Annotated in this window: 49 protein-coding genes (1 of these 49 only partly in view); 31 read left to right on the top strand and 18 right to left on the bottom strand. The window is 64.6% G+C overall.

Annotated elements, in window-relative coordinates; translation table 11 throughout:
* Window positions 1–73: 73 nt before the first annotated feature.
* Genes CAG29_RS10965 through CAG29_RS10955 form a run of 3 tightly spaced genes read left to right on the top strand, consistent with a single transcriptional unit; the run spans window position 74 to window position 2097 of the window.
* Window positions 74–382 (top strand): hypothetical protein, encoded by a 309-nt coding sequence (locus CAG29_RS10965; protein ID WP_085581326.1) that lies wholly within the window; start codon window positions 74–76, stop codon window positions 380–382.
* Window positions 382–1242: a DUF72 domain-containing protein gene (locus CAG29_RS10960; protein ID WP_085581328.1), complete on the top strand. Its 861-nt coding sequence runs from the start codon at window positions 382–384 to the stop codon at window positions 1240–1242. Before CAG29_RS10965 ends, CAG29_RS10960 begins: the two co-directional genes overlap by 1 nt.
* A 33-nt stretch (window positions 1243–1275) precedes the next feature.
* Window positions 1276–2097 carry an oxaloacetate decarboxylase gene (locus CAG29_RS10955; RefSeq protein WP_085694419.1) on the top strand — a complete coding sequence of 274 codons (822 nt, stop codon included), beginning with the start codon at window positions 1276–1278 and terminating at the stop codon, window positions 2095–2097.
* A gap of 22 nt (window positions 2098–2119) precedes the next feature.
* On the opposite strand, the gene CAG29_RS10950 is transcribed toward CAG29_RS10955, so the two are convergent.
* Window positions 2120–2740, bottom strand: coding sequence for an energy transducer TonB (locus CAG29_RS10950; RefSeq protein ID WP_085581332.1), 621 nt, complete (start codon window positions 2738–2740; stop codon window positions 2120–2122).
* A gap of 92 nt (window positions 2741–2832) precedes the next feature.
* Between CAG29_RS10950 and CAG29_RS10945 the strand changes: the two genes are divergently transcribed.
* Window positions 2833–3615, top strand: a complete 783-nt coding sequence (locus CAG29_RS10945) for a class I SAM-dependent methyltransferase (protein WP_085581755.1) — start codon at window positions 2833–2835, stop codon at window positions 3613–3615.
* A gap of 91 nt (window positions 3616–3706) precedes the next feature.
* Here CAG29_RS10945 and CAG29_RS10940 read toward each other — a convergent pair whose 3' ends face one another.
* The gene (locus CAG29_RS10940) at window positions 3707–4342 is read right to left on the bottom strand and encodes a TetR/AcrR family transcriptional regulator (RefSeq protein ID WP_085581334.1); all 636 of its coding nucleotides are present in this window, start codon (window positions 4340–4342) and stop codon (window positions 3707–3709) included.
* A gap of 94 nt (window positions 4343–4436) precedes the next feature.
* On the opposite strand from CAG29_RS10940, the gene CAG29_RS10935 reads away from it, so the two are divergent.
* From CAG29_RS10935 to CAG29_RS10925, 3 genes are all read left to right on the top strand, one after another.
* Complete coding sequence (locus CAG29_RS10935; RefSeq protein WP_085694417.1) at window positions 4437–5537, top strand: efflux RND transporter periplasmic adaptor subunit; 1101 nt, start codon at window positions 4437–4439, stop codon at window positions 5535–5537.
* Window positions 5538–5543: 6 nt separating this feature from the next.
* Entirely contained in the window at window positions 5544–8609 is a 3066-nt protein-coding gene (locus tag CAG29_RS10930) for an efflux RND transporter permease subunit (RefSeq protein WP_085694415.1), read from the top strand.
* A 97-nt stretch (window positions 8610–8706) separates the two neighbouring features.
* Window positions 8707–10083, top strand: coding sequence for a Fic family protein (locus CAG29_RS10925; protein WP_085694413.1), 1377 nt, complete (start codon window positions 8707–8709; stop codon window positions 10081–10083).
* On the opposite strand, the gene CAG29_RS10920 is transcribed toward CAG29_RS10925, so the two are convergent.
* From CAG29_RS10920 to plsB, 4 genes are all read right to left on the bottom strand, one after another.
* Window positions 10080–10769 carry a DUF4197 domain-containing protein gene (locus CAG29_RS10920; RefSeq protein ID WP_085632050.1) on the bottom strand — a complete coding sequence of 230 codons (690 nt, stop codon included), beginning with the start codon at window positions 10767–10769 and terminating at the stop codon, window positions 10080–10082. The two genes, CAG29_RS10925 and CAG29_RS10920, sit on opposite strands and share 4 nt — an antisense overlap.
* A 27-nt stretch (window positions 10770–10796) precedes the next feature.
* A complete protein-coding gene (locus CAG29_RS10915) occupies window positions 10797–11195 on the bottom strand; it encodes a YbaY family lipoprotein (protein ID WP_085581342.1) in 399 nt (132 codons plus the stop codon).
* 50 nt (window positions 11196–11245) lie between these two features.
* Complete coding sequence (locus tag CAG29_RS10910) at window positions 11246–11932, bottom strand: hypothetical protein (protein ID WP_085656079.1); 687 nt, start codon at window positions 11930–11932, stop codon at window positions 11246–11248.
* Between the two features lie 91 nt (window positions 11933–12023).
* Window positions 12024–14534, bottom strand: coding sequence for a glycerol-3-phosphate 1-O-acyltransferase PlsB (gene plsB, locus CAG29_RS10905; RefSeq protein WP_085581346.1), 2511 nt, complete (start codon window positions 14532–14534; stop codon window positions 12024–12026).
* Between the two features lie 239 nt (window positions 14535–14773).
* On the opposite strand from plsB, the gene CAG29_RS10900 reads away from it, so the two are divergent.
* A complete protein-coding gene (locus tag CAG29_RS10900) occupies window positions 14774–14983 on the top strand; it encodes a cold shock domain-containing protein (RefSeq protein WP_008019570.1) in 210 nt (69 codons plus the stop codon).
* Between the two features lie 138 nt (window positions 14984–15121).
* Here CAG29_RS10900 and CAG29_RS10895 read toward each other — a convergent pair whose 3' ends face one another.
* From CAG29_RS10895 to CAG29_RS10880, 4 genes are all read right to left on the bottom strand, one after another.
* On the bottom strand, window positions 15122–15499 hold the full coding sequence (locus CAG29_RS10895; RefSeq protein ID WP_085581348.1) for a hypothetical protein: 378 nt from the start codon (window positions 15497–15499) through the stop codon (window positions 15122–15124).
* Window positions 15500–15574: 75 nt separating this feature from the next.
* On the bottom strand, window positions 15575–16384 hold the full coding sequence (locus CAG29_RS10890; RefSeq protein ID WP_085581350.1) for a putative RNA methyltransferase: 810 nt from the start codon (window positions 16382–16384) through the stop codon (window positions 15575–15577).
* Entirely contained in the window at window positions 16384–17535 is a 1152-nt protein-coding gene (dapE, locus tag CAG29_RS10885) for a succinyl-diaminopimelate desuccinylase (RefSeq protein ID WP_085581352.1), read from the bottom strand. The genes CAG29_RS10890 and dapE overlap by 1 nt, the downstream gene beginning before the upstream one ends.
* Window positions 17536–17777: 242 nt before the next feature.
* Window positions 17778–20369: a glycosyltransferase gene (locus CAG29_RS10880; RefSeq protein WP_085581354.1), complete on the bottom strand. Its 2592-nt coding sequence runs from the start codon at window positions 20367–20369 to the stop codon at window positions 17778–17780.
* A 217-nt stretch (window positions 20370–20586) separates the two neighbouring features.
* Between CAG29_RS10880 and tcdA the strand changes: the two genes are divergently transcribed.
* Window positions 20587–21399, top strand: coding sequence for a tRNA cyclic N6-threonylcarbamoyladenosine(37) synthase TcdA (gene tcdA / locus CAG29_RS10875; protein ID WP_085581356.1), 813 nt, complete (start codon window positions 20587–20589; stop codon window positions 21397–21399).
* 93 nt (window positions 21400–21492) lie between these two features.
* Here the strand turns inward: tcdA and CAG29_RS10870 are convergent, their stop codons facing one another.
* The 4 genes from CAG29_RS10870 to CAG29_RS10855 all read right to left on the bottom strand — a co-directional run bounded on the left by CAG29_RS10870 (window position 21493) and on the right by CAG29_RS10855 (window position 24599).
* Window positions 21493–21897 carry a SufE family protein gene (locus CAG29_RS10870; protein WP_085581358.1) on the bottom strand — a complete coding sequence of 135 codons (405 nt, stop codon included), beginning with the start codon at window positions 21895–21897 and terminating at the stop codon, window positions 21493–21495.
* A complete protein-coding gene (locus CAG29_RS10865) occupies window positions 21894–23099 on the bottom strand; it encodes an aminotransferase class V-fold PLP-dependent enzyme (protein ID WP_085581360.1) in 1206 nt (401 codons plus the stop codon). The genes CAG29_RS10870 and CAG29_RS10865 overlap by 4 nt, the downstream gene beginning before the upstream one ends.
* 70 nt (window positions 23100–23169) lie before the next feature.
* Window positions 23170–24204, bottom strand: a complete 1035-nt coding sequence (dapD, locus tag CAG29_RS10860; RefSeq protein ID WP_085694411.1) for a 2,3,4,5-tetrahydropyridine-2,6-dicarboxylate N-succinyltransferase — start codon at window positions 24202–24204, stop codon at window positions 23170–23172.
* A 32-nt stretch (window positions 24205–24236) separates the two neighbouring features.
* Window positions 24237–24599, bottom strand: coding sequence for an ArsC family reductase (locus tag CAG29_RS10855; protein WP_085581364.1), 363 nt, complete (start codon window positions 24597–24599; stop codon window positions 24237–24239).
* A gap of 272 nt (window positions 24600–24871) precedes the next feature.
* Here CAG29_RS10855 and CAG29_RS10850 point away from each other — a divergent pair, with 272 nt between their 5' ends.
* Window positions 24872–26503, top strand: a complete 1632-nt coding sequence (locus tag CAG29_RS10850; protein ID WP_085632055.1) for a Na+/H+ antiporter — start codon at window positions 24872–24874, stop codon at window positions 26501–26503.
* Window positions 26504–26530: 27 nt separating this feature from the next.
* On the opposite strand, the gene CAG29_RS10845 is transcribed toward CAG29_RS10850, so the two are convergent.
* From CAG29_RS10845 to map, 4 genes are all read right to left on the bottom strand, one after another.
* Window positions 26531–27277, bottom strand: coding sequence for a peptidase M12 (locus tag CAG29_RS10845; RefSeq protein ID WP_085694409.1), 747 nt, complete (start codon window positions 27275–27277; stop codon window positions 26531–26533).
* 155 nt (window positions 27278–27432) lie between these two features.
* Window positions 27433–28632: a succinyldiaminopimelate transaminase gene (gene dapC, locus CAG29_RS10840; RefSeq protein WP_085694407.1), complete on the bottom strand. Its 1200-nt coding sequence runs from the start codon at window positions 28630–28632 to the stop codon at window positions 27433–27435.
* Between the two features lie 61 nt (window positions 28633–28693).
* Window positions 28694–31396 (bottom strand): [protein-PII] uridylyltransferase, encoded by a 2703-nt coding sequence (locus CAG29_RS10835; protein WP_085694405.1) that lies wholly within the window; start codon window positions 31394–31396, stop codon window positions 28694–28696.
* A 40-nt stretch (window positions 31397–31436) separates the two neighbouring features.
* Window positions 31437–32219 (bottom strand): type I methionyl aminopeptidase, encoded by a 783-nt coding sequence (gene map / locus CAG29_RS10830; RefSeq protein WP_085694403.1) that lies wholly within the window; start codon window positions 32217–32219, stop codon window positions 31437–31439.
* Between the two features lie 373 nt (window positions 32220–32592).
* Here map and rpsB point away from each other — a divergent pair, with 373 nt between their 5' ends.
* The 21 genes from rpsB to eno all read left to right on the top strand — a co-directional run.
* Window positions 32593–33330 carry a 30S ribosomal protein S2 gene (gene rpsB, locus CAG29_RS10825; RefSeq protein ID WP_085581377.1) on the top strand — a complete coding sequence of 246 codons (738 nt, stop codon included), beginning with the start codon at window positions 32593–32595 and terminating at the stop codon, window positions 33328–33330.
* A 205-nt stretch (window positions 33331–33535) separates the two neighbouring features.
* Window positions 33536–34399: a translation elongation factor Ts gene (gene tsf, locus CAG29_RS10820; RefSeq protein WP_085581379.1), complete on the top strand. Its 864-nt coding sequence runs from the start codon at window positions 33536–33538 to the stop codon at window positions 34397–34399.
* 212 nt (window positions 34400–34611) lie between these two features.
* The gene (gene pyrH / locus CAG29_RS10815; RefSeq protein WP_011332683.1) at window positions 34612–35355 is read left to right on the top strand and encodes a UMP kinase; all 744 of its coding nucleotides are present in this window, start codon (window positions 34612–34614) and stop codon (window positions 35353–35355) included.
* Complete coding sequence (frr, locus tag CAG29_RS10810) at window positions 35352–35909, top strand: ribosome recycling factor (RefSeq protein WP_085581381.1); 558 nt, start codon at window positions 35352–35354, stop codon at window positions 35907–35909. Before pyrH ends, frr begins: the two co-directional genes overlap by 4 nt.
* 17 nt (window positions 35910–35926) lie before the next feature.
* On the top strand, window positions 35927–36682 hold the full coding sequence (gene uppS / locus CAG29_RS10805; RefSeq protein WP_085581383.1) for a polyprenyl diphosphate synthase: 756 nt from the start codon (window positions 35927–35929) through the stop codon (window positions 36680–36682).
* Window positions 36682–37488 carry a phosphatidate cytidylyltransferase gene (locus tag CAG29_RS10800; RefSeq protein WP_085581385.1) on the top strand — a complete coding sequence of 269 codons (807 nt, stop codon included), beginning with the start codon at window positions 36682–36684 and terminating at the stop codon, window positions 37486–37488. The genes uppS and CAG29_RS10800 overlap by 1 nt, the downstream gene beginning before the upstream one ends.
* The gene (gene ispC / locus CAG29_RS10795; protein ID WP_085581387.1) at window positions 37485–38675 is read left to right on the top strand and encodes a 1-deoxy-D-xylulose-5-phosphate reductoisomerase; all 1191 of its coding nucleotides are present in this window, start codon (window positions 37485–37487) and stop codon (window positions 38673–38675) included. Before CAG29_RS10800 ends, ispC begins: the two co-directional genes overlap by 4 nt.
* 53 nt (window positions 38676–38728) lie before the next feature.
* On the top strand, window positions 38729–40081 hold the full coding sequence (rseP, locus tag CAG29_RS10790; protein WP_085581389.1) for a sigma E protease regulator RseP: 1353 nt from the start codon (window positions 38729–38731) through the stop codon (window positions 40079–40081).
* A gap of 74 nt (window positions 40082–40155) precedes the next feature.
* The gene (gene bamA / locus CAG29_RS10785) at window positions 40156–42546 is read left to right on the top strand and encodes an outer membrane protein assembly factor BamA (RefSeq protein ID WP_085694401.1); all 2391 of its coding nucleotides are present in this window, start codon (window positions 40156–40158) and stop codon (window positions 42544–42546) included.
* A 45-nt stretch (window positions 42547–42591) separates the two neighbouring features.
* A complete protein-coding gene (locus tag CAG29_RS10780) occupies window positions 42592–43095 on the top strand; it encodes an OmpH family outer membrane protein (RefSeq protein ID WP_003222140.1) in 504 nt (167 codons plus the stop codon).
* A gap of 3 nt (window positions 43096–43098) precedes the next feature.
* Entirely contained in the window at window positions 43099–44154 is a 1056-nt protein-coding gene (gene lpxD / locus CAG29_RS10775) for a UDP-3-O-(3-hydroxymyristoyl)glucosamine N-acyltransferase (protein ID WP_085581393.1), read from the top strand.
* A 105-nt stretch (window positions 44155–44259) separates the two neighbouring features.
* Window positions 44260–44700, top strand: coding sequence for a 3-hydroxyacyl-ACP dehydratase FabZ (fabZ, locus tag CAG29_RS10770; protein ID WP_085581395.1), 441 nt, complete (start codon window positions 44260–44262; stop codon window positions 44698–44700).
* On the top strand, window positions 44697–45473 hold the full coding sequence (lpxA, locus tag CAG29_RS10765; protein ID WP_085581397.1) for an acyl-ACP--UDP-N-acetylglucosamine O-acyltransferase: 777 nt from the start codon (window positions 44697–44699) through the stop codon (window positions 45471–45473). The genes fabZ and lpxA overlap by 4 nt, the downstream gene beginning before the upstream one ends.
* A gap of 2 nt (window positions 45474–45475) precedes the next feature.
* Entirely contained in the window at window positions 45476–46606 is a 1131-nt protein-coding gene (gene lpxB, locus CAG29_RS10760; RefSeq protein WP_085581399.1) for a lipid-A-disaccharide synthase, read from the top strand.
* 11 nt (window positions 46607–46617) lie between these two features.
* Window positions 46618–47244, top strand: coding sequence for a ribonuclease HII (rnhB, locus tag CAG29_RS10755; RefSeq protein ID WP_085581759.1), 627 nt, complete (start codon window positions 46618–46620; stop codon window positions 47242–47244).
* 76 nt (window positions 47245–47320) lie between these two features.
* Window positions 47321–50842, top strand: coding sequence for a DNA polymerase III subunit alpha (gene dnaE / locus CAG29_RS10750; protein WP_085581401.1), 3522 nt, complete (start codon window positions 47321–47323; stop codon window positions 50840–50842).
* 138 nt (window positions 50843–50980) lie between these two features.
* Window positions 50981–51928, top strand: coding sequence for an acetyl-CoA carboxylase carboxyltransferase subunit alpha (locus CAG29_RS10745; RefSeq protein WP_085581403.1), 948 nt, complete (start codon window positions 50981–50983; stop codon window positions 51926–51928).
* 131 nt (window positions 51929–52059) lie between these two features.
* The gene (gene tilS, locus CAG29_RS10740) at window positions 52060–53382 is read left to right on the top strand and encodes a tRNA lysidine(34) synthetase TilS (protein WP_085694399.1); all 1323 of its coding nucleotides are present in this window, start codon (window positions 52060–52062) and stop codon (window positions 53380–53382) included.
* 274 nt (window positions 53383–53656) lie between these two features.
* Window positions 53657–55288, top strand: coding sequence for a CTP synthase (locus CAG29_RS10735; RefSeq protein ID WP_085581407.1), 1632 nt, complete (start codon window positions 53657–53659; stop codon window positions 55286–55288).
* Between the two features lie 4 nt (window positions 55289–55292).
* Window positions 55293–56138, top strand: coding sequence for a 3-deoxy-8-phosphooctulonate synthase (kdsA, locus tag CAG29_RS10730; RefSeq protein WP_085581409.1), 846 nt, complete (start codon window positions 55293–55295; stop codon window positions 56136–56138).
* A gap of 156 nt (window positions 56139–56294) precedes the next feature.
* Window positions 56295–56930, top strand: partial view of a phosphopyruvate hydratase gene (gene eno, locus CAG29_RS10725; RefSeq protein ID WP_085581411.1) — the beginning only. Its footprint extends 654 nt past the window's final position; only the first 636 of its 1290 coding nucleotides appear in the window; its start codon is at window positions 56295–56297; its stop codon lies beyond the right edge, outside the window.

The raw sequence follows: 56930 nt of genomic DNA, 5'->3' as shown, positions 1-56930 counted from the left end.
AGTTATCACTCGGCGGTTTGCTAAGTCGGTCAGGTGCCGCTAAATTGCCATCATCGATACCGAGCATGACTTTATGCGTATAGACGGCGTTTCCTCTCATTCCTACCCCATCAAGCGCAAGCCCCGCAAAGGCAACGCGGCGCTGGATGAGTCCGTCGACGATATCGACGGCGAGCTGGAAATCCCTTCCGAGGAGCAACTGGCCGCCCGCGCCGCCAAGGCCTCCGCGCAACGCCTGAGCAATCTGCCCGCCCGTCAGCAAGACATGATCTACCACCGTGCGATGAAGAAGAGCGTGGCCATGGCCTTGGCCAGCTACCTGAGCACCGCCGGGTTTGTCGACTGGGAAGCGGACGTGCTGGGCCTCGACCTGTACATCTGATGGCGCTGCCCTATTACTTGGGTTGTCCGTCCTGGAGCGAAAGCGCCTGGCGCGATTACCTGTACCCGGCGGACGCGAAAACGGCTGACTTCCTCGGCCTCTATGCCCAGGTGTTCAACGCGGTGGAAGGCAACACGACTTTCTACGCCAGCCCGTCGCCGGCCACGGTGCAGCGCTGGGCCGAGGTGATGCCGGAGCACTTTCGGTTCACCGCCAAGTTCCCCGGCGACATCAGCCACGGCGGCGACCTGCGCGACCAGCTCACCGCCGCCGAAACCTTCATCCAATTGCTCGGCCCCCTCGGCGACCGGGTCTCGCCGATGTGGCTGCAACTGTCGAAAAGCTTTACCCCGCAGCGTTTGCCGGAACTGGCGGCGTTCATCGACGCGTTGGACCGGCCCCTGGCGGTGGAAGTGCGCCATGACCAGTTCTTCGCCAAGGGCGAGAGCGAACGGCTGCTCAATCGCTTGTTGCTCGACCGAGGCGTCGAGCGCATCTGCCTCGACCCGCGTGCGCTGTTCAGTTGCCTGTCCACCGAATCGTCGGTGATCCACGCCCAATCGAAAAAGCCCCGCGTGCCCACGCGCCCGGCGGCGTTCACCCAGCATCCGCAGGTGCGTTTCATCGGCCATCCGCAGTTGGAGGCCAACGACCCGTTCCTGGTGCCGTGGGTGGCGAAAATCGCCGAGTGGATCGAAGAGGGGCGCACGCCGTACATCTTCCTGCACACGGCGGACAACCTGCTGGCGGCGAAGCTGGCGCAACGCTTTCACGCCCAACTGATGCAGCGCCTGCCTGGCCTGCCGGCCCTGCCTGAGCTATACAGAGAGCCCGCCGCGGAGCAGTTGGGACTGCTCTGAGGCGGATTTCCTTCTCTGCCCGGGAGCCTGCCGATGGACGCGCAAATCCGTAAAGCCGAAGCCTTCAGAGCCCTGCATGAACGCAGCGGGCTCTTTGTCATGCCCAATCCGTGGGACGCCGGCTCCGCGAAGATGCTCGCCGGCCTGGGCTACCCGGCGCTGGCGACCACCAGCGCCGGGTATGCGTTTTCCCAGGGCAAGCCCGACGGCGGCCTGAGCCTTGAGGAAACCCTGGCCAATGTCCGGGCAATCGCGGCGGCGACGGAGCTGCCGGTGTCGGTGGATCTGGAGAACGGTTTCGCCGACGGGCCGGCCGAATCGGCGCAGAGCCTGATCCACGCGGCAAGGGCGGGCGCGGTGGGCGGCTCCATTGAGGACGCCACCGGCCGAGAGGACGCGCCGATCTACTGCTTCGAACATGCCGTGGCGCGGATCGAGGCGGCGGTGGCGGCGGTGCGCTCACTGCCGTTTCCTTTCACCCTGACCGCCCGTGCGGAAAACTACCTGCACGGCCGGCCCGATCTCGATGACACCCTTCGCCGCTTGCAGGCGTTCGCCGAAGCGGGGGCCGACGTGCTCTACGCGCCGGGCCTGCGCAATGCCGAAGAGGTGCTGGCGGTGGTGCGCGCCGTGGCGCCGAAACCGGTGAATGTGCTGATGTCCGGCGCACTGAAGCTGACGTTGCAGGAACTGGAGGAGATGGGCGTGCGCCGGGTGAGCACCGGGTCGGCGCTGGCGTTGGCGGCGCTCGGGGAGTTCTTCCGGGCGGCCGAGGAGATCAAGCGGTCGGGCACCTTCGCGTTCGCCTCGCGTTCGATGGCGTATGCCCAGGTCAATCAGCTGTTCAAGGGGTGAGGGCGGGGCGTGGCGCTGAGGCTCAGGCGGCGATGCGCAGGTTCTGCTGAACGATCGGGCGCACCCAACCGTTGTCGAAGTCCAGCGCACGCTGTTGCTCGACGATCTCTTCGGGAGAGAACGGCGGGAACGGTTTTTCCATGAGGTCGAGGTCGAACTCGGCGATCGGCAGGTACAGCGGACGTTTCTGCGGCGCGGCGCCCGGCTCGGGAACCGGTTGGCCATGGGTGAGCACGATCGGGCGAACCCAGCCGCTCTCGAAGTCCTGCTGCTTCTGCTGGGCGTTGATCTCTTCCGGCGGGAACGGCGGGAACGGCTTGTCGAGCAGTTCCGTCTCGAATTCGGCGATCGGCAGGAACAGCGGCTCCGGCGGGCGGATCTCGGTGTCGACCACGTCGCATTCGCGCTGGCTGATGATGTGCGCGTGCAGGTCGCTGCCCACGGTCGGCTCGTCCGGGCTGTCCAGGTCGACCGGCGGGAACGTGCCGCAGGCCGGCACCACATCACTCGACTGTTCGGCCAGCGCCTGGGCAAAGAAATCCTGCCACAGGTGACTGACCCCGCTCAGTGCCTGAGTGTTCTGACGGCTGAAATCGCCATGGGGCGAGATGTAGCCAATCGATGTGGGAAGAATGCCTGACATTTTTTTCGGTCGACGCTCGGCTCTGGCAGAATGCGCGTTGATTGGGTTATCGGCGGATTTTGCCGATCCTTAACTTTTTGAGCGTGTTTTTCATGATTGAGCATCCAGCGGCCTGCCGCATCCATGTCGAGGCCCTTGAGCCTGCCTTCGAGCCGCAGGCCCGGCAGTGGGCCGAGCGCCTGAGCCTGCCGTTGCAGGCGCAGGACGGCGAGTTCGCCTTGCAGGTCGGCGGGCAGGGCCTGCAGCTGCAGCAGCTGGGGCCGGATGCGCCGGGGCCGGTGCGGGTGGACTTCGTCGAGGGCGGTGCGGCCCACCGGCGGCTGTACGGCGGAGGCAACGGCCAAATGATCGCCAAGGCCGTCGGCATCGCCCAGGGCGTGCGTCCGCGGGTGCTGGACGCCACGGCGGGGCTGGGCAAGGATGCGTTCGTGCTGGCGAGCCTGGGCTGCGAGATGAGCCTGATCGAGCGTCAGCCGCTGATCGGTGCGTTGCTCGAAGACGGCCTGGCCCGGGCGGCTGAGGATTTCGACGTGGCGCCGATCGTGGCGCGGATGACGCTGCTCAAGGGCAACTCCATCGAGGTGATGCGCAACTGGGAGGGCGAGCCGCCGCAGGTGATCTACCTCGATCCGATGTTTCCCCACCGCGAGAAGACCGCGCTGGTGAAGAAGGAGATGCGCCTGTTCCGGCCGTTGGTGGGCGATGACCCGGACGCGCCGGCGCTGCTGGAGGCGGCCCTGGCCCTGGCCAGCCACCGGGTGGTGGTCAAGCGCCCGCGCAAGGCGCCGTGCATCGAAGGGCCGAAGCCGAGCCATGCGCTGGACGGCAAGTCCAGCCGCTACGACATCTATCCGAAGAAAGCACTCAAGGCCTGAGCCCCAGGCGCCGCCATCGCCGGCCGGCTCCCACAGTGATGCTCCGGGCATCAGGCATGCGCTGTGGGAGCCCGTCGGCGCGGCGCAGCCGTCAGGGCCGGTAGGCCCGCATGAACAACCCCACCACTTCCTGCACATGGCTCTCGGCCGCCTCGTCGGTCAGCGGCTCGCCGCAGCCGTACAGCAGGCGGAAATTGCCCGCGCCCTTGATCAGGCAGAAGAAATGCTCGGCGGCGTTGCGCGGCAGGTCGATGCTCAGTTCGCCGGTCTCGTTGACGCGGGCCAGCAGCCGCTCCATGCCCTGCACCATGCGCTGGGGGCCGGCCTCGAAGAAGATCAGCGACAGCTTCGGATCCTGACTGCCCAGCGCCATGATGAGCCGGTGCAGGTTCACCGATTCTTCGCTGTTGATCAGTTGGTGGAAGCCGCGGGCAATGTTCAGCAACACATTTTCCACCGCGACGCCGTCCGGCAGTTCGAAGACCATCGACGGCAGCTGCGCTTCGCATTTGGCCGCCACGGCGGCGGAAAACAGCGTCTCCTTGTCGTTGAAGTGACTGTATACGGTCAGTTTTGAAACGCCCGCCTCGGCGGCCACCGCGTCCATGCTGGTGTTGGCGTAGCCGTGGCTCAGGAACAGGGTTTTCGCCGCTTCGAGGATCGCCTGGCGCTTGGCCGGATCCTTGGGGCGACCCGGGCCGTTTGGGGCTGGGGGATTGTTTGGCATTCTTCGCTTTTAATACTGGACTGGTGAGTTTGCTATTAATAACATACCCGCCAGTATAATTATTCCAGGCCCCCTTAGCGAAAGGTCCGTCACCATGTTCCGCTATGCGCTGTCCATTGCAATGCCAGTCAGTCTGGCTTTTTTATTGTCGGCATGCGGTCACGAGGAGGCGACGCCCGTCGCCGTCCGGCCGGCCATGGTGGTTCAGCCAGAGCCTTCGGCGCAGGCGATGGAGAGTTATCCCGGTGAGGTGAGGGCCCGCTACGAGCCGGATCTGGCGTTCCGCATCGGCGGCAAGGTCAGCCGACGACTGGTCGAAGAGGGCCAGCGCGTGAAGGCTGACCAACCCCTGGCCGAGCTCGATCCGCAGGACGTACGCCTGCAATTGGAGGCCACCCGCGCCCAGGTCGCCGCCGCCGAAGCCAACCTGAACCTGGTGCGGGCCGAGCGCGACCGCTACAAGACCCTGATGGATCGGCAGATGGTCAGCCGTTCCCAGTACGACAACGCGGAAAACCTCTACCGCTCCGGCGAAGCCCGCCTCAAGCAGATCAAGGCCGAATTCAACGTCTCGACCAACCAGGCCAGCTACGCGGTGCTGCGCGCGCCGCAGGACGGCGTGGTGTCCCGGCGTTCGCTGGAGGTCGGCCAGGTGGTCGCCGCCGGGCAGACCGTGTTCACCCTCGCCACCGACGGCGAGCGCGAAGTGTCGATCAGCCTGCCGGAGCAGAGCTTCGGCCGCTTCAAGGTCGGCCAGCCGGTTTCGGTGGAACTCTGGACGCAGCCGGATCAGCGTTTCGCCGGGCGCATCCGCGAGCTGTCGCCGGCCGCCGACCCGAAATCCCGCACCTTTGCCGCGCGCATCGCCTTCGCCTCCGGCAAGGTGCCCGCCGAACTCGGCCAGAGCGCCCGGGTGTACGTGCAGACCGCAGAATCCGTGCCGCTGTCGGTGCCGTTATCTGCGCTGACCGCCGAGAACGGCATGACCTACGTCTGGGTCGTCAGCGCCAACAACACCCTGAAGAAGACCCCGGTGCGCATCGGCGCCTTCGGCGAGAAGAGCGTGCCGGTGCTCGAAGGCCTGAACGCCAGCGACTGGGTGGTCGCCGCCGGTGTGCATGTGCTTCTGGAGGGGCAGCCGGTGCGCCCCGTGGACCGTTCCAACCGGGTGGTCAATCTGGCGGGCAAGGAGTAATCCCCGATGGGTTTCAATCTTTCCGCCTGGGCGCTGCGCAATCGCCAGATCGTACTGTTCCTGATGCTTTTGCTGGCGATTGTCGGCGCGTTGTCCTACACCAAGCTCGGCCAGAGCGAAGACCCGCCGTTCACCTTCAAGGCCATGGTGATCCAGACCCGCTGGCCGGGCGCCACTGCCCAGGAAGTCTCGCGGCAGGTCACCGAGCGCATCGAAAAGAAACTGATGGAGACCGGCGAATACGAACGCATCGTGTCGTTCTCCCGCCCCGGCGAATCCCAGGTGACGTTCATTGCCCGGGACTCCATGCATTCGGCCGAGATCCCGGATCTCTGGTATCAGGTGCGCAAGAAGGTCAGCGACATCCGCCAGACCTTGCCGCCGGGCATTCAGGGCCCGTTCTTCAACGATGAGTTCGGCACCACGTTCGGCAACATCTACGCCCTGACCGGCGACGGCTTCGACTACGCGGTGCTCAAGGACTACGCCGACCGCGTGCAGATCCAGCTGCAACGGGTCAAGGACGTGGGCAAGGTGGACCTGCTCGGCCTGCAGGACGAGAAAATCTGGGTGGAGCTGTCCAACGTCAAGCTGGCCACCCTCGGCCTGCCGCTGGCGGCTGTGCAGCAGGCGCTGGAGGAGCAGAACGCGGTGTCCACCGCCGGGTTCTTCGAGACCGGCAGCGAACGCCTGCAACTGCGGGTCTCGGGGAATTTCCAGACGGTCGACGAAATCCGCAACTTCCCGATCCGCGTCGGCGACCGCACCTTCCGCATCGCCGATGTCGCCGACGTGCGCCGCGGCTTCAACGACCCGCCCGCGCCGCGCATGCGCTTCATGGGCGAGGACGCCATCGGCCTGGCCGTGGCGATGAAGGACGGCGGCGACATCCTGGTGCTGGGCAAGGCGCTGGAGCTGGAGTTCGCCCGCATCCAGAAGAACCTCCCGGCCGGCATGCAGCTGCGCAAGGTCTCCGACCAGCCGGCGGCGGTGAAGACCGGCGTCGGCGAGTTCGTCCAGGTGCTGGTCGAGGCGCTGGCCATCGTGCTGCTGGTGAGCTTCTTCTCCCTCGGCGTGCGCACCGGCATGGTGGTGGCGCTGACCATCCCGCTGGTGCTGGCGATGACGTTCGCCTGCATGTACTACCTGGGGATCGGCCTGCACAAGATCTCCCTCGGTGCGCTGGTGCTGGCCCTCGGGCTGCTGGTGGACGACGCGATCATCGCCGTGGAGATGATGGCGATCAAAATGGAGCAGGGCTTCGACCGGATCAAGGCCGCCAGTTTCGCCTGGACCAGCACCGCGTTCCCGATGCTCACCGGCACGCTGATCACGGCGGCCGGGTTCCTGCCGATCGCCACGGCGCAGTCCGGCACCGGCGAGTACACCCGTTCGATCTTTCAGGTGGTGACCATCGCGCTGCTGGCCTCGTGGGTGGCGGCGGTGGTGTTCGTGCCGTACCTGGGGGAAAAGCTGCTGCCGGACCTGGCGAAGATCCACGCGGCCAAGCACGGCCCGGATCAGCCGGACCCTTACGGCACGCCGTTCTACCAGCGGGTGCGTCGACTGGTGGAATGGTGCGTGCGCCGGCGCAAGACCGTGATCGTGCTGACCATCGGCCTGTTCGTCGCCTCGGTGATGCTGTTTCGCTTCGTGCCCCAGCAGTTCTTCCCGGCTTCCGGGCGGCTGGAGCTGATGGTCGACTTGAAGCTGGCCGAAGGCGCCTCCCTGGCCAACACCGCCGCCGAGGTCAAACGCCTGGAGGCGCTGCTCAAGGATCGCGCCGGCATCGACAACTACGTGGCCTACGTCGGCACCGGCTCGCCGCGCTTCTATCTGCCGCTGGACCAGCAATTGCCGGCCGCCAGCTTTGCCCAGTTCGTGGTGCTGGCCAAGACCATCGAGGAGCGCGAAGCCCTGCGCACCTGGCTGATCGACACGCTCAACGAACAGTTTCCGGCCCTGCGTTCGCGGGTCACGCGGCTGGAGAACGGACCGCCGGTCGGCTACCCGGTGCAGTTCCGCGTCACCGGCGAGCACATCGAGGAAGTCCGTGCGCTGGCCCGCAAGGTCGCGGCCAAGGTGCGCGAGAACCCGCACGTGGTCAACGTCCACCTGGACTGGGAAGAGCCGAGCAAGGTCGTGTACCTGAACATCGATCAGGATCGCGCCCGGGCCCTGGGCGTGAGCACCGCCAACCTGGCGAAGTTCCTGCAGAGCTCGCTGACCGGCTCCAGCGTCAGCCAGTACCGCGAGGACAACGAACTGATCGAGATCCTGCTGCGCGGCACCGTGCACGAACGCACCGAGCTGTCGCTGCTGCCGAGCCTGGCGGTGCCCACCGACAACGGTCGCAGCGTGGCGCTGTCGCAGATCGCCACGCTGGAGTACGGGTTCGAGGAAGGCATCATCTGGCACCGCAACCGCCTGCCGAACGTGACCGTGCGCGCCGACATCTACGGCAAGGAGCAACCGGCCACCCTGGTGCAGCAGATCATGCCGACCCTCGACCCGATCCGCGCCGAACTGCCGGACGGCTACCTGCTGGACGTCGGCGGCACCGTGGAGGACTCCGAGCGCGGGCAGAAGTCGGTCAACGCCGGCGTGCCGATGTTCATCGTTGTGGTGCTGACCTTGCTGATGGTGCAGCTGCGCAGCTTCTCGCGCACGGCGATGGTGTTCCTGACGGCGCCGCTGGGCCTGATCGGCGTGACCCTGTTCCTGCTGGTGTTCCGCCAGCCGTTCGGCTTCGTGGCGATGCTGGGCACCATCGCGCTGTCGGGGATGATCATGCGCAACTCGGTGATCCTGGTGGACCAGATCGAACAGGACATCGCCGCGGGGCTCAAGCCGTGGCAGGCGATCATCGAGGCCACCGTGCGCCGGTTCCGGCCGATCGTGCTGACCGCCCTGGCGGCGGTGCTGGCGATGATCCCGCTGTCGCGCAGCGTGTTCTTCGGCCCGATGGCGGTGGCGATCATGGGCGGGCTGATCGTGGCGACGGCGCTGACGCTACTGTTCCTGCCGGCGCTGTATGCGGCGTGGTTCCGGGTCAGGAAGGAGCCTGTCTGATCTCCTACGCCAATATCAGACCGGTCTGATATTGAGCCGTCGGGGCCTGGATGCTGTACTCGACGCTCCGTTTTGACGAGCGTTCGAGTCAGCCTCCATGAAAAATCCGCCTCCCTTGAAGGGCAGGACCGATCCGGTCTTCGAGCTGTTGGTGCGCCCGCCCCACAAGCATCGGTTGATGGACTATCTCGCACTGCTCAAGCCCCTCGACGACCGGAACCGTTACCTTCCTTTCGACGCCTTGCGCCGTCGCTGGGCGGCGGGGCTCGATGCCAGGCTCTGCTGGGCATTGGTCAAGAAGGCCAGGGCCGCCCAGCACATCAACCTGCTGCCGTTGGGCGAGCCGGCGCAGTGGGGCAAGTACCTGCTGACGCCGCTGGCGCAGAAGACCCTCTGCGTGGTGGATCGGCAGACCACTTCGGCCTCCCTCGAATACAGGGCGAGCCGGATCGGCGAGCGTGCGCATTTCAGCTGTCTGCTCAACGACCTGACCGAGGACGAGGCCATCGCCAGCAGCCAACTGGAGGGCGCGGCGACCACGACGCGGGTCGCCAAGGACATGCTCAGGCACCGGCGCCAGCCGCGCACCCCCGACGAGCGCATGGTCATGGGCAATTACAGGATGATGGGGTTCGCCTGGGAAAAGCGTCATGAGCCTTTGAGTGTCGGGCTGATCGCTGCGCTCCATCGGGTCGGTGTGGAGGGGATCGATGATGCGCAGTATCAGCCTGGCCGTTTCAGGCGCGATGACGACGTGGTGGTCCAGGACGGCGAAGGCAACACGGTGCATCGGCCGCCGCCCGCCGCCGGGTTGGTGGCGCGCCTTGAGGCCCTCTCTCGGTGGGTCAATCAAAGGCATGATGATCTGCACCCTTTGATCAAGGCGATCACGCTGCATTTTGCCCTGGGTTACGAGCACCCGTTCCGCGACGGGAACGGGCGGGTCGCCCGGGCGTTGTTCTATTGGTTCATGTTCAAGAACGACTTCTCGGCGTTTCGCTACGTCGCGATCAGTCTCCTGCTGCGCAATGCGCCGGTGCAGTACGGGCGCTCGTACCTGCATACGGAAGCGGACGAGCTGGATTTGACTTACTTCATCGAGTTCCAGTGCTCGGTGATCCTGCGGGCGGTGAATGCCTTTGCCGATGCCTATCGCAAGAGCCTGGCGCACACCGAAGACTTCGAGCGCGGGTTGTTGGCGTCAGGGGTCTTCGAGCGGCTTTCGGACAGGCAGCGGGCGCTGTATCGGGCGGCCAAGAGCGAGGCGGCCAAGGAATTCACGGCGGGCAATGTGCAGGAGCATCTGGGGTGCTCCTATCGGGCGGCTGTGTCAGCCCTGAACGGGCTGGTGGGATTGCAGGTCTTCGAGAAGCGGAAAATGGGGCGCGAGTGGGTGTTCTTCCTGCGTGCGGCGCCACCCTTTGAAACGAAGAAAGGGAGCGATGCCTCTCGCTCCCTTGTCCTGTCGGCCTAGAGGGTGCCGAACACCTTCTTCGCCAGGCCGGTCGCCGCGGCGGCCGGATTCTTGCGGATGGTTTCTTCCTGCTTGCCGATCATTTCGAACAAGCCATCGAGCGCCTGCTCGGTCACGTAGCTTTCGATGTTGGCGCTCTTGGCGTCCACCACGCCGAAGGTCGCGGCCTGGCCTGCGAACGCGTTGTACTTCTGCGCCACGCCGACCTTGTCGGTGGCCTGCTTGACGATCGGCAGGAACTTGGCGCGGATCTGTTCGCGGCTGGTCTTGTTCAGGTACTGGGTGGCGGAGTCGTTGCCGCCGCTGAGGATGCCCTTGGCGTCTTCGACGGTCATTTTCTTCACGGCGTCGACGAGGATCGGCTGGGCCTGCACCACCGCGGTCTCGGCGGCCTTGTTCATGCTGGTCTCCAGTTGGTCGACCTGGTCGCCCATGCCGAACGCCTTCATTTTGCTGGCGACCTTGCCGAGCTTGCCCGGCAGTTCGATCCTCACGTCCGGGTTGTCGCTGAAGCCGCCCGGCGTGCCCAGCTGTTTGACGGCCAGTTGCGCACCCTGGGTCAGGGCGTCCTTGAGGCCGCCGGTGGCGTCGGACTGCGACAGGTCGCTCAAGGACAGCGCGGACGCGCCGGCGGAGATCATCAGGCCTGCGCACAGGCCGGCGAAGCGAAGGGTAGGGCGGAGCATGGCGGCTTCCTTGTTCCTGAAAGTGAATTAGCGGACGGCGTCGACGCGGACTTTGAACGGCTGCGGATCGTTGCCGTCGAGCTGCACGGCGTGGTGTTCGGTGGTGATGAACATCAGTTCACCATTGACCTCGATGCGCGCGCTGACCGAATAGCGGTGGCCGGGTTTGACCTGGGCCGGATCGTAGCTCAAACGGAACGGCAGCGGCACCTGGCCTTTGACCGGGCCGGTCTGTTCGTCGAGCACCACGGCCGGGGCGTCGGCCAGGGATACGTCCTGCAGGCTCACGCTGAGGGTGGCGCTCGGCGGCAGGGCGATGCGTTGCAGGTAGAACACTTCGCCGTCGAGGCTGGCCTTGCCGGCCGGCGTGGTGGATTGGCAGGCGCTCAGCAGCGTGGCGGCGGCGAGCAGGGACAGTCTTTTCATGGAAACCTCTGGGACAGGGGCGCCGGAAGAATCCCGACGCCCCGGAAAATCTAGCGGAATTTGGCGGCTGCGTCAGTGAACAAACGTAATGGCGCCGCGAGCCGGCGGATGATCGACGGCCATTCGGCTGAACGTGCCGCACGCGCCGCCGGCACCAGTTCCGCCCGCCCGGGATAGACCGCGATGCGTTGGTGATAGCGGTTTTCGATGCCGCTCAACGCATACTGCCTGCCGGGGATCAGTTGCCGCGGATCGTAGCGAAGGTAGAACGAGCGTGCGCTCTGTTCATCCTGGGTGATACGGAGCAGTTCGACGTCCGGGCTGTCGGGTTCGTGCAGGCTGATGGTCACGGCTTCTTCCGGCGCGACAGTCTCGGGCTCCTGGACGTTGACATACAGGTAGCCGACCGGGCTCAGGTGCACGGTCTGGCGATGCGGGGCGCGATTGACGATGACCAGGTGATCCTGTTTCACCAGCAAGGGCTGCCGGTCGTGGAACAACTGGACACTGATCCGGTATTTGACGCCGATGCCGCTCAGGCGGTGTTCAAAGGCGAAGTCCCATTGGCCATCGGCGATGGAAGGGGTTCTCCAAGCTTTGATTTTCATCGGTGCAGTGCCGTTGTCCGCATGGACTTCGACGACGGTTTCGTTCTCTCCGTCGGCAGGTGCCTTGAAGGTTTCGGGAAGACTGAAGGTCAGCCTGATGAGGGGTGCAACTTCGTTCAATGGGTTCATTTCGATGTCCTTATCGATCAAAAGAACCCATTAGTCCACGAATCAACCGACCGGAAAATGCTGGCACCTTCCGGTTAGTTGTCCGCACGTTTCAGCTTTCAGTGGTCGGCTGCACGGGGGCGGCCGCTTCGGCGGCATCTTCGCTGCGGTGCAGCGCCACCTGACGGATCGACAGGCGGATCTCCGCCGGCAGCACGCGCTTGGCCGCGCCTTCGGCCAGTTCGCCGAGCAGTTCGTGGTAGCTCAACTTGCCGGCCTCGTCGCGGCGCAGCACATCCAGGTCGAGCATCGTCTGGATGAAGTGGCGGAACAGGCTCTTGTCGAAGAACTCCGGGGCATTGAGCCCGTGCAGGATCGACAGGCGCTGGGCCATGACCGTGCACAGGTCTTCCAGCTCTTCGGCGCTGAGGCTGTTCTGGCCGCTGTTGAGCAGCAGTGAGACGGTCATGTAGAAGCGCTGCAGGGTCTGGGCGATGCTGCGCGACAGCAGGGTCAGCAGCACGAAATGCCGTGAGCTCGGGGCCGGGCGCAGGTACACGTCCTTCTCGAAGCGCAGCAGGCCTTGTTCGACGAACGCTTCCAGCCACTGGTCGATCACCGCATCGAGCTCGTCCAGCGTCCAGCGGATGAACAGCTCTGCCTGCAAGTACGGATACAGCGCCCGGGTGTAGCGCAGGATCTGCTCGCGGCTCATGCGCGAGCTGCTCTGGAAGAAGCTCGCCAGCAGCGCCGGCAGGGCGAAGATGTGCAGCACGTTGTTGCGGTAGTAGGTCATCAGGACGGCGTTCTGCTCGTCCAGGTAGAGGATCTTGCCCAGCGCGTCGTTCTGCTCGGACAACAGGTCCATGTCCTTCACATGCTTGATCAGCGCCTGGCCGTCGCCTTGCGGCAAGGTGGTGTGCGGCGAGTACGGCACCTTGCGCAGCAGCGCCAGGTACAGGTCCAGCACCCGCGCCATGGCGCGGTCGTCCAGGGCCAGGCGGCCGGTGGACAGCAGCGCCAGCGCCACCAGGTTCACCGGGTTGACCGCCGCCGCTTCGTTCAGGTGCTGCGCGACCTTCTCGCCCAGGCGGTTGGTGGTTTCGTTGAGCCATGCCGGCTTGAACTGCGGGCCGAGGTCTTGCTGGCGCCAGCCCGGCTGTTCGTGGTCGAGGAACTCCGCCAGCTTGATCGGCTCGCCGAAGTTCACCGCCACCTGGCCGAAGCGCTGCTTGAGCGCGCCGATGACCTTGAAGATGTCGAAGATCGATTCTTTCTTCTTGCTCGCCCCGCGCAGTTCGCCGAGGTAGGTCCGGCCTTCCAGCACGCGCTCGTAGCCAATGTACACCGGCACGAACACGATCGGCGTGCGCGAGGAACGCAGGAAGCTGCGCATCGTGATCGCCAGCATGCCGGTCTTCGGTTGCAGCATGCGCCCGGTGCGCGAACGGCCGCCCTCGACGAAGTACTCCACCGGGAAGCCCTTGGTGAACAGCGTATGCAGGTATTCGTTGAACACCGAGGTGTACAGCGGGTTGCCCTTGAACGTACGGCGCATGAAGAACGCGCCGCCGCGGCGCAGCAGGCCGCCGATCACCGGCATGTTCAGGTTGATCCCGGCGGCGATGTGCGGCGGGGTCAGGCCGTTGCGAAACAGCAGGTAGGACAGCAGCAGGTAATCGATGTGGCTGCGGTGGCAGGGCACGTAGATCACTTCATGGCCCGGCGCGATCTTCTGCACGCCTTCGATGTGGTTGACCTTGATCCCGTCGTAGATCTTGTTCCAGAACCAGCTCAGCACCACTTCCAGGAAACGGATGGCGGTGTAGGTGTAGTCCGAGGCGATCTCGTTGCCGTAGCGCAGGGCCTGGGCCTTGGCCTTTTCCGCCGAGATGTTTTCCCGCTCGGCCTCGTCGAGGATCGCCTGGCGCACCAGCGGCTGGTTGATCAGGCCCTTGACCAGGTTGCGCCGGTGGGAGATGTCCGGGCCGATCACCGCCGCCTTGAGGTTGCGAAAATGCACCCGCAGGATCCGCTGGGCCATGCGCACGGTGCGTTCGTGGCCCTTGTTGTGGTCGATCAGTTCGCGCAGGTGGATCGGCGCTGAGAACTGCACGCGGGTCTTGCGTCCCAGGATCATGATGCTCAGCAGGCGGCGCAGACGGCCGGTGACCGCCCAGCTGTCGGCGAACAGCAGTTTCCACGGGCTCGACTCGCTGTCCGGCGACTGGCCCCAGAACACGCTCACCGGAATGACCTGCGCGTCTTCGGCGGCGTTCTGGCTCAGGGCGCTGACCAGCCGGGTCAGGGTCGGCGGCGCGCCGCGCTTGTCGTGGCGGCCGAGCCAGTCCGGATCCGGCGTCAGGTAGAAGAACGCCGCCGGCTCGATCAGCGACCCGACGGACACCGGCAGCACCGGGCGCGGCAGGCCGGCCTTGGTGCACTCGGTGTCGAGCACGGCCAGGTCGGTCAGCGAAGGGGTCTGCAGGACGTAGAACACCGGACGGCTGCGGTCGAGGTCGAGGGTGAACGACGACTGGTTGATCGTCTCCGAGCGGACCCAGAGGTACAACAGCCGGCGCAAGGTGCCGAACACAAGACGGCGGAACGGGGAACGGGTCATACGGATTCTTCGTCATTGAATAAAACCGAGCGTTTGCTCGGGAAGGGCGACAGTGTGCCGGATTCGCTGAAAATCGGCAAAAAAGCGGCCAAGTAAACTCTTGTTGAGACTATCGGCACCTGACATATACTCGGCGGTCTGTCGCCGGGGCCCTTGTATGGACGTCGGGCGCAGGCTGACGTTCCTCAAAGGCTTTCCTGCGAAAAGCCCGTTCAATAATAAAAAAGGAGTATGAACAGATGGCAACACGTGAAACCGGCAACGTGAAGTGGTTCAACGACGCCAAGGGTTACGGCTTCATCCAGCGCGAAGACGGGGTGGACGTGTTCGTGCACTACCGCGCGATCCGCGGCGAAGGGCACCGTTCGCTGACCGAAGGCCAGCAGGTGGAGTATGCGGTGGTGCAGGGGCAGAAGGGCCTGCAGGCTGAGGATGTGGTAGGCCTGTAACGCCACGCTCCGAAACCCCAAAACGCATGTGGGAGCGAGCCTGCTCGCGATTGCGGTGTTTCAGCCGGCATTGATGTCGACTGACATTGCGCAATCGCGAGCAGGCTCGCTCCCACATTTTTGGGGCTGAAACGCAGGTCAGCTCGTGCGCCAGGTGATCTCTTCCTCGCCGTCGGCGCTGATGCGGATCCAGCGGTCCGCCGTTTCCTCGCCTTCTTCCTCGACCCAGCTGCCCGGTGCGCAGCGCACTTCGACGTTCAGCGCGGCGAAGGCGGCGCGGGCGCAGGCGATGTCGTCGTCCCATGGGGTCTGGTCGCTTTCCAGGTACAGGCTGTTCCATTTGCCCACGGCCTTGGGCAGCCAGGTCACGGGGATGCTGCCGGCCAGGCATTTGAAGGTCTGGCCCTTCTGCTTCCATTCGCTGCACGGGCCCAGGGCGGCGCCGAGCCATTCGGCGATCTGCTTGTGGTCGACGTCGGCGTCTTTCAGGTAAATCTCGATGTCCGGTTGGCGCATGGATGTCCTCACTGCGGGTCTGAAAAATCCATTCGCGGATTTAGCCGGCCCCGGGCGGTGCCCGAGTCCAAAGGGTTATTGAAGAACGAAATAATCGTAGCGCATCGACACGGTGGTCACGAAGGGCTCGGCCTGGCCGATCACCGCGGCGCGGCGCTCGGCGCTGGCGCGCCAGCCGTGGGGCGTCATGGCCAGCAGGTTGGCGCGGTCTTCGGGCTTGTCCAGCGTCAGCTTGAACTCCAGCGTTTCGCTGTGGGCCAGCGCCATGCCTTGCGGCACCAGGGCCAGGTGCTTGTCGTCGGTGTATTCGCGCACTTCGTCGTACAGGCGTTCGCGCAGTTCCATCAGGTGGCCGCGGGTCGGCCCGACCTTCATCAGGCCGCCGCCGACGCTGAGCAGGCGCTTGGCCTCGTCCCAGTCCAGCGGGCTGAACACGCTGGCCAGGAACTGGCAACTGCCCGGCGCCAGCGGCACGCGGGCCATGCTGGCGATCAACCAGGTCACGGCGGGGTTGCGCTTGCAGGCGCGCTTGACCGCTTCCTTGGAGATGTCCAGCGCATAACCGTCGGCACCCGGCAGGGCCTCGGCGATCTGCGCGGTGTAGTAGCCCTCGCCGCAGCCGATGTCGACCCAGCGCTGCGGCGCATAGCCGGCCGCCAGCTCCGCCAGGCGCCTGGCCACCGGCGCATAGTGCCCGGCGTTGAGGAAGTCGCGGCGGGCCTCGACCATCGCCTGGTTGTCGCCGGGGTCGCGGCTGTTCTTGTGCTGCACCGGCAGCAAGTTCAGGTAACCCTGGCGTGCGCGGTCGAAGCGGTGCCCGGCGGGGCAGGCCACGCCGTTGTCCACGGCGTTGAGCGGTTCGTTGCAGATCGGACAGGCGAGCATCAGGCGAGCAACTTGATCAGGGTCTGGTAGTAGATTTCGGTCAGGACGTCGAGATCGGCCGCCAGCACGCGTTCGTTGACCTGGTGGATGGTCGCGTTGACCGGGCCCAGCTCGACCACCTGGGTGCCCATGGTCGCGATGAAGCGGCCGTCGGAGGTGCCGCCGCTGGTGGACGCCTGGGTTTCGCGGCCGGTGATCTGCTTGATGCTCGACGACACCGCGTCGAGCAGCGCGCCCGGCTCGGTGAGGAACGGCAGGCCGGACAGCGCCCAGTCGATGTGCCAGTCCAGGTTGTGCTTGTCGAGGATGTCGGCGACGCGCTTCTGCAGGCCTTCGACGGTGGACTCGGTGGAGAAGCGGAAGTTGAACAGCGCCACCAGGTCGCCGGGGATCACGTTGGTCGCGCCGGTGCCGGAGTTGACGTTGGAGATCTGGAAACTGGTCGGCGGGAAGAAATCGTTGCCGTGGTCCCAGTGCTCGGCGGCCAGTTCGGCCAGGGCCGGGGCGGCGAGGTGGATCGGGTTCTTCGCCAGGTGCGGGTAGGCCACGTGGCCCTGCACGCCGCGCACGGTGAGCTTGGCGCCGAGGGAGCCGCGACGGCCGTTCTTCACCACATCGCCGACCAGGGCGGTGCTCGACGGTTCGCCGACGATGCACCAGTCGAGGCGCTCCTTGCGCGCCGCCAGACGCTCGACCACGGCCTTGGTGCCGTGGTGCGCCGGGCCTTCTTCGTCACTGGTGATCAGGAACGCGACCTTGCCCTTGTGGTCCGGGTAGTCGGCGACGAAGCGCTCGGCGGCCACGGTCATCGACGCCAGGCTGCCTTTCATGTCCGCCGCGCCGCGGCCGCAGAGCATGCCGTGTTCGTCGATCACCGCGTTGAACGGATCGATCTGCCAGGCGGTCACGGGGCCGGTCGGCACCACGTCGGTGTGGCCGGCGAAGCACAGCACCGGGCCGTCGTCCTTGCCGTGGGTGGCCCAGAAGTTGTCCACGTCCTCGATGCGCATCGGCTCCAGGGTGAAACCGGCGGCGCCCAGGCGCTGCATCATCTGTTTCTGGCAATCGGCGTCGACCGGCGTCACGGACGGACGGCGGATCAGGTCGATGGCCAGCTGGAGGGTCGGCGAAAGGTCGGCGTGGGCCGTCATGGGAAACTCCGGGATCATGAATGTGGGCGCGGACTGTTGATGTGGGAGCGGGCTTGCCCGCGAGTGCGGTGCGTCAGCCAACATAACGGTTGAATGTTACAACGCCTTCGCGGGCAAGCCCGCTCCCACAGGGGACTGAAGTCTGTCGGTCAGACCTTGCTGCACGCCAAGCCCTGCAAAATGGCGGTCATCTTAAAGCAAAACGGCGGCCATAGGCCGCCGTTTAGTGCATCGTCGAACAATTAGACCGCCGGTGCCGGTTCAGGCGCCGGAGCGGGCCTTGGCAGCGACGACAGGAACGCCATGATCAGCGCCGCCACGTACGGCAGCGACTGCACCAGCAGCATGGCCACCCAGAAGCGCATGTCGCTGCTCGGCAGGCCCTGCACCAGGAAAATCCCCAGCGCCGCGCCCCACAGCAGCAACATGATGAACAGCTCTTCCCGGGCCTCGGAAATGGCCACCCAGAAGCCGTGGCTGTCGGCGTTCTTCGGGGTGCGGAAGAACGGGATGCTGCTGGTGAAGAACCCGTACAGCACCGCCTTGGCGATGGTGTGCGACAGCGCAAGCCCCGCCAGCGCCGCGCAGAACGCGTCCTTGAGGTTCACCCCCACCGCGCGGCGGTACAGGAAGATGATCTTGCCGACCTTGAAGGCGAACAGCGCCAGCGGCGGGATCGCGAAGATCAGCAGCGGCGGGTCGACCCGTTGCGGCACGATGATCATCGCCGCCGACCACAGCAGCGCGCCGACGGTGAAGAAGATGTTCATGCCGTCCGCCACCCACGGCAGCCAGCCCGCGAGGAAGTGGTAGCGCTGGCCGCGGGTCAGTTCGGTGTCCTTGCCGCGCAGCAGGCTGCGGGTGTGGCGCTTGATGATCTGGATCGCGCCGTAGGCCCAGCGGAAACGCTGCTTCTTGAAGTCGATGAAGGTGTCCGGCATCAGGCCCTTGCCGTAGCTGTCGTGGTAGTACGCCGCCGACAGGCCTTTCTCGAACACCCGCAGGCCCAGCTCGGCGTCTTCGCAGATGCACCAGTCGGCCCAGCCCAGCTCTTCCAGGACCGAACGGCGGGTCATGGTCATGGTGCCGTGCTGGATGATCGCGTCGCGGTCGTTGCGGGTGACCATGCCGATGTGGAAGAAGCCCTTGTACTCGGCGTAGCACAGCTTCTTGAAGGTGCTTTCGTTCTGGTCGCGGTAGTCCTGCGGCGACTGCACCACGGCGATCTTCGGGTCGGCGAAGTGCGGCACCATGTGCTTGAGCCAATTGGGGTGCACGCAGTAGTCGGAATCGATCACCGCGATCACTTCGGCGTCCTTGGCGGTGTGCGGGATCAGGTAGTTCAGCGCGCCGCCCTTGAAGCCGGCCAGCGGCGAGACGTGGAAGAACCGGAAGCGGGGGCCGAGGGTCTCGCAGTAGTCGCGCACCGGTTCCCAGACCGCCGGATCCTTGGTGTTGTTGTCGATGATCAGGACTTCGAAGTCCGGATAGTCGAGGTTGGCCAGGGCGTCGAGGGTCTGTTTGACCATCTCCGGCGGCTCGTTGTAGCAAGGCACGTGGATCGACACCTTGGGCCGGTAGTCCGAATCGCCCACCACCGGCAGGAATTCGCGCCGGCGCTTGTGCACCCACACGGCCTCGGCCAACTCATGGGCCTCGGTGAGCAGCACGATGAACACCCCGAGCGCGCCGAGCGCCAGCAAGAAGCCCACCGTCAGGCTGAACCAGGTGCTGTACTGCTGGCTGTAGTCGTAGCCGATCCACACCAGCACCGAACCGCACAGGAACGCGATGAAGGTCAGGAAGGTGCGGCCGCGCTGGCGCAGGGCCGAACCGTCGATCATCAGCAGGGTCAGCGACAGCAGCGCCAGCACCCCGGAGCCCACTGCCAGCACCCGCCACTGCGGGATCGCCACGACCGGGCCTTCGAAGTTGAATTTCTGCTGGCGCGCGGCGTTGAACACGCCCCAGTAGGCGCCGACCGAGCCTTCGTCGCTGGCCTTCCACGGCTGGTCGAAGGCTTCGATCACGAAGTAGTTGAAGCCCTGGCGGTTGAGCTTGTTGACCAGGGTACGCAGGTAGATCGCCTGATCCGCCGGCGACGCATCGGCGCCGCCGCGCATGCGGCCGTTGCTCGGCCAGCCGACTTCGGATAGCAGCAGCGGTTTTTTCGGGAACATCTTCTTCAGGTCGCGGGCGCGGTCGAAGACGAACTGCCCGGCCTTGTCCATCGGGATGAATTCCCAGTAGGGCAGGATGTGCGCGGCGATCAGGTCGACGTGCTTGGCCAGTTCCGGGTGCTCTTCCCAGACGTGCCACTGCTCGGACGTGGTGACCGGCACCTTCACCGCCGCGCGCACGCGGTCGAGCAGCACGCTCAACTCTTGGGCGGTGATTTCCTTGCGAAACAGCGCTTCGTTGCCGACCACCACGCGTACCACGCTGCGCGAGGTGTTGGCCAGTTCAATGGCCCGGGTGATTTCCCGTTCGTTGCGCTCCTTGTCCGGGCTGATCCAGATCCCGAGCGTCACCCGCAGGCCGAACTCTTCGGCCAGTTTCGGGATGTCCTGCAGACTGCCGTCGACCGAGTAGATACGGATGTTGTCCGTCAGCTTGCTCATGATTTCCAGGTCACGGCGCATTTCGTCGTCGGACGGATACTGCTCTTTCTGCGGGAATTGTCCCTGTTGGAACGGTGAGTAGGAGAAGCCGGAGATCTGCTCCGGCCAGTTCGGCGCGGAGACCGGGCGGTTGATCAGCGCCCAGAAACCGGTGAACAGGGCGGCGATTGCCAGAACCACCACCAGGTTGAGTCCAAATTTACGCGATGACATAGCTGTTTCGGGTTCCAAAGGCTGTGGAACGAAGGTTCGGCGAGGTCGTGCCAAAGGGCGCGAATCCTACACCGGCAGTTCACCAGTCGCACATCGGACGGGGAAATGCCCGACATTGGGCAACCCGCTTTGACTTAAGTTCTTACACTTGTAGCTGGAAGCTTAAAAGTTGTCGCGCGGTCGTCCATAATGCGCGCCGGTTTTTGGGGTAACGGTCATGAGCACAGAAGATCCGCGGTTTGCAGGCATCGCCCGTTTGTACGGCATTGAAGGTTTGGCGCGTCTGCGGGCGGCCCATGTGGCGGTCGTCGGCATCGGCGGCGTCGGTTCCTGGGCGGCGGAAGCCATCGCCCGCTGCGGGGTGGGCGAGATCTCGCTGTTCGACCTGGACGACGTCTGCGTGAGCAACGCCAACCGTCAGCTGCATGCGCTGGACAGCACCGTCGGCAAGCCCAAGGTCGAGGTGATGGCCGAGCGCGTGCGCGGCATCAACCCGGCCTGCACGGTGCACCCGGTGGCCGACTTCGTCACCCGCGACACCATGGCCGACTACATCACGCCGGACATCGACTGCGTGATCGACTGCATCGACAGCGTCAACGCCAAGGCCGCGCTGATCGCCTGGTGCAAGCGCCGCAAGATCCAGATCATCACCACCGGCGGCGCGGGCGGGCAGATCGACCCGACCCAGATCCAGGTCGTGGATCTCAACCGCACCTACAACGACCCGCTGGCCTCGAAGGTGCGCTCCACGTTGCGCCGCGACTACGGCTTTTCCCGCACGCCGAACCGCCATTACAGCGTACCGTGCGTGTATTCCACCGAGCAGCTGCGCTATCCGAAGCCGGACGGCAGCATTTGCCTGCAGAAGCGCTTTGTCGGCGACGGCGTGAAGCTGGACTGCGCCGGCGGGTTCGGGGCGGTGATGATGGTGACGGCCACGTTCGGCATGGTCGCGGCGACCAAGGCGGTGGACAAGATCGTCGCGGGCGTGCGGCGGCCTTCGGACCGGGCCAAGCCTCAGGCTTGACCGGGCAAGCCCGCTCCCGCAGTGATCCGGGGCGACAGCAGGCGCTGCATCCAACCGAGATCCCGGTGGGAGCCAGCCTGCTGGCGATGGCGCTCAGCCAGCCAGCGCGTTCATCCGCTGGAGCACCGCGTTCAGGCCATTGCTGCGCGACGGTGACAGTTGGCGCGACAGCCCCAGCTGATCGAACCAGTCCGGCAGATCCACCTGGCGCAGTTCGGCCGCCGTCAGCCCGTTCACCCGCACCAGCAGCAGCGCCACCAGCCCGCGGATCAACCGCGCATCGCTGGCGGCCGCGAATTGCCAGCGCCCGTCGTGAAGTTCTCCCACCAGCCACATTTGGCTTTCGCAGCCGTGCACCCGGTTGGCGTCGCACTTGTCGGCGTCATCCAGAGGGGCGAGACGGTCGCCGAACTGCATCAGCAGGCGTGCCCGCTGCTCCCAGCCGGCGGCGCCCTGAAAGATCCGCAGGGCTTCGGCGGCTTCGCTCGGCAGGCTCACCGCAACAGCTCCAGCGCCTGGTCCAGCGCTTCGAAGAAGCGTTCCAGATCCTCTGAATCGTTGTACAGCGCCAGCGACACGCGGATCGCCCCGGCCAGTTCGAAGCGCTTGAGCAGCGGCATGGCGCAGTGATGACCGGCGCGCACGGCAATGCCTTGCTCGGTCAGCAGATGCGCCAGATCGGCGTTGTGCACGCCGTCCACCACAAAACTCGCCAGCGCCAGTTGCGGCCGGCCCAGCAGGCGGATGCCGTTGCGCGCCGCCAGGCCTTTGAGCAGGTAGTCGTGCAGCGCCGCCTCGTGGGCGGACACGGCGTCCTGATCCAGGCCGGCCAGGTAGTCGAGGGTCGCGCCCAGGCCGATCACGCTGGCGATCGGCGGCGTGCCGGCCTCGAAGCCCAGTGGTGCCGGGCGAAAGCGCGAGTCGTGGTAATGGGCTTCGAGCACCATTTCGCCGCCGAACTGCCACGGCCGCAAGCGCTCAAGCGCCGCGTTGCGCCCGAACAGCGCGCCGAGGCCGTCGGGCCCGTACAGCTTGTGGCTGGAAAACACATAGAAGTCGCAGCCCAGCGCCTGCACGTCGTGGCGACCGTGCACCACGCCTTGGGCGCCGTCGACCACGGTCAGGGCGTCGTGCACTTTGGCCATGGCGAGCAGGGCGGGCAACGGTTGCCAGGCACCGAGCACGTTGGACAACTGACTGACCGCCAGCAGACGGGTGCGCGGGCCGATCAGGTGCACCGCTTGCGCAAGATCGATCAGGCCGTCGGCGTCCAGCGGCAGGATCACCAGCTTCAGGTCGCGGCGGCGGGCCAGTTGCTGCCACGGCAGCAGGTTGGCGTGATGCTCCAGGGCGCTGACGACGATTTCGTCGCCCGCAGAGAAAAGGTGTTCCAGGCCATAGGCCAGGAGATTCAGCGCGCTGGTGGCGCCGTGGGTGAAGATGATCTGCCCGCTGTCGCCGGCGTTGAGCCATTGCGCCACCTTCAGGCGGGTGTCTTCGAACGCCTGTGTGGCATGGGCGCCGGGCAGGTGTTGCGCGCGGTGCACGTTGGCGGCGCCGTTGGCGTAGTAATGCGCCAGCGCGTCGAGCAGGGCCTGGGGCTTTTGCGTGGTGGCGGCGTTGTCCAGGTAGGTCTGGCCTTGCCGTTGCAGGGCGGCGATGGCCGGGAAGTCGGCACGCCAGGGGGAGGGAATCATCATGTCGTTCGGCCTATGCACAAGACCTGTGGGGGCGGGCAAGCCCGCTCCCACAGGTTGGACGATGTGCCGCTTAGTTGTGGGCGTGCAGCGCTTCGTTCAGTTCGATGGCCGATTTGTGGGTCTTGCACTCCACGGCACCGGTTTCCGAATTGCGGCGGAACAGCAGGTCGGTCTGGCCGGCCAGGTCACGGGCCTTGACCACCTTGACCAACTGGTTGTTCTCGTCCAGCAGCGCGACCTTGGTGCCGGCGGTCACGTACAGGCCCGACTCGACGGTGTTGCGGTCGCCCAGCGGGATGCCGATGCCGGCGTTGGCGCCGATCAGGCAGCCTTCGCCGACCTTGATCACAATGTTGCCGCCGCCCGACAGGGTGCCCATGGTCGAGCAGCCGCCGCCCAGGTCCGAACCCTTGCCGACGAACACGCCGGCGGACACGCGGCCTTCGATCATGCCCGGGCCTTCGGTGCCGGCGTTGAAGTTGACGAAGCCTTCGTGCATCACGGTGGTGCCTTCGCCCACGTAGGCGCCCAGGCGCAGGCGGGCGGCGTCAGCGATGCGCACGCCGGCCGGCACGACGTAGTCGGTCATTTTCGGGAACTTGTCCACCGAGAACACTTCCAGCAGCTCGCCGCGCAGGCGGGCTTCGAGCTGCAGTTCGGCCAGTTCGCTCAGGTCGATGGCGCCCTGGCTGGTCCAGGCCACGTTCGGCAGCAGCGGGAAGATGCCGGCCAGGCTCACGCCGTGCGGCTTCACCAGGCGGTGGGACAGCAGGTGCAGCTTCAGGTAGGCCTCAGGGGTGGAGGTCAGCTGGGTGTCTTCGGCCAGCAGGGTGGCGACCAGCGGCTTGTGGCTTTCGGCCAGGCGGGTCAGCAGCTTGGCCTGCGCGGCGTCGACGCCCTTCACGGCTTCGGCCAGTTGCGCGGCCTGGGCGGTGGTGAAGGCGATGGCCTGGTTGCCTTCGCTGTAGCCCAGGATCGGCGCGACGGCGGCGACCAGCTCGGCCGACGGCTTGAGCAGCGGCTGGGCGTAGAACACTTCCAGCCAGGCGCCGTCACGGTTTTGGGTGCCGACGCCGAAGGCCAGGCTGAACAGGGAGTTGGACATGTGAATACCTCTATCGAATGGGGACGGGCCGCTTACTTGAGCGCTGCCGCGTAGGTATCTGGCTTGAAGCCAATCAGGGTTCGGTCACCGAGATCGAGCACCGGGCGCTTGATCATCGAGGGTTGGGCGAGCATCAGTTCGATGGCCTTCGGCTGGTCGAGATCGGCTTTCTGTTCGTCGTCGAGCTTGCGGAAGGTCGTGCCCGCGCGGTTCAGCACGGTTTGCCAGCCATGTTCGTCGCACCATTGGGTCAGGTGCTCACGGTCGATGCCGGCGGTCTTGTAGTCGTGGAAGTCGTAGCTGACAGCGTGTTCATCGAGCCAGGTGCGCGCCTTTTTCATGGTGTCGCAGGCTTTGATGCCGAAAAGGTGCAACGTTTTGCTTGAAACGGTCAAGGAATCGCCCCCTTTACAGGTGCTGGAGAAAAATGGTGTCGGATTATGCCATGACCGGACGGTATCGCGGCGGCCGTGGTCGATTTACTCGCCGGAATCTTGATCGGGCCTGTGGGGCCGCTGTCTGGTTTGGCCGGGTGAGGCCATCACCAGCAGGCTGGCGCCCGCAGAAGGGCCGATCGAGGCTGTGCGACATAGGTGCAACGGTCATCCGGAGCCTATGCGGCTAATATGGCAGTTCATCGCTGTCGATCGCCTGAGACATCCGCTTTATGCAAACCGCCTACACCGTCCTGATCCTGTTGATGCTGGTCAGCGTCTCGCGCCTGGTCGGACGGGTCGTCCCCTTGCCGCTGCCGCTGGTGCAGATCGCCGCCGGGGCCTTGCTGGCCTGGCCGACGCTGGGGCTGCATGTCGCCCTCGATCCTGAACTGTTCCTGTTCCTGTTTTTGCCGCCGCTGCTGTTTTCCGATGGCTGGCGCATGCCCAAGCGGGCGTTCTGGCACTTGCGCGGCCCGATCCTGACGCTGGCGGTGGGGCTGGTGCTGTTCACCGTCGTCGGGGCGGGCTACTTCATCCATTGGCTGCTGCCGGACATCCCGTTGCCGGTGGCCTTCGCCCTGGCGGCCGTGCTGTCGCCCACCGATGCGGTGGCGGTGTCCGCCATCTCCCAGAACCGCCTGCCGACTCCGTTGATGCACGTCCTGCAGGGCGAGGCGCTGATGAACGACGCCTCGGGCCTGGTGACGTTCAAGTTCGCCCTGGTGGCGGCGGTCACCGGCGCGTTTTCGCTGGCCGGCGCGAGCCTGACATTCGTGCTGGTGGCGGCGGGAGGCCTGCTGGTCGGCGTGGCGCTGAGCTGGCTGGTCGGCCGGCTGCGGGCGTGGATGATCGCCCGCGGCTGGGACGATCCGGCGACCCATGTGGTGTTCATGCTGCTGTTGCCGTTCGCCGCTTACGTGCTTGCCGAACGCCTGGGCGCTTCGGGCATCCTCTCGGCCGTCGCGGCCGGCATGATGCAGAGCTGGCTCGACCTGTTGCCGCGCCAAACCAGCACCCGGCTGCTCAACCGCAGCGTCTGGTCGCTGTTGGAGTTCGCCTTCAACGGCCTGATTTTCCTGCTGCTGGGCCTGCAGTTGCCGGACATCGTCAAGGCGGTGGTCAGCCATGAACCGACGTTGTGGCCCGCGTTGTTCTACCGTGGCCTCGAAGTGCTGGCGATCTTCCTGGCGCTGGTGCTGCTGCGCTTCGTCTGGGTGCAGAGCATCTGGCGCCTGTCTGTGCTGTTGCGCCGTCTGCGCGGCAAGGGCGACCTGACGCAGGTGCCGACGGCGCGTTCCTGCTGGCTGCTGACGGTGGGCGGGGTGCGCGGGGCGGTGACGTTGGCGGGTGTGATGTCGGTGCCGATGCTGATGGGCGCGCAAGCGTTTCCGGAGCGGGACTTGCTGATCTTCATCGCCGCCGGGGTGATCCTGCTGTCGCTGATTGCGGCCTGCATCGCGCTGCCGCTGCTGCTTCGGGGCGTCGAGAAGAGCCCGGACGACAAGCGCCGCCAGGAAGTCCGCGAGGCCTGGCGCAAGACCGCCGAGGCGGCGATCCATGCGCTGGAGACCGAAGAGGCCAACCCGCAGGACGCCGCCGAGGCCGCCCTGGCGGTGGAGCTCAAGGCACGGATCATGTCCGAGTACCGCCATCAGCTGGAGGTGTTCAACGATTCGGCCGAAGCCCAGGCGCTGGCTTTCCAGATGGATCTGCTGGAGCGTCGCCTGCGCCTGAAGGCGCTGCGGGCGCAGCGTCTGACGCTTTACAGCCTGAGCCGTCACCACCAGATCGGTGATGACGTGCTGCGAGAAGTGCTGGCGGACCTTGATCTGAGCGAGGCGAACCTGGGGCAGGTCAAGTGAGCGGAGGCCCCGGCAAGGGCCGGGTGCTCAGCGGGTTTGCCGGGGCTGCTTCGGGTACATCAGCCGCATCATCTTCTTGTCCTTTTTGCTGATCTTGCGGTTGATCGGGTTTTCCCAGTCCCCCAGCGTCAGTTCGTTCGAGACCGGGTGATGCATGATTGACCGGCGGTCGTAGTCAGTGTGGATCGCCACCGGCGTGCTGAAGGTTTTGAACAGGTTCAGGTCGACCTGCTTGCGGGTCAGCGGGTTCATCTCGCGGTTCTGGTAAAACGCGTACACCTTGGGTTTGTCCCAGGGGATTTTGGCCTGCAGATGCAGGTGTTCGTGCATCGCGCCCAGGGCATGGCCGAACTCATGGGTGACGATCACGTCGAAGTCCGGATGGTCGGGCGTCACGCCCAGGTTCATGGTGGGCCAGTCGGGATGGACGAGCAGCGCGTCGGTGCCGAGCATCGAGCTGTTGTTGTTCTTCTTCGTCGCGATGCGGATATCGCCCTTTACGCCTTCGACGAAATCGAACGTCAGGTTGATGTACGGCAGCCAGCGGCTGGCGGCGCTGATGATTCTCTGTTTGCGCTCGGGGTCGGGCGCGTCGATGAAGGCGATCGTCAGGGTTCGGCCGTTGGCCCAGAGTTTCGAATAGTCGATCAGCGAACGCTTGCGGCGTCCGCCGCTGGCGGTGCCGGCGTTGGCGGGGTTTTCGTTGATGGCGGTGTCATGGGCGGCCTGGTCGTCCGGCCATTGCACGAGCCTGCAATCCTGCAATTGATTCATGGGGGCTTCATCCTTGAAGTGGAGGGGGCGATGCGCAAATCGATGCGCGGGGCAAGAGTAACCCGCCTTCCTGCACTAAAAGGTGTCCGCGCCGTGCGCAGGTGTTTCCCGATATGAAAAGTCACCGTGCCAGCATGGCTGGCACGGTGTCGGGCTCACTGTCGACGGGTGATGAACGCGCGGATCCGTTCGGCGGCCTCGACGCACTCCGCCAGCGGTGCCACCAGCGCCATGCGCACACGGCCGGCCCCAGGGTTGACGCCGTCGACGTCGCGGGACAGGTACGAACCCGGCACCACGGTCACGTGCTCCTGTTCGAACAGGTCGCGGCAGAACGCCGCGTCGTCGCCGTTCACGTTCGGCCACAGGTAGAAGCTGCCGTCGGGGCGCTGCACGTCCATCACCGGGCTGAGGATCGCCAGCACGGCGTCGAACTTCTCGCGGTACAGCGCACGGTTGGCGCGCACGTGCACTTCGTCGTTCCAGGCGGCGACGCTGGCCAGTTGGGTCTGCACCGGCATCGCGCAGCCGTGGTAGGTGCGGTACAGCAGGAAGCCCTTGAGGACGTCGGCGTCCCCGGCGACGAAGCCCGAGCGCAGCCCCGGCAGGTTCGAGCGCTTGGACAGGCTGTGGAACACCACGCAGCGCTTGAAGTCCTTGCGGCCCAGCTCGGCGCAGGCGGTCAGCAGGCCCGGCGGCGGGGTCTGTTCGTCGAAGTACAGTTCGCTGTAGCACTCGTCGGCGGCGATCACGAAATCATGCTCGTCAGCCAGGGCGATCAGTTTTTTGAGGGTGTCGAGGGGGATCAGCGCGCCGGTCGGGTTGCCCGGCGAGCACAGGAACAGAATCTGGCAGCGTTTCCAGATGTCCGGCGACACCGCGTCGAAGTCCGGGTTGAAGCCGTTTTCGTCCAGGCACGGCAGGTAGTGCGGCTTGGCCCCGGCCAGGAACGCCGCGCCTTCGTAGATCTGGTAGAACGGGTTCGGGCTGACCACCAGCGCGTCGTCACCGCGGTTGACCACGGTCTGGGTGAAGGCGAACAGCGCCTCGCGGGTGCCGTTGACCGGCAGCACGTTGCGCGCCGGGTCGATCCAGCCGCCCGGCACGTTGAAGCGGCGTTCGCACCAGGCGGCGATGGCTTCGCGCAGGGCCGGGATGCCGAGGGTGGTCGGGTACACCGCCATCTGCTCCAGGTTGCTGGCCAGCGCCTCGGCGACAAAGCTCGGCGAGCGGTGTTTCGGCTCGCCGATCGACAGGGCGATCGGGCGCTTGTCCGGGTTCGGCGTGACGCTGCCGAGCAAGGCGCGGAGCTTTTCGAACGGGTAGGGCTGCAACTGGTTCAGGGCGTTGTTCATGAAGGGTCTCGTGCTGTGCGGGAGCGGGCGAGCCCGCTCCCGCAAGGGGAAAATAGTCGGGTCAGATGCTGATGCGCGACAGCTTGATGTCGGGCTCCTGGTTGACGCTCAGTTGCTCGACGATCGCATCCTGCAATCGGCTGCACAGCAGCGGGTCGGACAACGGCTGGTTGTGCGCGTCGGTGATGAAGAACACGTCTTCCACCCGCTCGCCCAGGGTGGCGATCTTGGCGTTCTGCAGCGACAGGTCGAACTCCAGGAAAATCCCGCCGACCCGCGCCAGCAGGCCCGGCCGGTCCGGTGCCGTGAGCTCCAGCACCGTCACCGGACGCTGGGCGTCGTTGTGGATCGTCACCTGCGGCGCAAACGCGAAATGCTTGAGCTGGCGCGGCACCCGGCGCTGGATGATCGTCGGGTAGTCGTCAGGGTTGCGCAGGGCCTCCGTCAGCCCGTCGCGGATCTGCTTGACCCGCAGCGGGTTGTCGCCGATCGAGTCGCCGTCGGTGTCGAGCACGATGTAGGTGTCGAGGGTGAACTGGCTGCTGGAGGTGATGATCCGGGCGTCGTGGATGTTCAGGTTGAGCTGATCCATCGCCGCCACCGTCACGGCGAAGAAGTCGTGCTGGTCCGGCGCATAGATGAAGATCTGCGTGCCGCCTTCGAACTCGCGCTGGGTGGTCTCCTTGATCAGCACCAGCGGGCCGCCGTCGGCCGGTTGCTGGAGGATCGCGTCGCTGTGCCAGGCCACGTCGCCGGCGGTGTGGCGCAGGAAGTAGTCGTCGCCCAGCTGCGCCCACAATTGCTCGACGTCGTCCGGGTCGGTGCCGCCGCGCACCAGGATGTCCAGCGCGGCGCTCTGGGTCTGGCGGATCTGCTCCTCGCGATCCACCGGGTTTTCCAGGCCGCGGCGCAGCGCACGCTTGGTTTCGGTGTAGAGCTGGCGCAGCAGGCTGGCGCGCCAGGAGTTCCACAGGGTCGGGTTGGTGGCGTTGATGTCGGCCACGGTCAGCACGTAGAGATAGTCCAGGCGGGTCTCGTCGCCGACGGTCTGGGCGAAGTCGTGGATCACCTGCGGGTCGGACAGGTCCTTGCGCTGGGCGGTGGTGGACATCACCAGGTGGTTCTGCACCAGCCACACGATCAGGCGGGTGTCCCAGACCGGCAACTGGTGGCGCTGGCAGAAGGCCTCGGCGTCCACGGCGCCGATCTCGGAGTGGTCGCCGTGGCGGCCCTTGCCGATGTCGTGGTACAGGCCGGCCAGGTAGATCAGTTCGGGCTTGGGCAGCTTGCCCATGAGCTTGCTGGCCAGCGGGAATTTTTCCGACACCTGGGTGTACTGCAGTTTGCGCAGGTGCTTGATCAGGTTCAGCGTGTGGGCGTCCACGGTGTAGATGTGGAACAGGTCGTGCTGCATCTGCCCGACGATGAAGCCGAACTCCGGCAGGTAGCGCCCGAGGATGCCGTAGCGGTTCATCCGGCGCAGGTTGCGGTGGATGCCGATCTTGCACTTGAACAGCTCGATGAACAGGCTGGTGTTGCGGATGTCGTTGCGGAAATTGTCGTCGATCAGGTGCCGGTGTTCGCGCAGCAGGCGGATGGTGTCGGCCCGCACGCCCTTGATTTCCGGCTGCTGGGCCATCAGCACGAAGATCTCGAGCATGGCGAACGGCGTGCGGCGGAACACGTTTTCGCTGCGGGCCTCGATGTAGCCGTCGTGCAGCTGGAACCGTGCGTTGATCGGCTGCGGCGGGGCTTCGTCCTCCGGCGCGAGGATGACTTCCTCGAAGTGCTGGATGATCAGGTCGCTGAGCTGGGCGATGCTCATCACCACGCGGAAATACTGCTGCATGAAGTTTTCGACGGCTTGCTTGGCGTCGTCGCCTTCAAAACCCAGCAGCGTGGCGATCGAGCGCTGATGGTCGAACAGCAGGCGATCCTCGGCGCGGCCGGCCAGCATGTGCAGGGCATAGCGCACCTTCCAGAGGAACTCCTGGGACGAGGCGAGCAGGGCGTTTTCGCTCTCCACCAGAAAGCCTTCGCCGGCCAGCGCCCGCAGGTTCAGGGTGCCGTACTGGCGCCGGGCGACCCAGAGGATCGTCTGGATGTCCCGCAGCCCGCCGGGCGAGCCTTTGACGTTGGGCTCCAGGTTGTACTCGGTGTCGTTGTACTTGTGGTGGCGGGCCTTCTGCTCGGCGCGCTTGGCCAGGAAGAACTCCTTGCTCGGCCACATGTGGGCGGTGCTGGTGACGTCCAGCATCCGCTGGCGCAGGCGCTCGGGGCCGCAGATGGTGCGGCTTTCCATCAGGTTGGTGACGACCGTGAGGTCGGCGCGGGCCTCTTCGGCGCATTCGTCCACCGAGCGCACGCTCTGGCCGACCTCCAGGCCGATGTCCCAGAGCAGGGTCAGGAAACGCTCGATGGAGTCGCGGAAGATCTCATGGTCGGCGCTGTCCAGCAGGATCAGCAGATCGATGTCGGAATAGGGGTGCAGCTCACCGCGGCCGTAGCCGCCGACCGCCACCAGCGCGATGTCGGCGTCGTCGCTCCAGTTGAACTGCTCCCAGGCCTTTTGCAGGATGTTGTCGACGAACCAGGCGCGGTCTTCGATCAGCCGGCGGATGTCGCGGCCGTTGCGAAAACGCGTGTCGAGCACCTCGTGGGCCTGGCGGATGGCCTTCTTGAATGCCGCGATGGGACTCGCTTTCAGGGCCAGTTCAGCCTGGAACTGGCCGCGGTCGAAGAGTTCGGGATCCACCTGCGGCATCGGTTGGCTTTCCTTCTATAGGCTGGGAGCGGTGTCTGGGTCAGGCCGATACGCGCGGGATCGTGTCGTCGCTGCGCAGGGTGAAGATCTCGTAGCCGGTTTCGGTGACCAGCAGGGTGTGTTCCCACTGCGCCGAGAGCTTGCGGTCCTTGGTGATGGCGGTCCAGCCGTCGCCCAGCACCTTGGTGTCGGCCTTGCCCTGGTTGATCATCGGCTCGATGGTAAAGGTCATGCCGGCCTGCAGCTCCATGCCGGTGCCGGCGCGGCCGTAGTGCAGGATCTGCGGCTCTTCATGGAACACCTTGCCGATGCCGTGGCCGCAGAACTCGCGCACCACCGAGAAGCCGTTCTTCTCGGCGTGCTTCTGGATGATTTCGCCGATGTCGCCGAGGCGGCAGCCGGGCTTGACGATCTCGATCGCCTTGTACATGCATTCCTGGGTGACCAGGGACAGGCGTTCGGCCCAGACCGGCACGGTGCCGACGTGGAACATGCGGCTGGTGTCGCCGTGGTAGCCGTCCTTGATCACCGTGACGTCGATGTTCAGGGTGTCGCCGTTCTTCAGCGGCTTGTCGTTGGGGATGCCGTGGCAGACCACGTGGTTGATCGAGGTGCAGATCGACTTCGGGTAGCCCTTGTAGTTGAGCGGGGCGGGGATGGCCTGCTGCACGTTGACGATGTAGTCGTGGCAGATCTGGTTCAGCTCATCGGTGGTGATGCCCGGCTTTACGTGTTCGGCGATCATTTCCAGCACGTCGGCGGCCAGTTTGCCGGCGACACGCATGCCAGCGATGTCCTCGGGGGTTTTGAGGTTGACGGTCATACAGGCTCTCTCTGCGCCCGGCGGCGCTTGCAGATACGGATAGGACGGCAGGCGTTCAGGCTGCGGCCCTGAAAAACGCGATTCTAACAGACGAAAGGCGCAAATCCGCGTCTGTGTGCATCGCGTCCGTCCGTACAATGCCGTGCCAGGGCGGATCCGCGGCGCGCTTCCCTCATGTCCCTGATGCGAATGCAGATTCCGGGTTCCGTTTGCGCCCTCCTTGTGATATAAAATGCGCCGCTTTCCGGGGATAGCCCCGAAAGCATTAACCCACACACGTGTCGACACGATGACCTGGGTGCCCTTGATCCTCGGATCGGCGGTTGGTCATTGGGATGCGTGGAGGCCCAACCCGACTTATCAAGGAACTATCATGTCCCAAGTCAACATGCGCGATATGCTGAAGGCCGGTGTGCACTTCGGTCACCAAACCCGTTACTGGAACCCGAAAATGGGCAAGTACATTTTCGGCGCGCGCAACAAGATCCACATCATCAACCTTGAAAAAACCCTGCCGATGTTCAACGAAGCACTGACCTTCGTAGAGCGCCTGGCCCAGGGCAAAAACAAGATTCTGTTCGTCGGCACCAAGCGTTCCGCCGGCAAGATCGTCGCCGAGCAAGCAGCACGCTGCGGCTCGCCGTACGTCGATCACCGCTGGTTGGGCGGCATGCTGACCAACTTCAAGACCATCCGTGCTTCCATCAAGCGTCTGCGTGACCTCGAAGTTCAAGCCGAAGACGGCACCTTCGCCAAGCTGACCAAGAAAGAAGCGCTGATGCGCACCCGTGACCTCGAGAAGCTGGATCGCTCCCTGGGCGGCATCAAGGACATGGGCGGCCTGCCGGACGCTCTGTTCGTGATCGACGTCGACCACGAGCGCATCGCGATCACCGAAGCCAACAAGCTGGGCATCCCGGTCATCGGCGTAGTCGATACCAACAGCAGCCCGGAAGGCGTTGACTACATCATCCCAGGCAACGACGACGCCATCCGCGCGATCGAGCTGTACATGGGTTCGATGGCTGACGCCGTTATCCGTGGCCGCAACAACGTTGCTGGCGGCACCGAAGTCTTCGCTGAAGAAGCTCCGGCGGCTGCAGCTGAGTAATTGACGCCCTGGCGTTGACTCAGTAAGCAAAAAGGGGGCTTGGCCCCCTTTTTGCCACCTCGAAAACCATTTGTCGGCGCCCGCTTGTGGCAGCGCCCGCCCTGCATCTGTAACGTGCAGCGGCTATACAAGGTGGTTCGGGAAGAATTGAACGCCCGTTCAGTCGGGTGGAATGGTTGAAAACCTATCCAAGAGGAATTTGAAAATGGCAGCAATTACTGCAGCGTTGGTCAAAGAACTGCGCGAGCGCACCGGCGAAGGCATGATGGATTGCAAGAAAGCCCTGGAAAAGGCTGGCGGCGACATCGAGAAAGCCATTGATGACATGCGTGCTTCGGGCGCCATCAAGGCTGCCAAGAAAGCAGGCAACATCGCTGCCGAAGGCGCCATCGCCGTGAAGACCGACGGTAAATCCGCCGTTCTGCTGGAAGTGAACTCGCAGACCGACTTCCTGGCCCTGCAGGACGACTTCAAGAACTTCGTCGCCGAAAGCCTGGAAGAAGCCTTCGCCCAGAAGCTGACCGACGCCGCTCCGCTGATCGCATCCCGTGAAGCCGCCCGTGAAGCCCTGGTCGCCAAGTGCGGCGAAAACGTCAACATCCGTCGCCTGGCGCGCGTTGAGGGTGACGTTGTCGGTGCTTACCTGCACGGCAACAAGATCGGCGCTACCGTCGTTCTGAAAGGCGGCGACATCGAACTGGCCAAGAACATCGCCATGCACGTTGCCGCTTCGAACCCAGAGTTCCTGCTGCCGTCGGAAGTGTCGGCCGAAGCCATCGAACGCGAAAAAGGCGTTTTCCTGCAGCTGAACGCCGACAAGATCGCGGGCAAGCCGGAAAACATCGTCGAGAACATGATCAAAGGTCGTATCTCGAAGTTCCTGGCCGAAGCCTCGCTGGTCGAGCAAGCGTTCGTCATGAACCCGGAAGTCAAGGTCGGCGAACTGGCCAAGAAAGCCGGCGCTGAAATCGTTTCCTTCACCTACTTCAAAGTGGGCGAAGGCATCGAGAAGCCAGTCGACAACTTCGCTGAAGAAGTTGCCGCACAAGTGGCTGCCGCCAAGCAGTAAGACGGTTTTTCAACTGTCGCCCGAAAGAGGCTGCCCGCTCACGCGCGCAGCCTCTTTTCAGATACGGTGACCGATTTTTTAATTGGTTTCCGCTTGGAACTGACTTACAAAGCCATGTTCCGATGGCGCTGAAGCAGCGCCAAGCTAGAGTGAAGCGCCAGCTGCAAACAGCTCGCAAAGAATTTTTAAATACGCCGCAGGAGAGATTCGCAATGGCTCAGCAGGGCAGTGGTTATCAGGCTCGCTATAAACGCATTCTACTCAAGCTCAGCGGCGAGGCCCTGATGGGCTCGGAAGAGTTCGGGATCGACCCGAAGGTGCTGGACCGCATGGCGCTGGAAGTCGGCCAGCTGGTCGGCATCGGTGTTCAGGTCGGTCTGGTGATCGGCGGCGGCAACCTGTTCCGCGGCGAAGCCCTGAGCAAGGCCGGCATGGACCGCGTCACGGGCGACCACATGGGCATGCTGGCCACTGTGATGAACGCCCTGGCCATGCGCGATGCGCTGGAACGTGCCAATATCTCGGCCATCGTGATGTCCGCCATTTCCATGGTCGGCGTGACCGATCATTATGATCGCCGCAAGGCCATGCGCCACCTGAACTCCAAGGATGTCGTGATTTTCGCCGCCGGCACCGGCAATCCGTTCTTCACCACGGATTCGGCAGCCTGCCTGCGAGCCATCGAAATCGACGCCGACGTCGTGCTCAAGGCGACCAAGGTCGATGGCGTCTACACCGCAGACCCGTTCAAAGACCCGCATGCCGAGAAGTTCGATCATCTGACCTACGATGAAGTGCTGGATCGCAAGCTGGGTGTGATGGATCTGACGGCCATTTGCCTGTGCCGCGACCACAAGATGCCGCTGCGTGTATTCAACATGAACAAGCCCGGCGCCCTGCTGAACATCGTGCATGGCGGCGCCGAAGGAACCCTGATCGAGGAAGTTCAACAATGATCAACGAAATCAAGAAAGACGCCCAGGCGCGCATGCAGAAGTCCCTGGAGTCCCTGGCGCACGCGTTCGGCCAGATCCGCACCGGCAAGGCCCACCCGAGCATCCTGGGCAGCGTGATGGTGCCTTACTACGGCGCCGACACCCCGCTGAGCGGTGTGGCCAACGTGACCGTGAAGGACAGCCAGACCCTGCAGGTGGTGCCGTTCGAGCGCAACATGCTCGGCGCCATCGACAAGGCCATCGGCAGCGCCGGCCTCAACCTCAACCCGACCAACCTTGGCGAGTTGCTGCTGATCAAGATGGCGCCGCTGACCGAAGAGACCCGCAAGGGCTTCACCAAGCAGGCGCGCGCCGCGGCCGAAGATGCCCGCGTCGCCGTGCGCAACATCCGTCGTGACGCCCTGGGCGAGCTGAAGAAGCTGTCCAAGGACAAGGAAATCAGCGAAGACGAAGAGCGTCGCGCCGGTGCCGACATCGACAAGCTGATCAAGGACTTCGAAGGTCAGATCGCCAAGGCGACCGAAGAAAAAGAAAAGGATCTGATGGCCGTATAAAGGGTCAGGACGCCTTCATGGAAAAGACCAAGCAGACTGCGCCGTCCGCGGTGCCGCGCCATGTCGCGATCATCATGGATGGCAACAACCGCTGGGCGAAGAAACGCTTCATGCCCGGCGTCGCCGGGCACAAGGCGGGCGTGGATGCCGTGCGTGCGGTGATAGAAGTGTGCGCCGAGGCCAAGGTCGAGGTGCTGACGCTGTTTGCCTTCTCCAGCGAGAACTGGCAGCGCCCGGCCGATGAGGTCAGCGCCTTGATGGATCTGTTCTTCAAGGCGTTGCGTCGTGAGGCCAAGCGCCTCAACGACAACAACATCAGCCTGCGCATCATCGGCGACCGTTCGCGCTTCCACCCTGAGCTTCAGGCGGCGATGCGCGAAGCCGAGGCGATGACCGCCGGCGCCAACCGCTTTGTCCTGCAGATCGCCGCCAACTACGGCGGCCAGTGGGACATCGCGCAGGCTGCGCAGCGTCTTGCCCGTGAGGTGCAGGCCGGTCACCTGCGGCCGGACGACATCACGCCGGACCTGTTGCAGGCGTGCCTGGCCACCGGCGACCTGCCGTTGCCGGACCTGTGCATCCGCACCGGCGGCGAACACCGCATCAGCAACTTCCTGCTCTGGCAGCTCGCTTACGCCGAGCTGTATTTCTCCGACCTGTTCTGGCCGGACTTCAAACACGATGCCATGCGCAACGCGCTGGCCGATTTCGCTTCGCGCCAGCGCCGCTTCGGTAAAACGAGCGAGCAGGTCGAAGCCGGAGCCCGGGTTTAATGCTTAAACAACGAATCATCACCGCACTGATCTTGCTGCCGATCGCGTTGGGCGGTTTCTTTCTGCTCGAAGGATCCGGTTTTGCGTTGTTCATCGGGCTGGTCGTGAGTCTCGGCGCGTGGGAATGGGCGCGTCTGGCGGGCTTCGGCGCGCAGTCGTTCCGCGTAGGCTACGCCGCCGTGGTGGCGTTGATGCTGTTCGTCATGTACATCCTGCCCGGCCTTGCGCCCTGGGTGCTCGGCGCTTCGGTGCTGTGGTGGGCGGTGGCCACGTATCTGGTGCTGACCTACCCGCAATCCAGCGGGCATTGGGCCAGCGCGGCGTGCAAGCTGGTCATCGGCTTCCTGATCCTGCTGCCCGCCTGGCAAGGGCTGGTGCAGATCAAGCAGTACCCGCTGGGCAACTGGCTGATCATGGCGGTGATGGTGCTGGTGTGGGGCGCCGACATCGGCGCCTACTTCTCCGGCCGGGCCTTCGGCAAGCGCAAGCTGGCGCCGCAGGTCAGCCCGGGCAAGAGTTGGGAGGGCGTCTACGGCGGCCTCGCCTTGAGCCTGGCGATCACCGTGCTGGTCGGCTTCGTGCGCGACTGGACCGTGGCGCAGCTGTTCAAGGGCTTGATCGGGGCGGCCGTGATCGTGTTCGTTTCGGTGGTGGGCGACCTCACCGAAAGCATGTTCAAGCGCCAGTCCGGCATCAAGGACAGCAGTAACCTGCTGCCGGGGCACGGCGGTGTCCTGGACCGCATCGACAGCCTGACCGCAGCGATCCCGCTGTTCGCCGTGATGCTGTGGATGGCCGCACCGTGAGCCGGCCGCAGCAGATCACCGTACTGGGGGCGACCGGTTCCATCGGTCTGAGCACCCTGGATGTCATCGCGCGCCATCCTGACCGTTACCGGGCGTTCGCCTTGAGTGGGTTCAGCCGCCTGAGCGAGCTGCTCGCCCTGTGCGTGCGTCATGTACCGCAATTCGCGGTCGTGCCTGAGGCTCAGGCTGCGCGCCACCTGCAGGACGACCTGCGCGCCGCCGGCCTGCCGACCCGCGTGCTGGTGGGGGAGGAGGGGCTGTGCCAGGTGGCTGCAGCTCCCGAAGTGGACGCCGTGATGGCGGCGATCGTCGGCGCGGCCGGGCTGCGCCCGACCCTGGCGGCCGTCGAGGCGGGCAAGAAAATCCTGCTGGCAAACAAGGAGGCGCTGGTGATGTCCGGCGCCTTGTTCATGCAGGCGGTGCGCAAGAGCGGTTCGGCGCTGCTGCCGATCGACAGCGAGCACAATGCTATTTTCCAATGCATGCCGCAGGACTTCTCCCGCGGATTGAGCCATGTCGGTGTCCGTCGGATTCTTCTGACGGCCTCCGGCGGCCCTTTCCGGCAGACGCCGATGGCTGACTTGGCGCATGTTTCACCTGAGCAGGCGTGTGCCCACCCGAACTGGTCCATGGGGCGCAAGATTTCGGTGGATTCGGCCAGCATGATGAACAAGGGCCTAGAGCTGATCGAAGCCTGCTGGCTGTTCGATGCCAAGCCCTCCCAGGTCGAGGTGGTCATCCATCCGCAGAGCGTGATCCATTCGCTGGTCGATTATGTGGACGGTTCCGTGTTGGCGCAGTTGGGCAACCCGGACATGCGCACGCCGATCGCCAACGCACTGGCCTGGCCCGAGCGGATCGATTCGGGCGTGGCGCCGCTGGACCTGTTCGCGGTGGCGCGCCTGGACTTCGAGGCACCGGACGAGCAGCGCTTCCCTTGCCTGCGCCTGGCGCGCCAGGCGGCGGAAGCCGGCGACAGCGCCCCGGCGATGCTGAATGCGGCCAACGAAGTGGCGGTCGCGGCGTTTCTCGACGGACGGGTTCGCTACCTGGAAATCGCGAGTATCATCGAAGAAGTCTTGAATCTTCAGCCCGTGGTGGCGCTGGATGACCTGGACGCGGTATTCACGGCGGACGCGAAGGCACGGGCACTGGCCGGCCAATGGCTGAGCCGCCACGGCCGTTAGGCTGCGCCGTACTTGGCTTCACGCGGCACTGGACAGGAATGCGGAGAAAGTAGATGAGCGCGCTCTATATGATTGCCGGCACCCTGATCGCCCTCGGTGTGCTGGTCACCTTCCACGAGTTCGGCCACTTCTGGGTCGCGCGCCGCTGCGGCGTCAAGGTGCTGCGTTTTTCCGTCGGCTTCGGCATGCCCCTGCTGCGCTGGCACGACCGGCACGGCACGGAGTTCGTGGTGGCGGCCATTCCGCTGGGCGGTTACGTCAAGATGCTCGACGAGCGTGAAGGCGAGGTGCCGGCCGATCAGCTGCATCAGTCGTTCAACCGCAAGACCGTCCGTCAGCGCATCGCCATCGTCGCCGCCGGCCCGGTCGCCAACTTTCTCCTCGCTCTGGTGTTCTTCTGGGTGTTGGCCATGCTCGGCAGCGAGCAGGTGCGCCCGGTCATCGGCGCGGTCGAGTCCGGCAGCATGGCGGCCAAGGCCGGCCTGAGCCCCGGCCAGGAAATCATCGCCATCGACGGCGAACCGACGTCCGGCTGGGCGGCGGTCAATCTGCAGCTGGTGCGTCGTCTGGGCGAGAGCGGTTCCCTGCAGGTGATGGTGCGTGATCAGGGCTCCACGGCGGACTCGCCTCGCGAGCTGGCCTTGGACCACTGGCTCAAGGGCGCGGACGAACCTGACCCGATCCGTTCGCTGGGCATCCGCCCATGGCGCCCGGCGTTGCCGCCGGTGCTCGCCGAACTCGATCCGAAAGGCCCGGCCCAGGCGGCGGGGCTGAAGACCGGCGACCGCCTGTTGGCGCTCGACGGCCAGGCGCTGGACGACTGGCAGCAAGTGGTCGACACCGTCCGTACCCGCCCTGACGCTAAAGTCCTGCTGCGCATCGAGCGCGATGGTGCCCGGATCGACGTTCCGGTCACGCTGGCGGCCCGGGGCGAAAGCAAGTCGCCGAGCGGCTATCTGGGGGCAGGGGTGAAGGCGGTCGACTGGCCGCCGGAAATGATCCGTGAGGTCAGTTTCGGGCCGTTGGCGGCGATCGGCGAGGGTGCCCGCCGCACTTGGGCGATGAGTGTCCTGACGCTGGATTCCCTGAAGAAAATGCTCTTCGGCGAGCTCTCGGTAAAAAACTTGAGCGGACCGATAACCATTGCTAAAGTGGCGGGCGCTTCTGCCCAGTCGGGCGTTGCCGATTTCCTGAATTTCCTTGCTTATCTGAGTATTAGCCTGGGTGTTCTGAATTTGCTGCCCATTCCCGTACTGGATGGGGGGCATCTGTTGTTTTATCTGATCGAGTGGGCGCGTGGTCGCCCCTTGTCGGAGCGGGTACAAGGTTGGGGGATACAGATCGGTATCAGTTTGGTGGTTGGAGTGATGCTGCTCGCTCTGGTCAACGATCTGGGTCGTCTGTAACGCTTCGTTGAATTGCGAATCTGCCGCATTTTGCGGCAGTTTCTTTATTGCCAGTTGGAATAAGAAAGGACTTCATGAAACGTCTGCTGCTAACTGCGGTTCTCACCGTATTGATGATCGCCGAAGTTCACGCCGAGTCCTTCACTATCTCTGATATTCGTGTCAACGGCCTCCAGCGGGTTTCCGCAGGTAGCGTCTTTGGCGCGTTGCCGTTGAACGTCGGCGATCAGGCGGACGACCGTCGTCTGGTTGAGTCCACTCGTGCGCTGTTCAAAACCGGTTTCTTTCAAGATATCCAGCTGGGCCGCGAAGGCAACGTACTGGTGATCACGGTCGTCGAGCGTCCGTCCGTCGCCAGCATCGAGATCGAAGGCAACAAGGCGATCTCCACCGAAGACCTGATGAAAGGCCTCAAGCAGTCCGGCCTGGCCGAAGGCGAGATCTTCCAGCGCGCCACCCTCGAAGGCGTGCGCAACGAGCTGCAGCGTCAGTACGTCGCCCAGGGCCGCTACTCGGCGACCGTCGACACCGAAGTGGTGTCGCAGCCGCGCAACCGCGTCGGCCTGAAGGTGAAGATCAACGAAGGCACCGTGGCTGCCATCCAGCACATCAACGTGGTCGGCAACACCGTTTTCCCCGAGGAAGACCTGGTCGACCTGTTCGAGCTGAAAACCACCAACTGGCTGTCCTTCTTCAAGAACGACGACAAGTACGCCCGCGAAAAGCTCTCCGGTGACCTGGAGCGTCTGCGTTCCTACTACCTGGACCGCGGCTACATCAACATGGACATCGCTTCGACCCAGGTGTCCATCACCCCGGACAAGAAGCACGTCTACATCACCGTCAACGTGACCGAAGGCGAGAAGTACACCGTTCGCGACGTCAAGCTGAGCGGCGACCTGAAAGTGCCTGAAGACCAGGTCAAGTCCCTGCTGCTGGTGCAGAAGGGCCAGGTGTTCTCGCGCAAGCTGATGACCACCACTTCCGAGCTGATCACCCGCCGTCTGGGCAACGAAGGCTACACCTTCGCCAACGTCAACGGCGTGCCTCAGCCCCATGACGACGATCACACCGTCGACATCCTGTTCGCCGTCGATCCGGGCAAGCGCGCCTACGTCAACCGCATCAACTTCCGTGGCAACACCAAGTCCGAGGACGAAGTGCTGCGCCGCGAAATGCGCCAGATGGAAGGCGGCTGGGCTTCGACCTACCTGATCGACCAGTCCAAGACCCGTCTGGAGCGCCTGGGCTTCTTCAAGGAAGTCAACGTCGAGACGCCGGCCGTGCCGGGCGTCGACGACCAGGTCGACGTGAACTACAGCGTCGAGGAGCAGGCTTCCGGTTCGATCACCGCCAGTGTGGGCTTCGCCCAGAGCGCCGGTCTGATCCTGGGCGGCTCCATCACCCAGAACAACTTCCTCGGTACCGGTAACCGCGTCAGCGTGGGCCTGACCCGCAGCGAATACCAGAGCCGCTACAACTTCGGCTACGTCGATCCCTACTGGACCGCCGACGGCGTGAGCCTGGGCTACAACGCCTTCTACCGCACCACCGACTACAAAGACCTCGACGTCGATGTGGCGAGCTATGCGGTGGACAGCCTGGGCGCCGGTGTGAACGTCGGCTACCCGATCAGCGAAACCTCGCGCCTGACCTTCGGCCTGTCGGCCCAGCAGGACAAGATCAAGACCGGTCAGTACACCGTCGACGAAATCTTCGACTTCGTGAACCGTGAAGGCGACAACTACCTGAACTTCAAGGCGTCGGCCGGCTGGTCCGAGTCGACCCTGAACAAGGGCGTGCTGCCGACCCGCGGCCGTTCCCAGAGCCTGACCCTGGAAGCCACCATTCCAGGCAGCGACCTGTCGTTCTACAAGCTCGACTACCGCGGCCAGCTGTTCGCGCCGCTCAGCGAAAACTACACGCTGCGCCTGCACACCGAACTGGGCTACGGCGACGGCTACGGTTCCACCGACGGCTTGCCGTTCTATGAAAACTACTATGCTGGTGGTTTCAACTCGGTTCGTGGCTTCAAGGACAGCACGCTGGGCCCGCGCAGTACGCCTAGCCGCGGTCAGGGCACGACGGGCAACGTCGGTACGATCAACGACCCGGACCAGGATCCGCTGCCGTTCGGCGGCAACGTCCTGATCCAGGGTGGTGTGGAAGTCCTGTTCCCGCTGCCGTTCGTCAAGGATCAACGCTCCCTGCGCACTTCCGTGTTCTGGGACGTGGGTAACGTGTTTGACTCCAAGTGCGAGCAGACTCTCAACACCAACGGTGTCACGAAGTCCAACACGCAGTGCAACGACGTGAGCCTGAGCAACATGGCCAGTTCCGTCGGTGTCGGCGTGACCTGGGTGACCGCACTGGGCCCATTGAGCTTCGCGTTGGCCACGCCGGTGAAGAAACCGGATAACGCTGAAACCCAAGTGTTCCAATTCTCCCTCGGTCAGACGTTCTAAGCGTCTGACCCAAGATAACGACAATGGATTTTGTAGGAGTGCATCGTGCGTAAGTTGACTCAATTGGTTCTCCTGGCCTCCGTACTGGTGGCAGGCCCGGCATTTGCCGACATGAAGATCGCCGTCCTGAACTATCAGATGGCCCTGCTGGAATCCGACGCGGCCAAGAAGTACGCCGTGGACGCCGAGAAGAAGTTCGGCCCGCAGCTGACCAAGCTCAAGACCCTGGAAAGCAGCGCCAAGGGCATCCAGGACCGCCTGATGGCTGGCGGCGACAAGATGCAGCAAGGCGAGCGCGAGCGTCTGGAGCTGGAATTCAAGCAAAAGGCCCGTGATTTCCAGTTCCAGTCCAAGGAATTGAACGAAGCCAAGGCCGTCGCCGACCGCGAGATGCTCAAGCAACTGAAGCCGAAGCTGGACAGCGCCGTGGAAGAAGTCATCAAGAAAGGTGGTTTTGACCTGGTGTTCGAGCGTGGCGCGGTCATCGACGTCAAACCTCAGTACGACATCACGCGCCAGGTCATCGAGCGCATGAACCAGCTGAAGTAACCCATGACCGTGACCATCAAGCTCGGCCAGTTGGCCGAGTTCCTCGGCGCCACCCTGCGTGGCGACCCGGAGAAGCAAATCACTGGGCTGGCCACCTTGCAGGAGGCCGGCCCAGCTCAATTGAGCTTCCTGGCCAATCCCCAATACCGCAAGTACCTCGCCGGCTCGCAGGCCGCAGCGCTGCTGCTCAAGGCCGCGGACGCCGAAGCGTTCGCCGGCGATGCGCTGGTGGTGCCGGATCCGTACCTGGCCTATGCCCGCCTGTCCCACCTGTTCGACCCGAAACCGAAAGCCGCCGCCGGGATCCATCCGACGGCCGTGATCGCGGCGGACGCGGTGGTCGATCCGAGCGCCAGCATCGGCCCCTTCGCGGTCGTCGAGTCGGGTGCCCGGATCGGTGCCGGCGTGACCCTCGGCGCGCATTGCGTGGTCGGCGCGCGCAGCGAGATCGGTGAAGGCGGCTGGCTCGCCCCGCGCGTGACGCTGTACCACGACGTGCGCATCGGCAAACGGGTGGTCATCCAGTCCGGTGCGGTGCTCGGCGGCGAGGGCTTCGGCTTCGCCAACGAGAAAGGCGTCTGGCAAAAGATCGCCCAGATCGGCGGCGTCACCGTCGGCGACGATGTGGAGATCGGCGTGAACACGGCCATCGACCGCGGCGCCCTGGCCGATACCGTGATCGGCAACGGCGTCAAGCTCGACAACCAGATCCAGATCGCCCACAACGTCCAGGTCGGCGACCACACCGCCATGGCGGCTTGCGTCGGCATCTCCGGCAGCACCAAGATCGGCAAGCATTGCATGCTGGCCGGCGGCGTCGGCTTGGTCGGGCACATCGACATCTGCGACAACGTTTTCCTGACCGGCATGACCATGGTCACCCACTCGATCACCGAGCCGGGTGCCTATTCGTCCGGCACAGCCATGCAACCGGCGGCCGAATGGCGCAAGAGCGCGGCCCGCATCCGGCAGCTCGATGACCTCGCGCGCCGCTTGAAACAGCTGGAAAAGCGCGTGGGGGAAGTGACCCCCGACGGTAATGCTTCATCAGATGGCTGATACCGCTTCCATATCAATCGCAGGCAGCCACCCGGCTGTCTGCTTGATCTGCTAGAGGCGTGCGCCACGTCGCACTCCCAATCTTTACATAGGCTTCCCCCCGAAATGATGGACATCAACGAGATTCGCGAATACCTGCCTCACCGTTACCCGTTCCTGCTGGTGGACCGGGTGGTGGATCTGGACACTGAAGGCAAGCGCATTCGCGCCTACAAGAATGTCAGCATCAACGAGCCGTTCTTCAATGGCCACTTCCCGGCGCATCCGATCATGCCGGGCGTGCTGATCATCGAAGCGATGGCCCAGGCTGCCGGGATCCTCGGTTTCAAAATGCTGGACGTCAAACCGGCCGACGGCACCCTCTACTACTTCGTCGGTTCCGACAAGCTGCGCTTCCGTCAGCCTGTGCTGCCGGGTGATCAGCTGATCCTCGAAGCCAAGTTCATCAGCTGCAAGCGCCAGATCTGGAAGTTCGACTGCCAGGCCTCTGTCGACGGCAAGCCGGTCTGCTCGGCGGAAATCATCTGCGCGGAACGCAAGCTATGAGTTTGATCGACCCTCGCGCAATCATCGACCCGACAGCCGTCCTGGCTGAAGGGGTCGAGGTCGGCCCGTGGTCGATCGTCGGCGCAGGTGTGGAAATCGGCGAGGGTACGGTGATCGGGCCTCATGTGGTCCTCAAGGGCCCGACCCGCATCGGCAAGCACAACCGGATCTACCAGTTTTCCTCGGTCGGCGAGGATACGCCGGACCTCAAGTACAAGGGTGAAGAGACCCGCCTCGTGATCGGTGACCACAACGTCATCCGCGAAGGCGTGACGATTCACCGCGGCACGGTGCAGGACCGCTCGGAAACCACGCTGGGCGACCACAACCTGATCATGGCCTATGCCCACATCGGCCATGACAGCGTGATCGGCAACCACTGCATCCTGGTCAACAACACCGCGCTGGCCGGCCATGTGCACGTCGACGACTGGGCGATCCTGTCCGGCTTCACGCTGGTGCACCAGTATTGCCACATCGGCGCGCACAGCTTCTCCGGCATGGGCACCGCGATCGGCAAGGACGTCCCGGCGTTCGTCACCGTGTTCGGCAACCCGGCCGAAGCGCGCAGCATGAACTTCGAAGGCATGCGTCGCCGCGGCTTCAGCGAGGATGCCATCCACGCTCTGCGCCGTGCCTACAAAACGGTGTACCGCCAGGGGCTGACCGTCGAGCAGGCACTGGCCGAACTGGCCGAACCTGCGGCCCAGTTCCCTGAAGTCGCCTTGTTCCGCGACTCCATCCAGTCATCGAACCGCGGCATCACCCGCTGACCATGGCCAATCTGCGTATTGCGCTGGTGGCGGGCGAGGCTTCCGGCGACATTCTGGGCGCCGGCCTGATGCGTGCCCTCAAGGCCCGGCATCCGACGGCGGAGTTCATCGGCGTCGGCGGGCCGCTGATGCAGGCCGAAGGGCTGACCTCCGACTTTCCCATGGAGCGTCTGTCGGTCATGGGGCTGGTGGAGGTGCTCGGTCGGCTGCGCGAGCTGCTCAAGCGGCGCAAGCACCTGATCGAGACCCTGATCGAGCGCAAGCCGGACGTGTTCATCGGCATCGACGCCCCGGACTTCAACCTCAACATCGAACTCAAGCTGCGTCAGGCCGGGATCAAGACCGTGCACTACGTCAGCCCGTCGGTGTGGGCGTGGCGGCAGAAGCGCGTGCTGAAGATCCGCGAAGGCTGCGACCTGATGCTCACGCTGTTCCCGTTCGAAGCGAAATTCTACGAAGAGAAGGGCGTGCCGGTGCGGTTCGTCGGCCACTCGCTGGCCGACGCCATTCCGTTGCAGGCCGATCGTGGGGCGGCGCGGGCCGAGCTGGGCTTGCCCGACGGGCCGCTGGTCGCCCTGATGCCGGGCAGCCGCGGCGGCGAGGTCGGGCGCCTCGGCGCGCTGTTCCTCGACACCGCCCAGCGGCTGCGGGCCTTGCGCCCTGGCGTGCGTTTCGTGTTGCCCTGCGCCAGCCCCGAGCGGCGGGTGCAGATCGAAGCGCTGCTGGCCGGCCGCGACCTGCCGGTGACCCTGCTCGACGGCAAGTCCCACCTGGCCCTCGCCGCCTGCGACGCGGTGCTGATCGCTTCCGGCACGGCGACGCTGGAGGCGCTGCTGTACAAGCGGCCGATGGTGGTGGCCTACCGGTTGGCGCCGCTGACGTTCTGGATCCTCAAGCGCATGGTCAAGAGCCCTTACGTGTCCCTGCCGAACCTGCTGGCCCAGCGCCTTCTGGTGCCTGAGCTGCTGCAGGACGACGCGACGGTCGAGGCCCTGGCCCAGACGCTTTCCCCGCTGATCGACGGCGGCGAGGAACAGACCCGCGGCTTCGACGAGATCCACCGCACCCTGCGGCTGGACGCCTCCAACCAGGCCGCCGACGCGGTGCTGAACCTGATCGGTCAATCACGATGAGCAAGACAAGCATGCAGATGGGCCTGGATTTCACCCTGGTCGCCGAAGTCGAAGAACTGGTGGCCGGTGTCGACGAGGTCGGCCGTGGCCCGTTGTGCGGCGCGGTGGTGACGGCGGCGGTGATCCTCGATCCTAACCGGCCGATCCAGGGCCTGAACGACTCGAAGAAGCTCACCGAAGCCAGGCGCGAGAAACTGTTCGACGAAATCAAGGAAAAGGCCCTGAGCTGGTGCATTGCCCGGGCCGAGGTCGAAGAGATCGACGAACTGAACATCCTCCATGCCACCATGCTGGCCATGCAGCGGGCCGTCGCCGGCCTGCACATCCAGCCGAAGCTGGCGATGATCGACGGCAACCGTTGCCCGAAACTGCCGATGCGTTCCGAAGCGGTGGTCAAGGGCGACAGCAAGGTGCCGGCCATCGCGGCGGCCTCGATCCTGGCCAAGGTCAGCCGCGACCGCGAGATGGCGGCGTTCGAGCTGACCTACCCGGGCTACGGCATCGGCGGCCACAAGGGCTATCCGACGCCCGTTCATCTGGAAGCGTTGGTGCGCCTGGGGCCGACGCCGATCCACCGGCGTTCGTTCGCGCCGGTGCGTCAGGCCTACGAGGCGCTGGAAGGCCTGGCGCCGGTTTAGGCCCATGGCTGATGTTTTGTTCGAGGCCCGGTACAATCCGGGCCTTGTTGTTTCCATGTAACTGGACAGGATCACTATGCCGGCTTCATTCGTTCACCTACGCCTGCACACTGAATACTCCCTGGTCGACGGGCTGGTGCGGATCAAGCCGCTGGTCAAGGCGCTCACCGGCATGAACATGCCGGCCGTTGCGGTCACCGACCAGAACAACATGTGTTCCCTGGTCAAGTTCTACAAGGCCGCCATGGGCGCCGGGATCAAGCCGATCTGCGGGGCCGACCTGTGGCTGTCGAACAAGGATCCGGACGGCCCTCTGAGCCGGATCAGCCTGCTGGCGATGGACGCCCTGGGCTACCGCAACCTCACCGAGCTGATTTCCCGCGGGTTCATCGACGGCCAGCGCAACGGGATGATCATCATCGAGCGCCAGTGGGTGGTCGAGGCCAGCGCCGGCCTGATCATGCTGTCGGCGGCGAAGGAGGGCGAGATCGGCATGGCCCTGATCGCCGGCAACCCGGCCGAGGCCGAGGCATTGACCCGCGAATGGATGGCGGTGTTTCCCGACCGCTTCTACCTGGAGATCCAGCGCACCAACCGCGTCAACGACGAAGAGCAGCTGCACGGCGCCGTGGCTCTGGCCGACAAGCTCGGCGCGCCGCTGGTGGCGACCAACGATGTGCGCTTCATCAAGCCGGAAGACTTCGAGGCCCACGAGACCCGCGTCTGCATCGGTGAAGGCCGCGCCCTCGACGACCCGCGCCGTTCCAAGAATTACAGCGATCAGCAATACCTCAAAAGCGCCGAGGAAATGGCCGAGCTGTTCAGCGACCTGCCCGACGCGCTGGAAAACACCGTCGAGATCGCCAAACGCTGCAACATCGACGTGAAGCTGGGCAAGCACTTCCTGCCCGACTATCCGATCCCCGACGGCATGACCATCGACGAGTATTTCCGCAAGGTCTCGTTCGACGGCCTGGAGGAGCGCCTGTCGGTGCTGCTGCCCAAGGACACCACCGAAGACTACGATGCCAAGCGTCAGGTGTATGTCGACCGGCTGAATTTCGAGCTGGACATCATCATCCAGATGGGATTCCCCGGTTACTTCCTGATCGTGATGGACTTCATCCAGTGGGCCAAGAACAACGGCGTGCCGGTGGGCCCCGGACGGGGTTCGGGCGCCGGTTCGCTGGTGGCCTACGTGCAGAAGATCACCGACCTCGACCCGCTGGAATACGACCTGCTGTTCGAACGTTTCCTCAACCCGGAGCGGGTCTCCATGCCCGACTTCGACGTCGACTTCTGCATGGACGGCCGTGACCGGGTGATCGACTATGTGGCCGACAAGTACGGCCGCAACGCGGTGAGCCAGATCATCACCTTCGGCTCCATGGCCGCCAAGGCGGTGGTGCGTGACGTGGCCCGGGCCCAGGGCAAGTCGTTCGGCCTGGCGGACCGCCTGTCGAAGATGATTCCGTTCGAGGTCGGCATGACCCTCGAAAAGGCCTACGAGCAGGAAGAGATCCTGCGCGACTTCCTCAAGGTCGACGAAGAGGCCCAGGAAATCTGGGACATGGCCCTCAAGCTCGAAGGCGTGACCCGCGGCACCGGCAAGCACGCCGGCGGCGTGGTGATCGCGCCCACCAAGCTCACCGACTTCTCGCCGATCGCCTGCGATGAAGAGGGCGGCGGCCTGGTCACCCAGTTCGACAAGGACGACGTGGAGGCGGCCGGCCTGGTGAAGTTCGACTTCCTCGGCCTGCGGACCCTGACGATCATCGACTGGGCGCTCAAGACCATCAACCGCGACCGCGCCAAGACCAACGAGGCGCCGCTGGACATCGCGTTCATCCCGCTCGACGACAAGCCGACCTACAGCCTGCTGCAGAAGGCCGAAACCACGGCGGTGTTCCAGCTCGAATCCCGCGGCATGAAGGAGCTGATCAAGAAACTCAAGCCCGACTGCCTCGAAGACCTCATCGCACTGGTGGCCCTGTTCCGTCCGGGCCCTCTGCAATCGGGCATGGTGGACGACTTCATCAACCGCAAGCACGGCCGCGCCGAGCTGGCGTACCCGCATCCGGACTACCAGTACGAAGGCCTGCAGCCGGTGCTGGCGCCGACCTACGGCATCATCCTGTACCAGGAACAGGTGATGCAGATCGCCCAGGTCATGGCCGGCTACACCCTCGGCGGCGCGGACATGCTGCGACGGGCGATGGGTAAAAAGAAGCCCGAGGAGATGGCCAAGCAGCGCGGCGGCTTCATCGAAGGTTGCGCGTCCAACAACATTGATGCGGACCTGGCGGGCAACATCTTCGACCTGGTGGAGAAATTCGCCGGTTACGGCTTCAACAAATCCCACTCCGCCGCCTACGGCCTGGTGTCGTACCAGACCGCGTGGCTGAAGGCCCACTACCCGGCGCCGTTCATGGCGGCGGTGCTGTCGGCGGACATGCACAACACCGACAAGGTCGTGACCTTGATCGAAGAAGTGCGCACGATGAAGCTGCGCCTCGACGCGCCGGACGTGAACACCTCGGAGTTCAAGTTCACGGTGAACGACGACGGGCGCATCGTCTACGGCCTCGGCGCGATCAAGGGCGTCGGCGAAGGCCCGGTGGAGGCGATCACCGAAGCGCGCCAGGACGGCCCGTTCAAGGACCTGTTCGACTTCTGCGCCCGCGTCGACCTCAAACGCATCAACAAGCGCACCCTGGACGGCCTGATCCGCAGCGGCGCGCTGGACCGCCTGGGTCCGTACTTCCATGACGAGCAGAAGGCCTACCAGGCCAACATCGACCGCAACCGCGCGGTGCTGCTGGCATCTATGGAAGAGGCGATCAAGGCCGCCGAACAGACCGCGCGCACCCACGACAGCGGCCACGCCGACCTGTTCGGCGGGCTGTTCGTCGAAGAGGACGCGGATGTCTACGCCAGCCACCGCAAGGCCCGGGAGCTGACCCTCAAGGAACGCCTCAAGGGCGAGAAGGACACCTTGGGCCTGTACCTCACCGGCCACCCGATCGACGAATACGAAAGCGAGATCCGCCGCTTCGCCCGTCAGCGCATCATCGACCTGAAGCCTGCGCGGGATACCCAGACCATCGCCGGCATGATCATCGCCCTGCGGGTCATGAAGAACAAAAAGGGCGACAAGATGGGCTTCATCACCCTCGACGACCGCTCCGGGCGGATCGAGGCGTCGCTGTTCGCCGATGCGTTCCACTCCGCCCAGTCGCTGCTGCAGACCGACGCGATGGTGGTGGTCGAAGGCGAAGTCAGCAACGACGACTTCTCCGGCGGCCTGCGCCTGCGGGTCAAGCGGGTGATGAGCATGGAAGAGGCGCGCACCAGCCTGGCCGAGAGCCTGCGCCTGAAACTGCAGACCCAGGACCTGAAGGGCGATCAGCTACGCTGGTTGGGCGAGTTGCTCAAGCGCCACCGCGGGGCTTGCCCGATCACCATGGAATACACCAGCCCCGATGCGAAGACCTTGCTGCAGTTCGGCGAGAGCTGGCGGATCGATCCGGCGGACGCCCTGATTCAAGCCCTGCGTGACCAGTTCGGACGAGACAACGTCTTCCTCCAATACCGTTGACCGGCAGGTGATATCAGATCGCCTGTCCGCAACCTGAACTTTTAATCTCGACCTCGACGCGCCTGTCCCTTAAGGTAGGGCGCGAACAGACAACCGGCCGGCCCAAGCTTGCTTGGACGCGACCCTAGACGGACGCCTATGAACCCGAATTTTCTAGATTTCGAACAGCCGATCGCCGACCTGCAAGCCAAGATCGAAGAATTGCGCTTGGTCGGTAACGACAATTCGCTGAATATCGGCGATGAGATCTCCCGCCTGCAGGACAAGAGCAAGACGCTGACCGAAGACATTTTCGGCAAGCTGACCAGCTGGCAGATCGCACGTCTGGCGCGTCACCCGCGCCGTCCGTACACCCTCGACTACATCGACCACATCTTCACCGAGTTCGACGAACTGCACGGTGACCGTCACTTCTCCGACGACGCGGCCATCGTGGGCGGCGTGGCACGTCTGGACGACCAGCCGGTGATGGTGATCGGTCACCAGAAGGGCCGCGAAGTGCGCGAGAAGGTGCGCCGCAACTTCGGCATGCCGCGTCCGGAAGGCTACCGCAAGGCCTGCCGCCTGATGGAAATGGCCGAACGCTTCAAGATGCCGATCCTGACCTTCATCGACACCCCGGGCGCCTACCCGGGCATCGACGCCGAAGAGCGCAACCAGAGCGAAGCGATCGCCTGGAACCTGCGCGTCATGGCGCGCCTGAAGACCCCGATCATCGCCACCGTGATCGGTGAGGGCGGTTCCGGCGGCGCACTGGCCATCGGCGTGTGCGACCAACTGAATATGCTGCAGTACTCGACCTACTCGGTGATCTCGCCGGAAGGCTGCGCCTCGATCCTGTGGAAAACCGCCGAGAAGGCGCCGGACGCCGCCGAAGCCATGGGCATCACCGCCGAGCGCCTGAAGGGCCTGGGCATCGTCGACAAGGTGATCAACGAGCCGCTGGGCGGCGCCCACCGCGACTTCGCTGCCGCTTCCGCCTCGATCCGCGCCGAGCTGATCTCGCAGCTGGCGATGCTGAAGAAGTTCGACAACGACGCACTGCTGGCCCGCCGTTATGAGCGTCTGATGAGCTACGGTCTCTGATCGAACAGGCCGTACCCATGTGGGAGCGAGCCTGCTCGCGATAAGGGTTAACATTCAACGCACCTGTTGTTTGTTCAATCGCTGTCGCGAGCAGGCCCGCTCCCACATTTCATTTGTGCGATGTGTCCCCCATGACCCGGATCGATCTGTCTGACCGACTTCTGCGCACCCTGACGCCCTGGCGTACCGCTGCGGCCTGGCGCATCGCCTTCTCCGGCGGACTCGACTCCACCGTCCTGCTGCACCTGCTCGCCCGTCTGGCGAAGACCGAAACCCTGCCGCCCTTGAGCGCCCTCCATGTCCATCACGGCCTTCAGGCCGCCGCAGAGGCGTGGCCGGAGCATTGCCGAGCCTTCTGCGATGCGCTGGGCGTGCCGCTGCAGGTGGTTCGCGTGCAGGTTCGGCCCGGTGCGAGCCTGGAGCGCGCGGCGCGTGATGCGCGTTACGCAGCGTTCGACGCGGCGCTCGGCCGCAACGAAGCCCTGCTGACCGGGCAGCACCGCGACGATCAGGCCGAGACCTTGCTGTTTCGTCTGCTGCGGGGGGCGGGGGTGAGAGGGTTGTCCGCGATGCCGGAGCACAGGCCGCTGGGGCAGGGCAGCCTGGTACGTCCGTTGCTCGATGCGGGAAGGGACGAACTGGAAGCCTACGCACGGGCCCATCAACTGACTTGGATCGAGGATCCGTCGAATCAGGACACGCAGTTCTCCCGCAACTATCTGCGTCATCAAGTGATGCCTTTGCTCGCCGCCCGCTGGCCGCAGGCGACGGCCAGCCTGGTGCGCAGCGCTGCACATGCGCGGGAGGCGCAAGGCTTGCTGGATGAGCTGGCGCAGCTCGACCTGAACGATGCGCGCACCCCGGACGCCTTCGACTGGCTGGGCGTGCCCTCATTGGCGCTGGCCCCGTTGGCCGGTTTGTCCGCCGCCCGCCAGCGCAATGCCCTCAGCCATTGGCTGGCGCCGCTGACCCGTTTGCCGGATACCGACCATTGGTCGGGTTGGTCGGACCTGTGCGAGGCCGCCGTCGATGCGGCGCCGGTCTGGCGTCTGGCCGACGGTGAACTGCATCGCAGCGCCGGCCGCCTCTGGTGGCTCAGCGGGCAATGGCTGCGCACGCCGGTGGCCGCAGACGCTTGGCCTGATCCTGCGAGGCCGCTGCGCCTGGCCGATAACGGGCGTGTCATGTTGCTGGGGCAGACTCCTGCCGGGCCGCTCAGGATCGCTTACCGGCAGGGCGGCGAGACGATGCGCCTGCCCGGCCGCGGCGGGCGCGACCTCAAGCGCCTGCTCAACGAGCGCGGCGTTCCGGCCTTCGTGCGTGGCAGATTGCCGCTGCTGTTCCGCGGCGAGGAACTGCTCGCCGTGGCGGACCTGCCGGGGCTCGACGGCAGTGCGCAGGACGGCTGGCGACTGCATTGGCAGCCTTCGGATGAAGATCAAGGTTTGAGATGAAAGGGGCATTCCGGTAGACTACGCTCCCTTCTTGATACAACTTCTGTGGATTCGCCTGAATTGCAGGAGTTGCCGATTACCAAGCAGTCTTTGCTGGGCGATTCCAAAAAATGTGTAGCGAGCTACGTACCGGTGTTTTCACTTCCGGTCTGTCCCAACGCGGCGGTTTTTTTGAAAGGTGCACTGTGATTAATGCAGGTGATCGGGGGCTTCGGCCTTCCTTCGCTTTCCCCGGCGGCTCGGACCGCTTTAACGCAGACTTCTAGGGTTTTTCATGACGCGCTACATATTCGTCACGGGCGGTGTTGTTTCTTCATTGGGGAAAGGCATTGCCTCGGCTTCATTGGCGGCCATCCTGGAGGCGCGGGGGCTCAAGGTCACCATGCTCAAGCTGGATCCGTACATCAACGTCGATCCGGGCACCATGAGCCCGTTCCAGCACGGTGAAGTGTTCGTCACCCACGACGGCGCCGAGACCGACCTCGACCTGGGCCACTACGAGCGGTTCATCCGCACGACCATGACCCAGAACAACAACTTCACCACCGGTCGCGTCTACGAGCACGTGCTGCGCAAAGAGCGCCGCGGCGACTACCTGGGCGCCACCATCCAGGTGATCCCGCACATCACCGACGAGATCAAGCGTCGCATCATCAAGGGCGCCGGCGATGCCGACGTGGCCCTGGTGGAGATCGGCGGCACCGTCGGCGACATCGAGTCGCAACCGTTCCTCGAAGCCATCCGTCAACTGCGGGTGGAAGTCGGTTCCAAGCGCGCGATGCTGATGCACCTGACGCTGGTGCCGTACATCGCCACCGCCGGCGAGACCAAGACCAAGCCGACCCAGCACTCCGTGAAGGAACTGCGCTCCATCGGCCTGCAGCCTGACGTGCTGATCTGCCGCTCCGACCATCCGGTGGATGTGTCCTCGCGCCGCAAGATCGCCCTGTTCACCAACGTTGAAGAGCGTGCGGTGATCTCCCTGGAAGACGTCGACACCATCTACAAGATCCCGGCCGTGCTGCACGCCCAGGGCCTGGACGACTTCGTCGTCGAGCGCTTCGGCCTGCAGTGCAACGGCGCCGACCTGTCCGAGTGGGAAAAGGTCGTCGACGCCAAGCTCAACCCTGAGCACGAAGTCACCATCGCCATGGTCGGCAAGTACATGGAGCTGCTGGACGCCTACAAGTCGCTGATCGAAGCGATGAGTCACGCCGGCATCACCAACCGCACCAAGGTCAACCTGCGCTACATCGATTCCGAAGACATCGAGAACCAGGGCACCGCGCTGCTGGAAGGCGTCGACGCGATCCTGGTGCCGGGCGGCTTCGGCTTGCGTGGCGTGGAAGGCAAGATCACCGCCGTCCAGTACGCCCGTGAGAACAAGGTGCCGTACCTGGGCATCTGCCTGGGCATGCAAGTGGCGGTCATCGAGTTCGCCCGCAACGTGCTGGGCTGGAAAGACGCCAACTCCACCGAGTTCGACCGCGCCAGCGGCCACCCGGTCGTGGGCCTGATCACCGAGTGGGCCGATGCCACCGGTGCGGTCGAGACCCGCAGCGAAGCCTCCGACCTGGGCGGCACCATGCGTCTGGGCGCGCAGGAATGCCTGCTGGAGTCCGGCTCCAAGGTGCACGACTGCTACGGCAAGGACGTGATCGTCGAGCGTCACCGCCACCGCTACGAAGTGAACAACAACCTGCTGCCGCAGATCATGGAAGCCGGCCTGAAGATCTCCGGCCGCTCCGGTGACGGCGCGCTGGTCGAAGTGGTCGAGGCACCGGACCATCCGTGGTTCGTCGCCTGCCAGTTCCACCCTGAGTTCACCTCGACCCCGCGTGACGGCCATCCGCTGTTCAGCGGTTTCGTCAAGGCCGCGTTGGCTCAACACCAGAAGAAGGCGTAACCCGATGGCACAGAAGATCATCCGCGTCGGCGACATCGAGATTGCCAACGACAAGCCCATGGTGCTGTTCGGCGGCATGAACGTGCTGGAAAGTCGCGACATGGCCATGCAGGTTTGCGAGGAATACGTGAAGGTCACCGAAAAGCTCGGCATCCCTTACGTGTTCAAGGCCAGCTTCGACAAGGCCAACCGGTCTTCTGTGACCTCGTACCGCGGTCCTGGCCTGGAAGAGGGCTTGCGCATCTTCCAGGACATCAAACAGGCCTTCGGCGTGCCGATCATCACCGACGTCCATGAGCCCGACCAGGCCCTGCCCGTCGCCGAGGTCTGCGACATCATCCAGCTGCCGGCCTTCCTGTCGCGCCAGACCGACCTCGTGGTCGCCATGGCCAAGACCGGCGCGGTGATCAACATCAAGAAAGCCCAGTTCCTCGCGCCCCAGGAGATGAAACACATCCTGAACAAGTGCGTGGAGGCGGGCAACGATCAGTTGATCCTCTGCGAGCGCGGTTCGAGCTTCGGCTACAACAACCTCGTGGTCGACATGCTCGGCTTCGGGATCATGAAGCAGTTCGAATACCCGGTGTTCTTCGACGTGACCCACTCGCTGCAGATGCCGGGAGGTCGTTCCGACTCCGCCGGCGGGCGCCGCGCCCAGGTCACCGACCTGGCCAAGGCGGGCATGAGCCAGTCGCTGGCCGGGCTGTTCCTCGAAGCGCATCCGGATCCGGACAACGCCAAATGCGACGGCCCTTGCGCCTTGCGCCTGGACAAGCTGGAGCCGTTCCTGGCCCAGCTCAAGGCCCTGGACGAACTGGTGAAGAGTTTTCCGACGGTAGAGACCGCGTAAGCCTCATTTCTCCGGTAAAGTACCGCACGATTCCTGGCTCAGACCTTCGGGTTTGAGCCTTGTCGTCTGCAAGACTGCCTGCTGCACACCCCTTGCCGACGGTCAAAGATTTCCTCTAGCTGCGTCGTTTTCGTCAACTTTGGAGTGTTTACAACAATGGCAAAAATCGTCGACATCAAAGGTCGTGAAGTTCTCGACTCCCGTGGCAACCCCACCGTGGAAGCGGACGTGCTTCTCGATAACGGCATCATCGGCAGCGCCTGCGCGCCGTCCGGTGCTTCCACTGGCTCGCGTGAAGCGCTCGAGCTGCGTGATGGCGACAAGAGCCGTTACCTGGGCAAGGGTGTGCTCAAGGCGGTAGCCAACATCAACGGTCCGATCCGCGAACTGCTGCTGGGCAAAGACCCAAGCGACCAGAAAGCCCTGGACCTGGCGATGATCAAGCTGGACGGCACCGAAAACAAGGCGACCCTGGGCGCCAACGCCATCCTCGCCGTGTCCCTGGCCGCCGCCAAGGCTGCCGCCCAGGACCAGGACCTGCCGCTGTACGCGCACATCGCCAACCTGAACGGCACTCCGGGCGTCTACTCGATGCCGGTTCCGATGATGAACATCATCAACGGCGGCGAACACGCCGACAACAACGTCGACATCCAGGAATTCATGGTGCAGCCGGTCGGCGCCAAGTCCTTCTCCGAAGGCCTGCGCATGGGCACCGAGATCTTCCACCACCTCAAAGCCGTGCTGAAGGCCCGTGGCCTGAACACCGCCGTGGGTGACGAAGGCGGTTTC

Origin of the sequence: Pseudomonas sp. B7(2017), from assembly GCF_002112745.1 — a bacterium.
Lineage (GTDB): Bacteria > Pseudomonadota > Gammaproteobacteria > Pseudomonadales > Pseudomonadaceae > Aquipseudomonas > Aquipseudomonas ekonensis.
This window is presented reverse-complemented; position numbering and strand designations above follow the sequence as displayed.

Excerpts from the sequence above, each read along its gene's own strand:
- CAG29_RS10900 (WP_008019570.1), top strand. The coding sequence starts at position 14,774 with ATGGCAACACGTGAAACCGGCAACGTGAAGTGGTTCAACGACGCCAAG.
- lpxD (WP_085581393.1), top strand. The coding sequence starts at position 43,099 with ATGACCGTGACCATCAAGCTCGGCCAGTTGGCCGAGTTCCTCGGCGCC.
- kdsA (WP_085581409.1), top strand. The coding sequence starts at position 55,293 with ATGGCACAGAAGATCATCCGCGTCGGCGACATCGAGATTGCCAACGAC.
- pyrH (WP_011332683.1), top strand. The coding sequence starts at position 34,612 with ATGGCTCAGCAGGGCAGTGGTTATCAGGCTCGCTATAAACGCATTCTA.
- dnaE (WP_085581401.1), top strand. The coding sequence starts at position 47,321 with ATGCCGGCTTCATTCGTTCACCTACGCCTGCACACTGAATACTCCCTG.
- tilS (WP_085694399.1), top strand. The coding sequence starts at position 52,060 with ATGACCCGGATCGATCTGTCTGACCGACTTCTGCGCACCCTGACGCCC.
- CAG29_RS10850 (WP_085632055.1), top strand. The coding sequence starts at position 24,872 with ATGCAAACCGCCTACACCGTCCTGATCCTGTTGATGCTGGTCAGCGTC.
- CAG29_RS10935 (WP_085694417.1), top strand. The coding sequence starts at position 4,437 with ATGTTCCGCTATGCGCTGTCCATTGCAATGCCAGTCAGTCTGGCTTTT.
- CAG29_RS10910 (WP_085656079.1), bottom strand. The coding sequence starts at position 11,932 with ATGAACCCATTGAACGAAGTTGCACCCCTCATCAGGCTGACCTTCAGT.
- CAG29_RS10845 (WP_085694409.1), bottom strand. The coding sequence starts at position 27,277 with ATGAATCAATTGCAGGATTGCAGGCTCGTGCAATGGCCGGACGACCAG.
- map (WP_085694403.1), bottom strand. The coding sequence starts at position 32,219 with ATGACCGTCAACCTCAAAACCCCCGAGGACATCGCTGGCATGCGTGTC.
- CAG29_RS10925 (WP_085694413.1), top strand. The coding sequence starts at position 8,707 with ATGAAAAATCCGCCTCCCTTGAAGGGCAGGACCGATCCGGTCTTCGAG.
- rpsB (WP_085581377.1), top strand. The coding sequence starts at position 32,593 with ATGTCCCAAGTCAACATGCGCGATATGCTGAAGGCCGGTGTGCACTTC.
- CAG29_RS10915 (WP_085581342.1), bottom strand. The coding sequence starts at position 11,195 with ATGAAAAGACTGTCCCTGCTCGCCGCCGCCACGCTGCTGAGCGCCTGC.
- CAG29_RS10895 (WP_085581348.1), bottom strand. The coding sequence starts at position 15,499 with ATGCGCCAACCGGACATCGAGATTTACCTGAAAGACGCCGACGTCGAC.
- tcdA (WP_085581356.1), top strand. The coding sequence starts at position 20,587 with ATGAGCACAGAAGATCCGCGGTTTGCAGGCATCGCCCGTTTGTACGGC.
- CAG29_RS10960 (WP_085581328.1), top strand. The coding sequence starts at position 382 with ATGGCGCTGCCCTATTACTTGGGTTGTCCGTCCTGGAGCGAAAGCGCC.
- lpxA (WP_085581397.1), top strand. The coding sequence starts at position 44,697 with ATGAGTTTGATCGACCCTCGCGCAATCATCGACCCGACAGCCGTCCTG.
- bamA (WP_085694401.1), top strand. The coding sequence starts at position 40,156 with ATGAAACGTCTGCTGCTAACTGCGGTTCTCACCGTATTGATGATCGCC.
- CAG29_RS10880 (WP_085581354.1), bottom strand. The coding sequence starts at position 20,369 with ATGTCATCGCGTAAATTTGGACTCAACCTGGTGGTGGTTCTGGCAATC.
- CAG29_RS10930 (WP_085694415.1), top strand. The coding sequence starts at position 5,544 with ATGGGTTTCAATCTTTCCGCCTGGGCGCTGCGCAATCGCCAGATCGTA.
- CAG29_RS10950 (WP_085581332.1), bottom strand. The coding sequence starts at position 2,740 with ATGTCAGGCATTCTTCCCACATCGATTGGCTACATCTCGCCCCATGGC.
- CAG29_RS10865 (WP_085581360.1), bottom strand. The coding sequence starts at position 23,099 with ATGATGATTCCCTCCCCCTGGCGTGCCGACTTCCCGGCCATCGCCGCC.
- CAG29_RS10735 (WP_085581407.1), top strand. The coding sequence starts at position 53,657 with ATGACGCGCTACATATTCGTCACGGGCGGTGTTGTTTCTTCATTGGGG.
- frr (WP_085581381.1), top strand. The coding sequence starts at position 35,352 with ATGATCAACGAAATCAAGAAAGACGCCCAGGCGCGCATGCAGAAGTCC.
- CAG29_RS10800 (WP_085581385.1), top strand. The coding sequence starts at position 36,682 with ATGCTTAAACAACGAATCATCACCGCACTGATCTTGCTGCCGATCGCG.
- CAG29_RS10955 (WP_085694419.1), top strand. The coding sequence starts at position 1,276 with ATGGACGCGCAAATCCGTAAAGCCGAAGCCTTCAGAGCCCTGCATGAA.
- CAG29_RS10945 (WP_085581755.1), top strand. The coding sequence starts at position 2,833 with ATGATTGAGCATCCAGCGGCCTGCCGCATCCATGTCGAGGCCCTTGAG.
- CAG29_RS10835 (WP_085694405.1), bottom strand. The coding sequence starts at position 31,396 with ATGCCGCAGGTGGATCCCGAACTCTTCGACCGCGGCCAGTTCCAGGCT.
- CAG29_RS10940 (WP_085581334.1), bottom strand. The coding sequence starts at position 4,342 with ATGCCAAACAATCCCCCAGCCCCAAACGGCCCGGGTCGCCCCAAGGAT.
- dapE (WP_085581352.1), bottom strand. The coding sequence starts at position 17,535 with ATGACGGCCCACGCCGACCTTTCGCCGACCCTCCAGCTGGCCATCGAC.
- dapC (WP_085694407.1), bottom strand. The coding sequence starts at position 28,632 with ATGAACAACGCCCTGAACCAGTTGCAGCCCTACCCGTTCGAAAAGCTC.
- CAG29_RS10965 (WP_085581326.1), top strand. The coding sequence starts at position 74 with ATGCGTATAGACGGCGTTTCCTCTCATTCCTACCCCATCAAGCGCAAG.
- rnhB (WP_085581759.1), top strand. The coding sequence starts at position 46,618 with ATGCAGATGGGCCTGGATTTCACCCTGGTCGCCGAAGTCGAAGAACTG.
- plsB (WP_085581346.1), bottom strand. The coding sequence starts at position 14,534 with ATGACCCGTTCCCCGTTCCGCCGTCTTGTGTTCGGCACCTTGCGCCGG.
- CAG29_RS10745 (WP_085581403.1), top strand. The coding sequence starts at position 50,981 with ATGAACCCGAATTTTCTAGATTTCGAACAGCCGATCGCCGACCTGCAA.
- uppS (WP_085581383.1), top strand. The coding sequence starts at position 35,927 with ATGGAAAAGACCAAGCAGACTGCGCCGTCCGCGGTGCCGCGCCATGTC.
- dapD (WP_085694411.1), bottom strand. The coding sequence starts at position 24,204 with ATGTCCAACTCCCTGTTCAGCCTGGCCTTCGGCGTCGGCACCCAAAAC.
- lpxB (WP_085581399.1), top strand. The coding sequence starts at position 45,476 with ATGGCCAATCTGCGTATTGCGCTGGTGGCGGGCGAGGCTTCCGGCGAC.
- CAG29_RS10920 (WP_085632050.1), bottom strand. The coding sequence starts at position 10,769 with ATGCTCCGCCCTACCCTTCGCTTCGCCGGCCTGTGCGCAGGCCTGATG.
- fabZ (WP_085581395.1), top strand. The coding sequence starts at position 44,260 with ATGATGGACATCAACGAGATTCGCGAATACCTGCCTCACCGTTACCCG.
- CAG29_RS10890 (WP_085581350.1), bottom strand. The coding sequence starts at position 16,384 with ATGCTCGCCTGTCCGATCTGCAACGAACCGCTCAACGCCGTGGACAAC.
- tsf (WP_085581379.1), top strand. The coding sequence starts at position 33,536 with ATGGCAGCAATTACTGCAGCGTTGGTCAAAGAACTGCGCGAGCGCACC.
- rseP (WP_085581389.1), top strand. The coding sequence starts at position 38,729 with ATGAGCGCGCTCTATATGATTGCCGGCACCCTGATCGCCCTCGGTGTG.